Annotated in this window: 54 protein-coding genes and 1 pseudogene (1 of these 55 running past the window's edge); 38 read left to right on the top strand and 17 right to left on the bottom strand. The window is 67.2% G+C overall.

Annotated features, from left to right (window positions below):
* Positions 1-462, bottom strand: partial view of a YbjN domain-containing protein gene (locus HMPREF2791_RS01410; RefSeq protein WP_239306413.1) — the 5' portion only. The gene continues 21 nt to the left of window position 1, outside the view; the window shows 462 of its 483 coding nt (coding positions 1-462); its start codon is at positions 460-462; the stop codon falls past the left edge of the window.
* Positions 459-1,790, bottom strand: a pseudogene (locus HMPREF2791_RS01405) (TIGR01777 family oxidoreductase). Before HMPREF2791_RS01405 ends, HMPREF2791_RS01410 begins: the two are co-directional and overlap by 4 nt.
* Before the next feature lie 130 nt (positions 1,791-1,920).
* On the opposite strand from HMPREF2791_RS01405, the gene pyrR reads away from it, so the two are divergent.
* From pyrR to metK, 11 genes are all read left to right on the top strand, one after another.
* Positions 1,921-2,481, top strand: coding sequence for a bifunctional pyr operon transcriptional regulator/uracil phosphoribosyltransferase PyrR (gene pyrR, locus HMPREF2791_RS01400; RefSeq protein ID WP_070843955.1), 561 nt, complete (start codon positions 1,921-1,923; stop codon positions 2,479-2,481).
* Positions 2,482-3,432: an aspartate carbamoyltransferase catalytic subunit gene (locus tag HMPREF2791_RS01395; protein ID WP_070843953.1), complete on the top strand. Its 951-nt coding sequence runs from the start codon at positions 2,482-2,484 to the stop codon at positions 3,430-3,432.
* A complete protein-coding gene (locus tag HMPREF2791_RS01390; RefSeq protein WP_070843951.1) occupies positions 3,429-4,712 on the top strand; it encodes a dihydroorotase in 1,284 nt (427 codons plus the stop codon). The genes HMPREF2791_RS01395 and HMPREF2791_RS01390 overlap by 4 nt, the downstream gene beginning before the upstream one ends.
* Positions 4,713-4,715: 3 nt before the next feature.
* Complete coding sequence (locus HMPREF2791_RS01385) at positions 4,716-5,195, top strand: carbamoyl-phosphate synthase domain-containing protein (RefSeq protein WP_070843949.1); 480 nt, start codon at positions 4,716-4,718, stop codon at positions 5,193-5,195.
* Between the two features lie 23 nt (positions 5,196-5,218).
* The gene (gene carB, locus HMPREF2791_RS01380) at positions 5,219-8,584 is read left to right on the top strand and encodes a carbamoyl-phosphate synthase large subunit (protein WP_070843948.1); all 3,366 of its coding nucleotides are present in this window, start codon (positions 5,219-5,221) and stop codon (positions 8,582-8,584) included.
* A complete protein-coding gene (gene pyrF / locus HMPREF2791_RS01375) occupies positions 8,584-9,408 on the top strand; it encodes an orotidine-5'-phosphate decarboxylase (protein ID WP_070474476.1) in 825 nt (274 codons plus the stop codon). Before carB ends, pyrF begins: the two co-directional genes overlap by 1 nt.
* A 223-nt stretch (positions 9,409-9,631) precedes the next feature.
* The gene (mihF, locus tag HMPREF2791_RS01370; RefSeq protein WP_034999332.1) at positions 9,632-9,955 is read left to right on the top strand and encodes an integration host factor, actinobacterial type; all 324 of its coding nucleotides are present in this window, start codon (positions 9,632-9,634) and stop codon (positions 9,953-9,955) included.
* Between the two features lie 2 nt (positions 9,956-9,957).
* Complete coding sequence (gene gmk, locus HMPREF2791_RS01365) at positions 9,958-10,545, top strand: guanylate kinase (protein ID WP_070843946.1); 588 nt, start codon at positions 9,958-9,960, stop codon at positions 10,543-10,545.
* 35 nt (positions 10,546-10,580) lie between these two features.
* Positions 10,581-10,877, top strand: a complete 297-nt coding sequence (rpoZ, locus tag HMPREF2791_RS01360) for a DNA-directed RNA polymerase subunit omega (protein WP_070843945.1) — start codon at positions 10,581-10,583, stop codon at positions 10,875-10,877.
* Positions 10,878-10,977: 100 nt separating this feature from the next.
* Entirely contained in the window at positions 10,978-12,213 is a 1,236-nt protein-coding gene (gene coaBC, locus HMPREF2791_RS01355) for a bifunctional phosphopantothenoylcysteine decarboxylase/phosphopantothenate--cysteine ligase CoaBC (RefSeq protein WP_070843943.1), read from the top strand.
* Positions 12,214-12,354: 141 nt separating this feature from the next.
* On the top strand, positions 12,355-13,572 hold the full coding sequence (metK, locus tag HMPREF2791_RS01350; protein WP_070474028.1) for a methionine adenosyltransferase: 1,218 nt from the start codon (positions 12,355-12,357) through the stop codon (positions 13,570-13,572).
* Here metK and HMPREF2791_RS01345 read toward each other — a convergent pair.
* Genes HMPREF2791_RS01345 through HMPREF2791_RS01335 form a run of 3 tightly spaced genes read right to left on the bottom strand, consistent with a single transcriptional unit; the run spans position 13,569 to position 15,799 of the window.
* A complete protein-coding gene (locus HMPREF2791_RS01345) occupies positions 13,569-14,435 on the bottom strand; it encodes a hypothetical protein (RefSeq protein ID WP_070843942.1) in 867 nt (288 codons plus the stop codon). The genes metK and HMPREF2791_RS01345 overlap by 4 nt on opposite strands.
* Positions 14,436-14,438: 3 nt before the next feature.
* The gene (locus HMPREF2791_RS01340; protein WP_141764881.1) at positions 14,439-14,798 is read right to left on the bottom strand and encodes a hypothetical protein; all 360 of its coding nucleotides are present in this window, start codon (positions 14,796-14,798) and stop codon (positions 14,439-14,441) included.
* Positions 14,799-14,815: 17 nt separating this feature from the next.
* A complete protein-coding gene (locus HMPREF2791_RS01335; protein WP_070843939.1) occupies positions 14,816-15,799 on the bottom strand; it encodes a polysaccharide deacetylase family protein in 984 nt (327 codons plus the stop codon).
* A gap of 135 nt (positions 15,800-15,934) precedes the next feature.
* Here HMPREF2791_RS01335 and HMPREF2791_RS01330 point away from each other — a divergent pair, with 135 nt between their 5' ends.
* From HMPREF2791_RS01330 to secG, 18 genes are all read left to right on the top strand, one after another.
* The gene (locus tag HMPREF2791_RS01330; protein WP_070843937.1) at positions 15,935-17,944 is read left to right on the top strand and encodes a primosomal protein N'; all 2,010 of its coding nucleotides are present in this window, start codon (positions 15,935-15,937) and stop codon (positions 17,942-17,944) included.
* Between the two features lie 40 nt (positions 17,945-17,984).
* Positions 17,985-18,476, top strand: a complete 492-nt coding sequence (def, locus tag HMPREF2791_RS01325) for a peptide deformylase (RefSeq protein ID WP_070474019.1) — start codon at positions 17,985-17,987, stop codon at positions 18,474-18,476.
* A 13-nt stretch (positions 18,477-18,489) separates the two neighbouring features.
* Positions 18,490-19,419, top strand: coding sequence for a methionyl-tRNA formyltransferase (gene fmt / locus HMPREF2791_RS01320; protein ID WP_070843935.1), 930 nt, complete (start codon positions 18,490-18,492; stop codon positions 19,417-19,419).
* Positions 19,416-20,894 (top strand): RsmB/NOP family class I SAM-dependent RNA methyltransferase, encoded by a 1,479-nt coding sequence (locus tag HMPREF2791_RS01315; RefSeq protein ID WP_070843934.1) that lies wholly within the window; start codon positions 19,416-19,418, stop codon positions 20,892-20,894. Before fmt ends, HMPREF2791_RS01315 begins: the two co-directional genes overlap by 4 nt.
* 5 nt (positions 20,895-20,899) lie before the next feature.
* A complete protein-coding gene (gene rpe / locus HMPREF2791_RS01310) occupies positions 20,900-21,562 on the top strand; it encodes a ribulose-phosphate 3-epimerase (RefSeq protein WP_070843933.1) in 663 nt (220 codons plus the stop codon).
* The gene (gene ribD / locus HMPREF2791_RS01305) at positions 21,559-22,557 is read left to right on the top strand and encodes a bifunctional diaminohydroxyphosphoribosylaminopyrimidine deaminase/5-amino-6-(5-phosphoribosylamino)uracil reductase RibD (protein ID WP_246825291.1); all 999 of its coding nucleotides are present in this window, start codon (positions 21,559-21,561) and stop codon (positions 22,555-22,557) included. The genes rpe and ribD overlap by 4 nt, the downstream gene beginning before the upstream one ends.
* Positions 22,538-23,125, top strand: coding sequence for a riboflavin synthase (locus HMPREF2791_RS01300; protein WP_070843931.1), 588 nt, complete (start codon positions 22,538-22,540; stop codon positions 23,123-23,125). Before ribD ends, HMPREF2791_RS01300 begins: the two co-directional genes overlap by 20 nt.
* Positions 23,126-23,136: 11 nt before the next feature.
* Positions 23,137-24,402, top strand: a complete 1,266-nt coding sequence (locus HMPREF2791_RS01295; protein WP_070843929.1) for a bifunctional 3,4-dihydroxy-2-butanone-4-phosphate synthase/GTP cyclohydrolase II — start codon at positions 23,137-23,139, stop codon at positions 24,400-24,402.
* A 22-nt stretch (positions 24,403-24,424) separates the two neighbouring features.
* On the top strand, positions 24,425-24,910 hold the full coding sequence (gene ribH, locus HMPREF2791_RS01290; protein WP_371335880.1) for a 6,7-dimethyl-8-ribityllumazine synthase: 486 nt from the start codon (positions 24,425-24,427) through the stop codon (positions 24,908-24,910).
* Between the two features lie 77 nt (positions 24,911-24,987).
* A complete protein-coding gene (locus tag HMPREF2791_RS01285) occupies positions 24,988-25,530 on the top strand; it encodes a PH domain-containing protein (RefSeq protein WP_070474007.1) in 543 nt (180 codons plus the stop codon).
* A 3-nt stretch (positions 25,531-25,533) separates the two neighbouring features.
* Positions 25,534-27,594, top strand: coding sequence for an excinuclease ABC subunit UvrC (gene uvrC, locus HMPREF2791_RS01280; protein ID WP_070843927.1), 2,061 nt, complete (start codon positions 25,534-25,536; stop codon positions 27,592-27,594).
* Positions 27,595-27,639: 45 nt separating this feature from the next.
* Positions 27,640-28,560 carry an RNase adapter RapZ gene (rapZ, locus tag HMPREF2791_RS01275; RefSeq protein ID WP_070474003.1) on the top strand — a complete coding sequence of 307 codons (921 nt, stop codon included), beginning with the start codon at positions 27,640-27,642 and terminating at the stop codon, positions 28,558-28,560.
* Between the two features lie 34 nt (positions 28,561-28,594).
* Positions 28,595-29,560 (top strand): gluconeogenesis factor YvcK family protein, encoded by a 966-nt coding sequence (yvcK, locus tag HMPREF2791_RS01270; RefSeq protein WP_070474001.1) that lies wholly within the window; start codon positions 28,595-28,597, stop codon positions 29,558-29,560.
* Between the two features lie 50 nt (positions 29,561-29,610).
* Positions 29,611-30,579 carry a DNA-binding protein WhiA gene (gene whiA, locus HMPREF2791_RS01265; protein WP_070473999.1) on the top strand — a complete coding sequence of 323 codons (969 nt, stop codon included), beginning with the start codon at positions 29,611-29,613 and terminating at the stop codon, positions 30,577-30,579.
* A 239-nt stretch (positions 30,580-30,818) separates the two neighbouring features.
* Positions 30,819-31,829, top strand: a complete 1,011-nt coding sequence (gap, locus tag HMPREF2791_RS01260) for a type I glyceraldehyde-3-phosphate dehydrogenase (RefSeq protein ID WP_070843921.1) — start codon at positions 30,819-30,821, stop codon at positions 31,827-31,829.
* A gap of 90 nt (positions 31,830-31,919) precedes the next feature.
* Positions 31,920-33,131, top strand: coding sequence for a phosphoglycerate kinase (gene pgk, locus HMPREF2791_RS01255; RefSeq protein WP_070843915.1), 1,212 nt, complete (start codon positions 31,920-31,922; stop codon positions 33,129-33,131).
* A gap of 14 nt (positions 33,132-33,145) precedes the next feature.
* Positions 33,146-33,919: a triose-phosphate isomerase gene (tpiA, locus tag HMPREF2791_RS01250; RefSeq protein ID WP_070843911.1), complete on the top strand. Its 774-nt coding sequence runs from the start codon at positions 33,146-33,148 to the stop codon at positions 33,917-33,919.
* Between the two features lie 90 nt (positions 33,920-34,009).
* Positions 34,010-34,246, top strand: a complete 237-nt coding sequence (secG, locus tag HMPREF2791_RS01245; protein ID WP_070473991.1) for a preprotein translocase subunit SecG — start codon at positions 34,010-34,012, stop codon at positions 34,244-34,246.
* Positions 34,247-34,258: 12 nt separating this feature from the next.
* Here secG and pgl read toward each other — a convergent pair whose 3' ends face one another.
* From pgl to tkt, 5 genes are read right to left on the bottom strand one after another with little or no spacing between them, the layout of a single operon-like run.
* The gene (gene pgl, locus HMPREF2791_RS01240) at positions 34,259-34,942 is read right to left on the bottom strand and encodes a 6-phosphogluconolactonase (protein ID WP_070843907.1); all 684 of its coding nucleotides are present in this window, start codon (positions 34,940-34,942) and stop codon (positions 34,259-34,261) included.
* A complete protein-coding gene (locus HMPREF2791_RS01235) occupies positions 34,932-35,873 on the bottom strand; it encodes a glucose-6-phosphate dehydrogenase assembly protein OpcA (protein ID WP_070843904.1) in 942 nt (313 codons plus the stop codon). Before HMPREF2791_RS01235 ends, pgl begins: the two co-directional genes overlap by 11 nt.
* A 17-nt stretch (positions 35,874-35,890) precedes the next feature.
* The gene (zwf, locus tag HMPREF2791_RS01230) at positions 35,891-37,429 is read right to left on the bottom strand and encodes a glucose-6-phosphate dehydrogenase (protein WP_141764880.1); all 1,539 of its coding nucleotides are present in this window, start codon (positions 37,427-37,429) and stop codon (positions 35,891-35,893) included.
* Between the two features lies 1 nt (position 37,430).
* A complete protein-coding gene (gene tal, locus HMPREF2791_RS01225) occupies positions 37,431-38,522 on the bottom strand; it encodes a transaldolase (protein WP_070843896.1) in 1,092 nt (363 codons plus the stop codon).
* 33 nt (positions 38,523-38,555) lie between these two features.
* Positions 38,556-40,727, bottom strand: a complete 2,172-nt coding sequence (gene tkt / locus HMPREF2791_RS01220; protein WP_083327854.1) for a transketolase — start codon at positions 40,725-40,727, stop codon at positions 38,556-38,558.
* A gap of 156 nt (positions 40,728-40,883) precedes the next feature.
* Between tkt and HMPREF2791_RS01215 the strand changes: the two genes are divergently transcribed.
* Complete coding sequence (locus HMPREF2791_RS01215) at positions 40,884-41,801, top strand: heme o synthase (protein ID WP_256380994.1); 918 nt, start codon at positions 40,884-40,886, stop codon at positions 41,799-41,801.
* On the opposite strand, the gene HMPREF2791_RS01210 is transcribed toward HMPREF2791_RS01215, so the two are convergent.
* The 5 genes from HMPREF2791_RS01210 to mptB all read right to left on the bottom strand — a co-directional run bounded on the left by HMPREF2791_RS01210 (position 41,798) and on the right by mptB (position 47,150).
* Positions 41,798-42,754 carry a quinone oxidoreductase family protein gene (locus HMPREF2791_RS01210; RefSeq protein WP_070843894.1) on the bottom strand — a complete coding sequence of 319 codons (957 nt, stop codon included), beginning with the start codon at positions 42,752-42,754 and terminating at the stop codon, positions 41,798-41,800. The genes HMPREF2791_RS01215 and HMPREF2791_RS01210 overlap by 4 nt on opposite strands.
* A 1-nt stretch (position 42,755) precedes the next feature.
* Positions 42,756-43,619, bottom strand: a complete 864-nt coding sequence (locus HMPREF2791_RS01205) for a COX15/CtaA family protein (RefSeq protein WP_083327853.1) — start codon at positions 43,617-43,619, stop codon at positions 42,756-42,758.
* Positions 43,620-43,754: 135 nt separating this feature from the next.
* Positions 43,755-44,519, bottom strand: a complete 765-nt coding sequence (locus HMPREF2791_RS01200; RefSeq protein ID WP_070843892.1) for an ABC transporter permease — start codon at positions 44,517-44,519, stop codon at positions 43,755-43,757.
* Positions 44,519-45,445, bottom strand: coding sequence for an ABC transporter ATP-binding protein (locus HMPREF2791_RS01195; protein ID WP_070843891.1), 927 nt, complete (start codon positions 45,443-45,445; stop codon positions 44,519-44,521). The genes HMPREF2791_RS01200 and HMPREF2791_RS01195 overlap by 1 nt, the downstream gene beginning before the upstream one ends.
* Positions 45,438-47,150, bottom strand: coding sequence for a polyprenol phosphomannose-dependent alpha 1,6 mannosyltransferase MptB (mptB, locus tag HMPREF2791_RS01190; RefSeq protein ID WP_371335878.1), 1,713 nt, complete (start codon positions 47,148-47,150; stop codon positions 45,438-45,440). The genes HMPREF2791_RS01195 and mptB overlap by 8 nt, the downstream gene beginning before the upstream one ends.
* A 122-nt stretch (positions 47,151-47,272) precedes the next feature.
* Here mptB and HMPREF2791_RS01185 point away from each other — a divergent pair, with 122 nt between their 5' ends.
* The 8 genes from HMPREF2791_RS01185 to HMPREF2791_RS01150 all read left to right on the top strand — a co-directional run bounded on the left by HMPREF2791_RS01185 (position 47,273) and on the right by HMPREF2791_RS01150 (position 55,284).
* Positions 47,273-48,013, top strand: coding sequence for a helix-turn-helix transcriptional regulator (locus tag HMPREF2791_RS01185; RefSeq protein WP_239218117.1), 741 nt, complete (start codon positions 47,273-47,275; stop codon positions 48,011-48,013).
* Complete coding sequence (sufB, locus tag HMPREF2791_RS01180; RefSeq protein WP_070843889.1) at positions 48,006-49,451, top strand: Fe-S cluster assembly protein SufB; 1,446 nt, start codon at positions 48,006-48,008, stop codon at positions 49,449-49,451. Before HMPREF2791_RS01185 ends, sufB begins: the two co-directional genes overlap by 8 nt.
* Positions 49,452-50,615: a Fe-S cluster assembly protein SufD gene (sufD, locus tag HMPREF2791_RS01175; RefSeq protein WP_070843888.1), complete on the top strand. Its 1,164-nt coding sequence runs from the start codon at positions 49,452-49,454 to the stop codon at positions 50,613-50,615.
* 12 nt (positions 50,616-50,627) lie between these two features.
* Complete coding sequence (gene sufC, locus HMPREF2791_RS01170) at positions 50,628-51,383, top strand: Fe-S cluster assembly ATPase SufC (RefSeq protein ID WP_070473965.1); 756 nt, start codon at positions 50,628-50,630, stop codon at positions 51,381-51,383.
* On the top strand, positions 51,383-52,615 hold the full coding sequence (locus tag HMPREF2791_RS01165) for a cysteine desulfurase (RefSeq protein ID WP_070473964.1): 1,233 nt from the start codon (positions 51,383-51,385) through the stop codon (positions 52,613-52,615). Before sufC ends, HMPREF2791_RS01165 begins: the two co-directional genes overlap by 1 nt.
* Positions 52,612-53,061 (top strand): Fe-S cluster assembly sulfur transfer protein SufU, encoded by a 450-nt coding sequence (sufU, locus tag HMPREF2791_RS01160; RefSeq protein ID WP_070473962.1) that lies wholly within the window; start codon positions 52,612-52,614, stop codon positions 53,059-53,061. The genes HMPREF2791_RS01165 and sufU overlap by 4 nt, the downstream gene beginning before the upstream one ends.
* Before the next feature lie 3 nt (positions 53,062-53,064).
* The gene (locus HMPREF2791_RS01155; protein ID WP_070473960.1) at positions 53,065-53,439 is read left to right on the top strand and encodes a metal-sulfur cluster assembly factor; all 375 of its coding nucleotides are present in this window, start codon (positions 53,065-53,067) and stop codon (positions 53,437-53,439) included.
* Positions 53,440-53,655: 216 nt separating this feature from the next.
* Positions 53,656-55,284: an ABC-F family ATP-binding cassette domain-containing protein gene (locus HMPREF2791_RS01150; RefSeq protein WP_070473958.1), complete on the top strand. Its 1,629-nt coding sequence runs from the start codon at positions 53,656-53,658 to the stop codon at positions 55,282-55,284.
* Positions 55,285-55,309: 25 nt separating this feature from the next.
* Here the strand turns inward: HMPREF2791_RS01150 and HMPREF2791_RS01145 are convergent, their stop codons facing one another.
* Positions 55,310-56,317 carry an HNH endonuclease signature motif containing protein gene (locus tag HMPREF2791_RS01145; protein ID WP_070843887.1) on the bottom strand — a complete coding sequence of 336 codons (1,008 nt, stop codon included), beginning with the start codon at positions 56,315-56,317 and terminating at the stop codon, positions 55,310-55,312.
* Entirely contained in the window at positions 56,314-56,907 is a 594-nt protein-coding gene (locus HMPREF2791_RS01140; RefSeq protein ID WP_070843886.1) for a hypothetical protein, read from the bottom strand. The genes HMPREF2791_RS01145 and HMPREF2791_RS01140 overlap by 4 nt, the downstream gene beginning before the upstream one ends.
* Between the last annotated feature and the right edge of the window lie 173 nt (positions 56,908-57,080).

Raw genomic sequence — 57,080 nt, 5'->3', positions numbered from 1 at the left:
GACAACGGTGGGGAAAGTGTTCTTCAAAAAGTCGAAGGCCTGCAACGTGGTGTCGATGGAGCTGGCGATGAACGCGCCGAGCTGGTTGAACGACGCACCCTCGGCGATGCGCATCGCGCGGATAGCGCTGATGGCCAGCTGGTCCTCGCCGCGTTCGAAGAAGCGCAGGGTGGGCGCGAAGTGAGTCTGGTTGTGCTCGTTGCACGCGTAGAGCACCTTCGGCGCCATTTCGCGCGGGAACTCGCCGCGCCACAGTGCTTCGAACACGAGGTGGTCGCCGTCGATGGCGACCACGATGGCGGCGTTGATGAAGCCGGAGCGCACTGCCTGGTCTTCGATGCGGTACTCGAGGTTTTCCTCCTCGAAGATCGCGGCGACGGCCTCGGGCGTGACCTGCTCGGTCACGTTGCGTTCGGGGTGCTCGCTCGGCTGGACGGGCTCTTCGGTTTGATCTGTAGTCACGCCTGCGAGACTAGCAGCTGCTCGCGGCCCAACTCGTGGCGCAGGGCTGCGTCGAGGCTGGGGTAGCGCAGCCGCCAGCCGTGCTTCGCCGCCACGGTGGGCAGGACACGTTGGTCCGCCAGCGTGAGCTCGTGCGCGCCTTCTTCGCCCAGCAGCAGTTTCGGGCCGAACGTCGGGATGGGAAACAGGTCCGGCCGGCGCAGCAGGCGGGCGAGGGTGGAAGACATTTCGGCGTTGGTCACCGGCTCTGGCGCAGTGGCGTTGACGGGCCCGGAGACCGTCTTGTCCAGCAGGGCGCGCATGTAATAGTCAGTGAGGTCGTCTAGCGCCACCCAGCTCATCCAGAAATCGCCGCGGCCGAACTGTGCGGTGAGCCCCGCGTTGACGCTGGCCTTGAGTACCGGCAGCAGCCCGCCCGCGCTGGACAGCGCTAGCCCGGTGCGGATGTGCACGCTGCGCATCCCGTCGGCGTTGGCGGCGTCCTCCCACGCGTCGCAGACCTCGGCCAAGAACCCTTCGCCGGGCCCGTCAGCTTCCGTGCGCGGCACGCTGCCGGCATCGGTGCCGTAATAGCCCACGGCCGAGGCGCCCACGAAAACCTTCACTCCCGAGTCCGCGGCGAGGCGGGCGAGTTTGCGGGTGGGCTCCACACGCGAGTCGCGGATGCTGCGCTTCTTTTCTTCGGTGAACCGTCCCATGATGGTTTCGCCCGCGAGGTGGATCACCCCGTCCACGCCGGCTAGCAGGTCAGCTGCCGGGTTGTCCATGTCTCAGTGCCGCTCGCCGGGACCCGCCTGTCCGCGCACCAGCGGGACCACGGTGTGCCCGGCGGTGGTCAGCTGCGCGCGCAGGTGGGTGCCGACGAGGCCGATGGAGCCGGTCATAGCCACCGTCTTCGGGGCGGCGTGAGGCAGGGAAGCGATGAACCGCAGGTCCTCCACCAGCTGGCGCTGGCGGTAAGCCCAGGCGGGGCGGAGCGCGAACTCTGGGATGCGGGCGCTGACGTCGTCGATAAGCAATGTGCCCTCGCCCGCGTCCTCGAAACGGTGCACATGGCGCCAACCGGTGGCCGCGCGCACCGGCTGGTTCGCGGCCACGTCGGTGAACTGGTGGCCCGCGACGTAGCCGTCGGCGAGGTGGCGCGCGACCCACTTCTGGCCCGCGGGGAGGCGGAACACTGTGGTGCCGCTGCGTATCGACGCCGCTTCGCTTGCCACCCGCATCGGCAGGAAGCCGGGGGTAAGGCGGGTGACCGCGCCCGGGCGGGTGTGCCAGCGCCAGACGGTGTCGCGGTCGAAGGGGAGGGTGTACTCGGCGTGGATGCCCATGGAATCCTTCCCGGTTGATACATGCAGGTGCTAAAGTGAAACGCGGTCCCAAGACTACACACGGCCCCGGCAGGCGGGGCCGGTTCGAAATCCTTTAAATTCCGCACTGTGAGGCGGGGAAGGAGGTTCGATGAGTGAGAACGAACGGTCGACCGTTGAGTTGCTGAACGCTCAAGACGTCGGCCGCACTGTTGCACGCATCGCGCACCAGATCATCGAAAAGACGGCGTTGGACGATGAGACCAGTCCGCAGGTTGTGCTGCTGGGAATTCCGTCCGGGGGAGTGCCGCTGGCGCAGCGCATCGCCGAAGCCGTTGAGGAGTTTTCCGGGGTGGTTATCCCCGTGGGCAGCCTGGACGTGACGCTCTACCGCGACGATTTGCGCAACCGCCCACACCGCGCCCTGCGTCCGACCAACATCCCGGTGGACATTGACGGGGCAGTGGTCATCCTGGTCGACGACGTGCTGTACTCCGGCCGCACCATCCGCGCGGCGCTGGATTCCTTGCGCGACATCGGCCGCCCCGCAGCCATCCAGCTGGCGGTGCTGGTGGACCGCGGCCACAGAGAACTGCCCATCCGCGCGGACTACGTGGGCAAAAACACCCCCACCTCGAAGGACGAGGACGTCACCGTGTCGCTGACGCCGCTCGACGCCGAGGACCGGGTCACGCTGGCGAGGGAGGCGTAAATGAAGCACCTGATCGATATCGCGGACCTTACCCGCGAGGACATTGTCTGCCTGATGGACGAGGCGGACCGCTTCCGCGAAGCCCTGGACGGCCGCGAGATAAAGAAGCTGCCCACCCTGCGCGGCCGCACGGTGATGACGCTGTTCTACGAGAACTCCACCCGTACCCGGTCGTCGTTTGAGACTGCGGGCAAGTGGATGAGCGCGGACGTGATTAACCTGTCCGCGTCCTCGTCGTCGGTGAAGAAGGGCGAGTCGCTCAAAGACACCGCCGCCACCCTCGAGGCGATCGGCGCGGACGCGATCATCATGCGCCACCCGGCCTCGGGCGCCTCGCAGCTTCTGCGCCAGTGGTTGCCGGAAACCAGCATCGTCAACGCCGGCGACGGCCAGCACCAGCACCCCACCCAGGCGCTGTTGGACGCGGTGACCATGCGCCAGCACATCGGCGACGTGGCGGGCAAGACCGTGCTCATCGTCGGCGACATCCTGCACTCGCGCGTGGCCCGGTCCAACGTGGACCTGCTGCACACGCTCGGTGCTGAGGTCGTGCTGGTGGCTCCGCCGACGCTTCTGCCCACCGGCGTGCAGTACTGGCCGGCCCGCGTGTCGCACGACTTCGACGCGGAGGTTGAGCAGGCTGACGTGGTCATGATGCTCCGCGTGCAAGCTGAGCGCATGCACGGCGGGTTCTTCCCGTCGCACCGTGAGTACGCCACCCTCTACGGGTTGAGCAAGGACCGCGCGAACCGCATGAAGGACTCGGCGCTGATCATGCACCCGGGCCCGATGCTGCGCGGCATGGAAATCAACTTCGACGTCGCGGACCGCGACAACGCCGTAGTGCTGGGCCAGGTGTCCAACGGCGTTTACACCCGCATGGCCGTGCTGTTTACCCTGCTCGCCGGCTCTGACGAGCAGGGCGGCAGCGAGGAAGGAGCTAGCAAGTGACCACGCTCGCTTTGAACAACGTTCGCCCGTACGGCGAGGACGTGACCAACATTCTCATCGACGTCGCCGACGGCGTGATCGACGCGGTCGGGGAGAACCCCTTCGACGACGCGGACGAGGTCGTGGACTGCGGGGGCAACGTGCTGCTGCCGGGCCTGGTGGACATGCACGTGCACCTGCGCGAGCCGGGCCGAGAGGACACCGAGACCATCGCCACCGGTTCCGACGCCGCGGCCAAGGGCGGGTTCACCGCCGTGTTCACCATGGCCAACACTAGCCCAGTGATCGACCAGCCGTTCCTCGCCGAGGCGGTGTGGGCGAAGGGCCAGGAGTACGGCAAGTGCGACGTCTACCCGGTCGGCTCCATCTCCCAGGGACTGAAAGGCGAGCAGCTCACTGAGATCGGGCTGATGTCCCGCAGCGGCGTGCGCATGTTCTCCGACGACGGCAAGTGCGTCAACGACCCGCAGCTGATGCGCCGCGCCATCGAGTACGCCAAGGCGCACGACGTGGTTCTCGCGCAGCACGCCGAGGACCACCGCATGACCGAAGGCTCCGTCGCCCACGAGGGCGAGCAGGCCGCGCGACTGGGCCTGCGCGGCTGGCCGCGTGTGGCGGAAGAGTCCATCGTGGCGCGCGACGCGATCATGACCCGCGACTACGGCGGCCGTTACCACCTGTGCCACGCCTCCACAGAGGGCACCGTGGAGCTTCTGCGCTTTGCCAAGAACCAGGGCATCGACGTCACCGCCGAGGTCACCCCGCACCACCTCATGCTCACCGACGAGAAGCTGGCCACTTACGACGGATTGTTCCGCGTGAACCCGCCGCTGCGCGAGGCCCGCGACGCCGAAGCATTAAAGCAGGCGCTTCTCGACGGCACCGTCGACGTGGTCGCCACCGACCACGCCCCGCACGGCTCCGAGGACAAGTGCGTGGAGTTCGAGCACGCCAAGCCCGGCATGCTCGGCCTGGAAACCTCCCTGGCTGTGGTCCACCGCATCTTCGTGGAGCCGGGCGACGCCGATTGGCGCTTCGTGGCCAAGGTCATGAGCGAGCGGCCGGCCGAGATCCTGCGCCTGGAAGACCAGGGCCGCCCGATCGCCGTTGGCGAGCCGGCCAACCTGGTGCTGGTGGACCCGCAATCGCCGTGGACCGCCTACGGCGAGCAGATGGCGTCCAAGGCATCCAACACCCCGTACGAAGGCATCGAATTTTCCGCCCGCGTGGTTGGCACCTGGCTGCGCGGCACCCAAACCTACGACGCAAAGAAGGCGTAAACCATGTCTGAAAACACCACCGCACAACCCCAGCGCACGCGCGCAACGCTCGTGCTTGACGACGGCTCCGCCTTCCCCGGCTTCATCTTCGGGGCGACGCCCGCAGCGGACACCTCGGACGAGATCGCCGGCGAGGTCGCCTTCACCACCGACATGTTCGGTTACGAGCGCGAACTGTGCGAGGCCGAGCGACAAGGCCAGATCCTTGTTTTCGCCTCCCCGCAGGTGGGCAACGTCGGCTGGACCGGCGAGGGCGCGTCCGGCAGCACCGAGATCACCGCCGCAGCCGTCATCGTGTGCGACGTCGCGCGCATCGCCTCCAACCACAACGCCCAACGCACCCTGGCCGAAGAGCTTGCGGCGCAGGCTGTTACCGGCCTGTGGGGCGTGGACACCCGGAAGCTCGTCCGCCACCTGGCCACTGCTGCCCGCGATGGAAAGACGGTGCGGGGCCAGGTCACCGTCGATAAGCACGAAGCCTAAGAGAAAGACCAGGAGATACAGACATGAAGCGCAACGACTTACACCACGTCCTGGTTATCGGCTCCGGCCCGATCGTGATCGGCCAGGCCTGCGAGTTCGACTACTCCGGCACCCAGGCGTGCCGCGTGCTCAAAAACGAGGGCCTGCGGGTGACGCTGGTGAACTCCAATCCGGCGACGATTATGACCGACCCGGAGTTCGCCGACCACACCTATGTGGAACCGATCGAGCCCGGCTACATCGACCGGATCCTCGCCCGCGAGGCAGAGCAGGGCCACCCGGTGGACGCGATCCTGCCCACGCTCGGTGGCCAGACCGCCCTGAACGCCGCGATCAAGCTGGACCGCCTCGGCATTTTGGAAAAGCACGGCGTGGAGCTCATCGGCGCGGATATCGAGGCCATCGAGCGCGGCGAGGACCGCCAGAAGTTCAAGGACATCGTGGAGAAAATCGGCGGCGAATCCGCCCGCTCCCGCGTGTGCTACACCATGGAAGAGGTCGAGGAAACCGTCGCTGAGCTGGGTTTCCCGTGCGTGGTGCGCCCCTCGTTCACCATGGGCGGCCTCGGTTCCGGCCTGGCCTACGACATGGATGATCTGCACCGCATCGCCGGCGACGGCCTGGTGGCCTCGCCGGAGGCGAACGTGCTGATCGAGGAATCCATCCTGGGTTGGAAGGAAATCGAGCTGGAACTTATCCGCGACTCCGCGGATAACTGCATCGCCATCGCCACCATCGAAAACGTGGACGCGATGGGCGTGCACACCGGCGATTCCGTCACGGTGGCACCGGTGCTGACCATGACCGAGCCCGAGGTCACTACCATGATCGAACAGGGCAAGGCCATCATTCGCGAGGTCGGCGTGAAAACCGGCGGCTGCAACATCCAGTTCGCCATCAACCCCAAAGACGGCCGCATGATCACCATCGAGATGAACCCGCGCGTGTCGCGTTCCTCGGCGCTAGCCTCCAAGGCCACCGGCTACCCGATTGCGAAGGTGGCGACCCTGCTGGCCATCGGCTACACGCTCGACGAGATCCCCAACGACATGACCGGCGGCGAGACCACCGCACTCGCGGAGCCGTCGCTGGACTACGTCATTGTGAAGATGCCGCGTTTTGCCTTTGAGAAGTTCCCGGGCTCCGACGAGACCCTGGGCACGTCCATGAAGGCTGTGGGCGAGGCCATGGGCATCGGCCGCAACTACATTCAGGGCCTGAATAAGGTCATGCGCTCGATGGAGGACAAGCCGAACGGCTTCTGGACCCGCCCGGACGAGTACTTCGCCGGCGAGCGCGCCACCGACGTCGCGGCGGTTCTTGAGGATCTGAAGGTGCCCACCGACAAGCGCCTCTACGACGTGGAGCTTGCGCTGCGTCTCGGCGCCAGCGTGGACGAGGTGTACGAGGCCTCCGGCATCGACCCGTGGTTCTTGGAGGAGCTCGTCGCACTCATCGACTTTAGGCAGCAGCTTCTCGACGCCCCGGTGCTCGACGCCGAGCTGTTGCGCGAAGCGAAGGCGTTTGGACTGTCAGACGCGCAGATCGCCGCGCTGCGCCCGGAGCTGGCGGGGGAGTCCGGTGTGCGCCAGCTGCGCTGGTCGCTGGGCATTACCCCGACGTTTAAGACGGTGGACACCTGCTCCGGCCAGTTCGACGCGAAGGTGCCGTATCTGTACTCCGCCTACGAGCTCGACCCGGACGCCGAGTCTGAGGTTGTTGCTTCTGATGCTGCTTCGAGCGACAGCGACAAGCAGAAGGTGATTATCCTCGGCTCCGGCCCGAACCGCATCGGCCAGGGCATCGAGTTCGACTACTCCTGCGTGCACGCTGCGCTGGAGCTGTCGCGCGTGGGCTACGAGACCGTGATGGTCAACTGCAACCCGGAGACCGTCTCCACCGACTACGACACCGCGGACCGCCTCTACTTCGAGCCGCTGACGTTCGAGGACGTCATGGAGATCTACCGCGCCGAGGCCGCCACCGGAACCGTCGCCGGCGTGATCGTGCAGCTGGGCGGCCAGACCCCGCTGGGGCTTGCGCAGCAGCTTGAAGACGCCGGCGTGCCCGTGGTGGGCACCTCGCCCAAGGCCATCGACATGGCGGAGGACCGCGGCGAGTTCGGCAAGGTGCTCGACGCCGCGAACCTGCCGGCGCCGGCATTCGGCACCGCCACCACCTTCGAGGGCGCGCGCGAGGTGGCAGACCGCATCGGCTACCCGGTGCTGGTGCGCCCCTCCTACGTGCTCGGCGGCCGCGGCATGGAGATTGTTTACGACGAGGACAACCTGCGCGACTACATCAACCGCGCCACCGAGCTGTCCCCGGACCACCCGGTGCTGGTGGACCGCTTTTTGGACAACGCCATCGAAATCGACGTCGACGTGCTCTGCGACGGCACGGACGTCTACCTCGGCGGCGTGATGGAGCACATCGAGGAAGCCGGCATCCACTCCGGCGATTCAGCCTGCGCGCTGCCGCCGATGACGCTGGGGCCAGACGACATTGCCAAGGTCCGCCGTTCCGCAGAAGCTCTCGCGCACGGCATTGGCGTCGAGGGCCTGATGAACGTGCAGTTCGCGCTCAAGGACGACATCCTCTACGTCATCGAAGCCAACCCGCGCGCGTCGCGCACCGTGCCGTTCGTGTCCAAGGCCACCGGCGTGCACCTGGCCAAGGCCGCAGCGCGCATCATGATGGGTGCCACGATTGCGCAGCTGCGTACAGAAGGGATGATCCCGTCCGACTACGACGGCGGTTCGCTGCCGATGGAGCACCCGATCGCGGTGAAGGAAGCGGTGCTGCCGTTCACCCGCTTCCGCCGCCCGGACGGCGCGCTGCTGGACACCATCCTCGGCCCGGAGATGAAGTCCACCGGCGAGGTCATGGGCCTGGCGCCGTCCTTCGGCGTGGCGTACGCCAAGGCGGAGGCCGCGGCGTTCGGCGAGCTGCCCACCGAGGGCACCGTGTTTGTCTCGCTGGCTAACCGCGACAAGCGCACGCTGATCTTCCCGATTCAGCGCCTGTCCACCATGGGCTTTAAGGTCCTGGCGACGGAGGGCACCGCCCAGATGCTGCGCCGCAACGGCATCGAGTGCGAGGTTGTGCTCAAGGGATCCCAGGTCCGTGAGGGGGCCGAAGGCAGGTCGATTGTGGACCGCATCCTCGACGGCGAGATCGACCTGGTGCTCAACACCCCGGCGGGTTCCGCGGGCGCGCGCCACGACGGCTACGACATCCGCGCGGCAGCCGTCATCGCAGACGTGGCCATCATGACCACCGTGCAGGGTGTTACCGCCGCAGTGCAGGGCATCGAGGCGACCCGCGCAAAGGAATTCTCCGTGACCAGCCTGCAAGAGCTCGAGCACGGCAAGACGGAGACGAAGTAATGGCCGCGCAGACCTTCAGCCAGCGCCTCGTTGAGGCCGGGCAGGAGCACGGCCGTCTGTGCGTGGGCATCGACCCGCACGCCGCCCTGCTGGAGCAGTGGGGGCTTAACGACACCGTCGAGGGCCTGCGCGCGTTCGCTGAAACCTGCGTGGAGGCATTCGGGGGTCACGCCGCGGTGGTCAAGCCGCAGGTGGCGTTCTTCGAGCGCTTCGGTTCGGCCGGATTCGCGGTGCTCGAGACCACGCTCGCGCAGCTGCGAGCAAGCGGCACCTTGGTCATCGCGGATGCGAAACGCGGCGATATCGGATCCACGATGGCGGGATACGCGTCGGCGTGGCTGCAGCCGGGCGCACCGCTGGAGGCCGACGCGTTGACGTTGACGCCCTACCTCGGAGTCGGATCCCTTGACCCAGCAATCGCATTGGCGGCCCAGCACGGTAAAGGCGTTTTTGTGATGGCCGCGAATTCGAACCCTGAAGCTGCGGCCCTGCAAACCGGCACTATCGACGGGAAGATGCTTTCACAGCGGATGGTGGACGAGTGCGCGGAATACAACCGGGCTGACGACGATTCCATCGGGCACGTCGGTGTTGTTGTCGGCGCAACGGTGGAACATCCGCCCATGCTCGACCGCCTCAACGCCCCGGTGTTGATGCCCGGTGTGGGCGCACAGGGCGCGACAATTGCCGACGCGGAAGCCATCGCGGGTGAAGTTGGGCACCTCGTTTTCCCCAGCGTGTCCCGCTCGGTACTCACCGCAGGTCCAGATATCGCTGAGCTGCGCAAACGTGTATCTGACCTGGGGAAACAGGGGAGAGGCTAGGGTCTATTTACCGCCTGGCAAAATCCCTGGTAGTTTAATTCCGTCGCACGGTGACGTGGAGAAATGCGCCTCTCAGCGCTCTCCGCTGCACCGTTGCAAGAAAAAGCAGTGTTAGACTGTGCCGAACGTGGCGAATTGCACCGATGACATTCGGCGGAGTGCGCCCCGGATCCGGCACATGTCGGACTGGATAAATGTTCGTAACTATCACATGGAGGAACACGTGGCACTTCCACAGTTGACCGATGAGCAGCGCAAGGCAGCACTTGAGAAGGCGGCAGAGGCACGCAAGGCGCGCGCTGAGCTGAAGGCATCCCTGAAGCGCGGCGAGACCACGCTGAAGGACGTGCTGGACAAGGCTGACACCGACGAGATCATCGGCAAGACCAAGGTCTCCGCACTCCTCGAGGCTATGCCGAAGGTGGGCAAGGTCAAGGCCCGCGAGATCATGGAAGAGCTGGAGATTGCTCAGACCCGTCGTCTGCGCGGCCTCGGCGACCGTCAGCGTCGCGCACTGCTCGAGCGCTTCGGCTACGAAGAGAACTAAGCGTGTCCGGGGTGGCTCCTCGTGGGCAGCTGGTCGTACTGGCCGGCCCGTCCGCGGTAGGAAAGTCGACGGTGGTGAGCGGCCTTCGTAGTGCCGTACCGGACCTGTATTTCTCTGTCTCCATGACCACCCGCGCACCGCGACCGGGTGAAGTGGACGGCAAGGACTACTTCTTCGTCACCCCCGAGCACTTTCAGGGCCGTATCGACCGCGGAGAGATGCTGGAGTGGGCCGACATCCATGGAGGCCTGCAGCGCTCCGGCACGCCAGCCGGTCCGGTGCAGGAAGCTATGGAAGCGGGGCGTCCTGTCCTGGTCGAGGTTGATCTAGCAGGTGCCCGGAACATCAAGCGCCTGCTGCCGGAAGCACAGACTGTGTTTTTGGCGCCGCCGTCGTGGGACATTCTTGTGGAGCGCCTCACCGGGCGCGGCACGGAGACTCCTGAGGTGATCGAGCGCAGGCTCACCACAGCCCGCGAGGAGCTAGACGCTCAGGGTGAGTTCGATACCGTGGTGGTCAACGACAACGTGGATACGGCAGTGGCGACCATCGCCGGCATTCTTCAAGGCACATCTTCCAACAACAGTTAGCGAGTGGGTTACACGTGAGCAACACAACACAGGATTTGTCCGAGACGTCCACTGCTGAGGAAACCACCCAGCGGGAGAGCGTTTACGACACTCCGGAGGGCATTACGGCGCCCCCGATCGACGAGCTTCTGACGAAGGTGTCGTCGAAGTACGCGCTTGTCATCTTCGCAGCGAAGCGTGCCCGCCAGATCAACAGCTTCTACCAGAACTCCGAGGACGGTGTCTTCGAGTTCGTCGGACCGTTGGTCTCCCCAGAACCGGGCGAGAAGCCGTTGTCGATCGCACTGCGTGAGATCGAGGCAGGACTGCTCGAGCACGAGGAAGGCCAGTAAGCCTCCCCTCATGCCTCCTGCGCTGCACTAGCGCCCGATAGGCAACCGCCGCCGCCCAGCAACGCTGCTGGGCGGCGGCGGTTTTGTATGCTTAAGCGTCATGAGCGATGCCCTAGACCCGTCCCACCCGCTGCGTATTGTTGTTGGAGTCTCTGGAGGAATTGCCGCGTACAAGGCGTGCCACCTCGTCCGCAACTTCAAGGAGGCTGGGGACGAGGTGCGCGTCATTCCAACAGAAAACGCGTTGAACTTCGTCGGCGCAGCGACGTTTGAAGCGCTCAGCGGCAACCCGGTGGACACCGGCGTGTTCACCCGCGTGGACGAGGTACAGCACGTGCGGGTGGGGCAGGAGGCAGACCTGATTGTCGTCGCGCCCGCGACCGCGGACCTTATGGCCCGGGTGTCTGCCGGACGGGCGGACGACCTGCTCACCTCCACCATCCTCGTCGCCACCTGCCCGGTGGTGCTGGCACCCGCGATGCACACGGAGATGTGGCTCAACCCGGCCACGCAGTCGAACGTCGCTACGCTGCGCGAGCGCGGAATAACGGTGCTCGAGCCCGCGCACGGGCGACTCACCGGCAAAGACACCGGTCCCGGGCGCCTGCCGGAGCCGGACGTGATCGCCCAGCTCGCCCGCACCGTGGTGCGCACGAAAGCATTCGCCCCAACACTTGCGGGCAAACGAGTGCTCATCAGCGCCGGCGGCACCCAGGAGAACATTGACCCGGTGCGTTACATCGGCAACCGCTCTTCCGGCAAGCAGGGCTACGCCCTCGGCGACATCGCCGCGCAACGCGGAGCGAAGGTGACCATCGTGGCGGGGGCGACCGACGAGCTTCAACCGCCGTCGGGCGCGAAGGTGATAGAGGTCGGCTCCACCCGCGAGATGCAGCAGGCGATGGCGGATCGCGCGCCGGACGCTGACGTGGTGATTATGGCGGCCGCGGTGGCGGATTTCCGTCCAGAAGCGGAAGCGGACACGAAGCTGAAGAAGGGGCAGGCGGACGACGCGTTGTCCACGATCCGCCTCACCGAGAATCCGGACATTCTCAAGGGCCTGGTGGAGATGCGCAAGGCGGGTCAGACCGCCGCGACCATCATCGGTTTCGCCGCTGAGACGGACAACGAACTGGAAAACGGCCGCGCGAAGCTCAAGCGCAAGGGCGCGGACATGCTCATGCTCAACTCCGTGGCGGGCGGCGGTGTCTTTGGGCAGGCGCGTAACCGGGGCTGGCTGCTCAGCGCCGACGGCCGCGAGGAGGAGATCCCGGACGGCACCAAGCACGAGGTCGCTGCCCGGATTTGGGACGCGATTGAGCGCCTCTCGCAGTGACATTGCACATTTAGACAGCTTGGTCTATCGTTGGCATGACTTAACGACGTGCCGATTCCGTTTCAGCCTGCACAGAGCTGAGCCACCCAGCAGGCGCGCCGGAACATAATCCCTCCGCCCAGATGCAAAGGAAAGACTGCTTTGTCCACTGATACGTACTTCCGCTTGTTCACAAGCGAATCGGTCACTGAGGGCCACCCCGACAAAATCTGCGATGCGATCTCGGACTCGATCTTGGACGACATGCTCGCCCAGGATCCGGACGCGAAGGTGGCTGTGGAGACCCTCGCCACAACAGGCCAGGTACACGTCGTGGGCGAGGTGCGGACCTCCGCCTATTCCAACATCGCGCGGATCGTGCGCGAAAAGCTGGTGGAGATTGGATTCGACTCTTCCGAGGTCGGCTTCGACGGCCGCAGCTGCGGCGTGAACATCGCCATCGGCGACCAATCCGCGGAGATCCACGATTCCGTGGTGACCTCGCAGGAGGTCCGCGAGAACACCTCGACCGGCGAGGACGACCAGACCGGCGCGGGCGACCAGGGCCTGATGTTCGGCTACGCCACCAACGAGACCCCGGAGTACATGCCGCTGCCGATTTCTACGGCGCACCATCTGGCGCGCCGCCTGTCCCAGGTGCGCCACGAGGGCATTGTGGAAGGTCTGCGCCCGGACGGCAAGACGCAGGTGACCTTCGCCTACGACGGGCAGACCCCGGCGTTCATCGACACCATCGTCATCTCCACCCAGCACGACCCGGACTTCACCGGCAAGACGCTGGAGGCTGCGCTTCGCGAGCACGTGATCAACTGGGTGCTCAAGGACGCGGACCTTCAGCGTTACTACCGTAAGGACACCAAGGTGCTGGTCAACCCGTCCGGGTCCTTCATCCAAGGCGGCCCCATGAGCGACGCCGGCCTGACCGGCCGCAAGATCATCGTGGACACCTACGGTGGCATGGCCCGTCACGGCGGCGGCGCGTTTTCCGGCAAGGACCCCTCAAAGGTGGACCGCTCCGGCGCGTACGCGATGCGCTGGGTGGCCAAGAACATCGTCGCCGCGGGCCTGGCGGAGCGCGTCGAGGTGCAGGTGGCCTACGCCATCGGCCGCGCGAACCCGGTGGGGCTGTACGTGGAGACGTTCGGCACCGCCACGGAGGGCCAGACAGACGAGAGCATTCAGCAGGCGGTGGAGAAGGTCTTCGACCTGCGCCCTGAGGCGATCATCCGCGAGCTGGACCTCAAGCGCCCGATCTACGCGCAAACCGCCGCGTACGGCCACTTCGGCCGCACGGACATCGACGTGCCGTGGGAGCGCACCGACAAGGTCGACGACTTGAAGGCCGCCGCCGGCGTCTAGTCCGTCTCCGGCGTCTTGTCCGCCTGGTGTTCCTGCCAGGCGGCTTTTTCTTGCTCGGAACGCCGGTGGTTGCGCAGCGCGACCACTCCGACGACGATGCCGATGAGAACCGGCACCCAAATCTTCGAGTACTCGAGCAGCCACAGCGCCCACTCGGGCACCTCCGGAAGGTTGAGCTCCGGCACGTCGATGTCGGGCAGCGGCAGGTTGAAATCGGGCAGCGACGGCACCGGCAGGTCCATGTGCGGCAGCTGCCAGTCGGGCAGGTCGGGCAGATCCCAGTCGGGCACGAACCCAAGCAGCCAGCGAATAAACCGGGAGACGATCGGGCCGAGCACCAGCACCGCGAGCGCCCAGCCGCCCTTGCCCAGCCCTTCCGCCATTGGGATAAGGGTGCGCTTGAGCTCGCTGGACTCCATGGTTTCGCGCCGGTGCGCGCCGCGGGAGCCGGCGGGCGGGTCGAACTCCACCACCGTGTCGCCTTCGCGAAACTCCACGCTGAGCAGCTCATCCAAGCTGCTCACCCGCAGTTTCAGGTGCGGCTTCTTGCGGTTGGTGCCAAGCCCCACCGGTGCTTCCAACTCGTTTGCGGGGCCGTCGCCGAACAGCGGCAGCCGGGCGCTTGCAACGTCGTTGTAGCGGTGCTGCACCTCGCCGTCGACGCGCACCTCCATGCGCTCGGTGGGGTTCATCGACCACAGTGTGATCCGCTCTTTGAAAGAATTCTCCGCCGTTGCCAGGGTGCCCGCCTTGTCCGCCTCGTCGCCGGGCCAGCTGGAATCCTCGGCGGCGAAGTCGCGGTCGAAACCGACGCTGACCTCGATCAGGCCGTACTCGGGGTGGTTCAGGCTCCAGGTTTCCATCGGCTAGGCCTCCGCCTTGCTTCTCGACGAGCTGCCGCCCACCAACGCCCCCACCCACATTGCCGCCGCGCAGATCAGCGTCACGGCGATGGAATAGATGAACGTGCCGTCGTTGAAGTACAGGGCCTTGGCAATCCAAAAGCCCACACCGGTGAGCAGCGGGAGGGACCAGTTGGGGCGGAACGCGACACCGTCGACAAGCCCGGCGATGATGGCCACCGCGACAATGAACCCGACCATGACCCACGGGTTGCCCACCAACGGGATGAGCAGCAAGGGCCCGAGGGCGTAGGCAGCGAACATGGCATACGGGATGGCTTTGACCCACCCTTGGCGGCTGTCGTTGTCTTGCTGTTCAGTCACGGGCAGGAGTATAGGAACTAATCCGCGCGGGTGTAGACGTGACCCGCCTCGGGGTGGGCGATCATTTCGTCCAGGCCGACGGGATTGAGCCCCTTGGCGCGCAGACCGTCGATGACGCACTCCGCCGCGTCGACGGTGGGTTCGTGGATGTCGTGCATGAGGATGATGGAGCCCTCGCGCGCGCCGTCCACCGCACGCTTGCAGGTGGTGGCGGGGTTGCGGTGCTGCCAGTCGGCGGTATCCACATCCCACACGGCCAGCGCCATGCCGCGAGCACCGGCGGCGGAGGCCACGCGCGGGTCGTGGGAGCCGTAGGGCGGGCGCATCCAGTGCGGGTCGAGGCCGGCCTGATTCTTCAGCGCGGCATCAGTGTCGTCCAGCTGGGCGGCGATGGTGCCGTCGGACTGCCGGGCCAGGTCCGGGTGGGAAAAGGAGTGGTTGCCGATGGTGTGGCCCTCGTCGCGGATCCGTCGCAGGATCTGCGGGTGGGCGTTGGCGTTTCGGCCAACCACGAAGAAGGTGGCGTGCACGCCCTTTCGCTTGAGAATGTCCAGCAGGCGCTCGGTGCTGCCTGGCACCGGGCCGTCGTCGTAGGTGATGGCGACGCAGTTGTAGCACTTGGGCGGCACCGGCGAGGACGAAGGCTCCTGCGCGGGTGCGACGGTGACCTCGGCTGGCTTCGCCGGCTCCGGCGGGCGCAGGTGCGGAGGCACGGCCTGCTTGACCTGCGCCGGGAGGCCGTTGAAGGCGCGCCGCCAGCCGTCTTCCGCGGCGCTGCGGGCGCGGTCGGAGGAACCGGTGATGAAGGCGGAGCTGCCGTCGATAGGCAAACCTGCCCCCTGCGCCAGGACGGGGCCGAAGGAGTGGCCGGGAATGATCTTCGCGTCTCCTAACCGCGCCAATTGCGTCACTTTGACGGGCTCCGCGGTGGCAGGCGCTGGCGTGAGCGCTGCGGCGGCGAGGAGTGTAACGGAAGTGGCTGCTACGAGCAGGCGTTTCATGGGGCAGTGGGGTCTTTCAAACGCGCGTAAGGGGAAAACTTTCAGTCTTATTAGTACTCCATTGGGGTCTGAAACTGGGGATTGGTGCGATTGCGCTCAATGGCAGTGTCGGGTGGTGGTTTAGAATCCGGGGTCATGTCTGACACGCCCGCCGCCGAAGCCCCCGTCGCGCGAGTGTTGCCCATGCTCGGGCTGGCGCACCTGGACAGGCCCTTCGACTACCTGGTGCCTTCACAGGATGCGGACGCGGCGCAGCCCGGGGTGCGGGTACGGGTGCGCTTCGCGGGCCGGCTCGTGGATGCCGTGGTGCTCGAACGCGTCTCGGTATCGAGGCACGAGGGGTCGCTGCGCTTCATCGAGCGCGTCATCTCGCCGGAGGTTGTGGCGCCCGCGAAGACGCGGGAGCTTATCGACGCGCTGGCGGACCGTTACGCAGGCGTGCGATCCGATATCTACCGCTCCGCCATCCCGGCGCGCCACGCGAAGGCGGAGGAGACAGACAATTCCACGCCGTGGGAGGAGCTGGGGGAGGCCGGTGAGCCGGACTTGTCGGCGTGGACGGCGTACACCTTCGGCGAGTCGTTCGTGGACGCGGTGGTGGCTGGCAAGATTGCGCGGGCTGCGTGGCAGGTGGCGCCGGGGGACGACTGGGCCGCCGCACTTGCGTCGCTGGCGGCAAAGGTGGCGCTGGACGGAGCGGGCGCGCTGATCGTGGTGCCGGACCAGAAGGACGTGGACGCGTGCGAGGCGGCGCTGAAGGAGATCGTCGGCGCGCGGCAGGTGACCACGCTGACTGCCTCGCAGGGCCCGCAAGCGCGGTACTCGCGCTACCTGTCGGTGCTGCACGGGCAGGGCCGAATCGTGGTGGGCACGCGCTCGGCGGCGTTCGCCCCGGTGCACAACCTGCGCTTTGCGGCGTTGATGTTCGACGGCGACGACAACTTGGTGGATCCGCGCGCGCCGTACGTGCACGCGCGTGAGGTGCTGACCACGCGTTCGGCGCATGAGGGATGCTCGCTGATTATCGGCGGGCACGCCCGTACGGCCGAGGCACAGCTGCTGGTGGAGTCCGGATGGATGCACGAGCTGGTCGCCCCGCGACAGAGCCTGCGCACCCGCTCGCCCTACATTCACGCGGCGGGGGATTCGGACTATGAGATGGAGCGCGACCCGCGCGCGAAGCAGGCCCGGCTGCCGTCGTCGGCGTTCCAGGCGGCGGCGAAGGCATTGGAGCGCGGGGCGCCTGTGCTGTTCCAGGTGCCGCGCACCGGCTACATCCAGTCGCTGGCGTGCGGGCAGTGCCGCACGCCGGCGCGCTGCAGGTGGTGCAATGGGCCGCTCGGCCTGCCCTCAGGCGGCGAGGCGGCGGCGCCGACGTGCCGGTGGTGCGGGCGGATGGACCCCGCGCACGTGTGCCCGGCGTGCGGCTCGCGCAGGCTACGCGCGGTGGTGCTGGGCACGGAGCGCACGGCTGAAGAGCTCGGCCGAGCGTTTGCCAAGTACAAGGTGATCACTTCCGGCGGGGACAACGTGCGTGCGCAGGTGCCGGCGGGCCCGGCACTGGTGGTGGCCACGCCTGGCGCGGAGCCGCACGTTGAGGGCGGTTACGGTGCGGCGGTGCTCCTGGACGCCTGGGCGCTGATGCAGCGGCCGGACCTGCGCGCTGTGGAGGACACCTTTGCCAAGTGGATGGGGGCGGCCACGCTGGTGCAGCCGCACAGTGCCGGCGGGGAAGTCGTCGTGGTCGCCGAGCCCTCCCTGCCCGTGGTGCAGCACCTGATCCGCTGGGACGCGCCCGGGTTCGCGGCTCTAGAGCTTTCCTTGCGGCGCGAGGCACGCTTCCCGCCGGCGGTGCACGTGGCGGTGGTGGACGCCCCGCGCGACGGGATGGAGGAATTCTTCGCCCGCACCGAGCTCCCGGAACACGCGGAGCTGCTCGGCCCGGTGGATCTGCCGCCGGGGGTGCGGCTGCCGGGCGAGTGGAACCGGGAAGCGCTCGGGCCTGCGCAGCGGATGCTGGTGCGCACCCCGCTTGCCGGGCGGACCGCGCTGGGAAAGGCGTTGCGGGCCGGCGCGGTGGCGTGGACGACGGCGAAGCAGGATCTGCCGCTGCGCATCCAAGTCAATCCGGTGGACATCGGCTAGCTGGGTCGCGCGACCGGGCGTGCCACTACACTTGCACCCCATGGCTATTCGCGACATCCGCCTGTTCGGCGACCCAGTGCTCAACACCGCTGCAGCAGAGGTCGCAGTTTTCGACGCCGCCTTAGAGCGGCTGGTCGCCGACATGCTGGAGACCATGGACCACGCCGGCGGGGTGGGTTTGGCCGCCAACCAGATCGGGCTTGCGCGCCGGATCTTCGTCTTTGACTGCCAGGGCATGCGCGGGCACATCATCAACCCCGTGTGGGAGCCGCTGGGCGAGGAGATGCAGACCGGTGTCGAGGGCTGCCTCTCTGTGCCGGACGTGCGCGGGGAGGTCACCCGCCACAAGACGGTGGTGGCCCGCGGCCAGGACTGCTTCGGCCGCCCGCTCACGCTGCGCGGCACCGGGCTGCTGGCTCGCTGCATCCAGCACGAGGCGGACCACTTGGACGGCGTGATGTTCATGCGCAGGATGGCACCGGAGCAGCGCAAGGAAGCGATGGCGGCGATCCGGGCCGCCGACTGGAGTTAAGGAGAACGTTTGTATGCGACTCGTATTCGCCGGCACCCCCGAACCTGCCGCCGCGGCACTTGAGCGGCTCATCGCGTCCGACCACGAGGTCGTCGCGGTGCTTACCCGCCCGGATGCGCGCCGCGGCCGTGGGCGCACGCTGCACCCGTCGCCAGTCAAGGCGCTCGCGCTCGAGCACGGTATTGAGGTGCTCACCCCGGAGAGCCTCACGCGCGACGACGCCATCCGGGACCAGCTGAGGGAGCTGGCCCCGGACGCGATTCCGGTGGTGGCCTACGGCAACCTCATCCCGGCCGACATGCTGGACATACCCACACACGGCTGGGTGAACCTGCACTTCTCGCTGCTGCCCAAGTGGCGCGGCGCGGCACCGGTGCAGGCGGCGATCGCAGCCGGCGACGCGGTCACCGGAGCGACCACCTTCCGCATCAACGAGGGTCTGGACACCGGCGACATCCTGAACACGCTGGAAACCGAGATCGGCGAGGTAGAAACCAGCGGCGAGCTGCTGGAGCGCCTCGCCTACGCGGGTGCTGAACTGCTGGTTGAGACCATGGATGCGCTCGAGGCCGGCACCGCGGCACCGACGGCGCAGCCGGAGGAGGGCACCTACGCCCACAAGATTGCCCCGGCGGACGCCCGGGTGGACTGGAACCAGCCGGCCGCCGTCATCGACCGCGGCATCCGCGCCCACACCCCGGCGCCGGGTGCGTGGACGATGCGCGGGGACGACCGCTTCAAGCTCGGCCCGGTCACCCCGACGGGTTCGGGCACGCTCGCCCCGGGCGAGGCCGCGTTTGGCAAAAACGAGGTGCTCGTGGGCACCGCCGACGGGGACGTGCGTCTGGGCACGATCCAGCCGCCGGGCAAGAAGATGATGAACGCCGCGGACTGGGCCCGCGGACTTCACCCCGAAGCGAAAGAAGGAGTGGTGTTCGAGTGAGCGGAGGATTCAGGTCGCGCTCCGCGGGGCGGCGCAAGGATACGCCCGCCCGCAACCGGCAGCAGGGGCGCAATGCACAGCAGCTGCCCCGCAAACAAGGCGGAGGGCGCCAGCGCTACACGGTGAAGGGCCGCCCGGCCAGCATCGGCGACCCGGCGCGCGAGGCGGCCTTTGAGGTGGTGTTGCGCGTCTCCCGCGACGGCGCGTTTGCCAACCTGACGCTGCCCGGCATTCTGCGCGAGCGGAAAATCACCGGACGCGACGCCGCGTTCGCCACCGAGCTGGCCTACGGCACGCTGCGCAGCCTCGGGGTGCTCGACGCGGTGATCGCGAAGAATTCCTCGCGCGAGCTCGAGCGCATCGCGCCCGAGGCGCTCGCAGCACTTCGCCTGGGCGCCTACCAGCTGCTCTACACCCGGGTGGGCGACCACGCCGCGGTGGACACCTCGGTGCGTCTTGTCGAGGCGGCTGGCCACGAGAAGGCGAAGGGCTTCGCCAACGGCGTGCTGCGCTCGATCGGCCGCACGCCCGCCGACGAGTGGCTGCGCACCCTCGCCCCGGATAACGAACTGGGCGCCCTGGCGTTCACCCACGCCCACCCGGAGTGGATCGCGCGGTCTTTCGCCGAGGCGCTCGGCGACAAGCGCGGCGAGCTCGAGGCCGCGCTCGAGGCAGACTCGGCCCGCCCAGTCGTGCACCTGGTGGCGCGCCCGGGAGAGATCTCCGCGGAAGAGCTCGCGCTTTCCACCGGCGGCGAGCAGGGCACGTACTCGCCGTACGCGGTGTACCTGCCGGAGGGGGATCCGGGCCAGCTCGAGCCGGTGCGCGAGGGTCTTGCCGCGGTGCAGGACGAGGGCTCGCAGATCATCGCCCGCGCCGTCACCGAGGTTCCCGTCGAGCAAGATCAAGGCCGTTGGCTTGACCTTTGTGCGGGTCCCGGTGGCAAGGCCGCACTCATTGGAGCGATCGCGGCTATCGACGCCGCCGCGGTCGACGCTGTCGAAGTCAGCCCGCACCGCGCGGAGCTGATCTCCAAGACGGTGCGCGGCCTGCCGGTGACCGTCCACACCGCGGACGGGCGCGACCCGAAGCTCGAGCCGGGTTACGACCGCATCCTGGTGGACGCCCCCTGCTCCGGCCTGGGTGCGCTGCGGCGGCGCCCGGAGGCGCGCTGGACGAAGTCCGAAGACGACATCGCGGAGCTGAACCAGCTGCAGGAAGAGCTGCTCCAATCCGCAGTAAATCTGGCTAAGCCGGGTGGGGTGGTGGTCTATTCCACGTGCTCGCCGGATGTGCGGGAGACCCGGAGGATCGTCGAGAAGCAATTGGCGAAAGGCGATGTTGAGGAGCTCGACGCCCGCGAGTGGGCCGCCGGCATGGAGAACGTGGGCGAGGGGCCGAGCGTGCAGATGTGGCCGCACCGCCACGGCACCGACGCAATGTTCTTCGCGGTGCTGCGCAAAAAGCTAGGGTAGGACCCATGATTCAGATCGCCCCATCAATTCTGGCCGCGAACTACGCCGCGCTCGGCGAGGACGTGCGCAAGGTGCCCAACGCGGACCTGATTCACGTGGACATCATGGACGGCCACTTCGTGCCCAACCTGTCTTTCGGCCCGGACGTGACCAAGGCGGTCAACGGGGTGACCGAGCAGTTCCTGGACATGCACCTGATGATCGAGGAGCCGGAGCGCTGGTTCGAAACCTACGTGCAAGCCGGCGGCGACCGCCTGGTGTTCCACGTCGAGGCCACCGACGACCACGTGGCGGCCGCGAAGCAGTGCCGCGAACTCGGCGTGCAGTCCGGCTTCGCCATCAAGCCCGGCACCGCGATCGAGCCGTACCTGGACGACCTGGAGCACTTCGACCAGGTCATGGTCATGAGTGTGGAGCCGGGTTTTGGCGGCCAGAAGTTCATGCCTGAGGTCTTGGGCAAGGTGATGGTGCTGCGCGACCGCATCGCGGAGGCAGGCCTAGACACCATCATCGGCATCGACGGCGGCATCGCGAACGCCACCATCGCGCAGGCCGCGGAGGCTGGCGTGGACGCCTTCGTTGCCGGCTCCGCGGTCTTCGGCGCCGACAACCCGGCCGAGGCGGTGGAGCGCCTGCGCGAGCTCGCCCGCGAGGCGAAGCGAGGGTGACGGAGGAGCTGGGAGCTATCTCCGCCGCGATCGAGGCGGGCGAATCCGTCCGAGGCACGACCTCGCCGAACCCGCCGGTGGGCTGCGCGCTTGTCAGCGCCTCCGGTGCGCTCATCGCCACCGGCGCGACCTCGCCGGCGGGCGGGCCGCACGCGGAGATCAACGCCCTGCGAGAAGCAGGGGAGCGCGCACGTGGCGCCACCGCCGTGGTGACCCTCGAGCCGTGCAACCACACCGGCCGCACCGGCCCCTGCGCACAGGCACTCGTGGAGGCGGGGATCACACGCGTGGTGTATTTCACCGCTGACCCCAACGAGGCGGCCGCCGGCGGCGCCGAGTACCTGCGCGCCCACGGCGTGGAGGTGGACTTCCAGCCGGTGCGTGTGGCGGCGCTGCAGCCGTGGCTGCGCTCGGTGCGCCACGGCCGCCCGAGCGTGACGCTGAAGTTCGCCTCCACGCTCGACGGATTCACCGCCGCGAAAGATGGCACGAGCAAGTGGATCACGGGCGAGGAAGCCCGCGAGCTGGTGCACGAGGACCGCGGGAAGATCGACGCCATCATCGTCGGCACCGGCACCGCGATCGCCGACGACCCGTCGCTGACCGCGCGTTTCCCCGACGGCACGCTGCGCGGGCACCAGCCGCGGCGCGTAGTTATCGGCGCCCGGGAGGTCCCTGAGGGCAACCTCACCCGCTTAGGGTTCGAGCAGTACGCCACGCCAGAGGAGGCGCTTGGAGCGCTGTGGGCAACCGGCGCGCGCGACGTGCTGGTCGAAGGCGGCGCGACACTCGCCGCGAGTTTTCTTGAGCTGGACCTGGTCGACGCGGTGCAGGCCTACATCGCGCCCGCGCTGCTCGGTGCCGGCCGCGGGGTGCTGGACCGCGCGATCGCAGGCACCATCGCCGACGCCCGCCGCTTCCGCACCACGTTCGTGCGTCCGGTGGGAGGCGACGTTTTCATAGAAATGGAGAGAGATGTTTACGGGACTCGTTGAGGAAATCGGCGTGGTGGAGGAGCTGAAGCTGCTCGACGACGCCGTCCGGATCGCCGTGCGCGCCCCCAAAGTCACCGGCGATGCCGCGCCCGGCGACTCGATCGCCGTCGACGGGGTGTGCCTGACAGTGGTGGACAACACGAACGGCACCTTCACCGCGGACGTGATGCGCGAAACCTTGGACCGCTCCCGGCTCGGGACGTATGAAGCAGGCTCCGAGGTGAACCTGGAGCGCGCTCTCGCCGCAGGCCAGCGCATGGGCGGCCACATCGTCCAGGGACACGTCGACGGGGTTGCCGAGGTGGTCTCACGGACCCCGTCGGAGCACTGGGATATCGTGCGCTTCACGCTGCCGCACCAGTTGGGCCGGTACGTGGTGGAGAAGGGCTCGATCGCGGTGAACGGCACGTCGTTGACCGTCTCGGCGGTGGGCGAGGGTTACTTCGATGTCTCTCTGATCCCCACCACGCTGCGCGAGACCACCGCCGGCGCGCTCGCACCCGGCGACCCGGTGAACCTGGAGGTAGACATCGTGGCCAAATACGTTGAGAAGATGGTGCAGGGATAGGCTTGGACGGTATGACTTCCCCAAACTCCTTGAATACGGTCGAGGAGGCCATCGACGCCATCCGCGCTGGCAAGGCCGTTGTTGTGGTGGACAGCGAGGACCGCGAGAACGAGGGCGACCTCATCTTCGCCGCCGAGGACTCCACCCCGGAGCTGGTCGCGTTCATGGTGCGCCACACCTCCGGCTACATCTGCGTGTCCATGCCGGATGAGCGCGCCACCGCGCTCGAGCTACCGCCGATGGTGGCCAACAACCAAGACCTGCACGGCACCGCGTACGCCGTCACCGTGGACGCGGCCACCGGCACGACCGGCATCTCCGCCCGCTCGCGCGCGACGACGATCGCCCTGCTTGCCAGTGGATCCGCCACCGCCTCATCGTTTACCCGCCCCGGCCACGTGGTGCCCCTGCGCGCCAAGGTCGGCGGAGTGCTGGAACGGCCCGGGCACACGGAGGCGGCTGTGGACCTGGCACGGCTCGCAGGCAAAGCCCCGGTGGGCGCGCTGTGCGAGATCGTCTCCGAGGATGACCCGACCGACATGGCGCGTTTCGACGAGCTGCGCCGTTTTGCCGACGCGCACGGGTTGCCCATGATCTCCATCGAGCAGCTGGCCGAATACCGTCGCCACCACGAGCGCACCGTCGAGCGGGTCACCGCGGCGACCCTACCCACCGAGTACGGCGAGTTCACCGTGGTGGGTTACCGCGACACTGTTTCCGGGGTGGAGCATGTGGCGTTGGTTGCCGGAGGCGTCGACAAGCTGCGGGAAGCAAACGATGTGCTGGTGAGGGTGCACTCCGAGTGCCTCACCGGCGACGTGTTCGGCTCCACGCGCTGCGACTGCGGTCCGCAGCTGCGCGAATCCATGCGGCGCATCCAGGCAGCCGGACGCGGCGTGGTGGTCTACCTGCGCGGGCACGAGGGCCGCGGCATCGGGCTGATGGCGAAGCTGCAGGCCTACCGGCTGCAGGACGCGGGCCTGGACACCGTTGATGCCAACCTGGAGCAAGGCCTGCCCGCGGACGCGCGGGAGTACTCCGCGGCCGGGCAGATCCTGGCGGATCTGGGGGTGGACAGCTTCGAGCTGCTCACCAACAATCCGGACAAGTCCGACGCGCTGGCGGGTTACGGCCCTGCGGTGGCGCGCCGCAGTAGGATCGAGATCGTTCCCACGCACGACAACATCGAGTACCTGCGCACCAAGCGCGACCGGATGGGCCATGACCTTCCCGGCGTGGCCGAATGGCTCCACGCCCATCCGGGGTACGGAATCTAGACGGACTCAAAAGGAGCTGGAAGTGGCATCGAGCGGAGCACCCGAGGACTATTCCATACAGGCGGAGGGTATGACCATCGCCGTGGTTTACACCCGCTGGAACGACAAGATCGTCGACCTGCTGCGCGCCGGCGCGCGGGATGAGGCACGGGAGCTCGGCGTCAAGGTGGAGGAGTACGCCGTCGCAGGCGCACTCGAGCTGCCGGTGGTGGTGCAAGCTTGCGCCGAGCGTTACGACGCCGTGGTGGCCCTCGGCTGCGTCATCCGCGGCGAAACAGCGCATTTCCAGTACGTGTGCGACTCCGTGACCGCCGGGTTGACCCGCGTGGCGCTGGACGAGCAGACCCCGGTGGGCAACGGCGTGCTCACCGTGGACGACGAAGACCAGGCCTACGAGCGCGCCGGCGGCGAGGACGCCAAGGAAGACAAGGGCGCCGAGGCCATGCGCGCCGCCGCCGGCACTGCCGCGGAGCTGCGCAAAGTTCGCGCTCTGCCGTTGAAGGGTTAAGGTAGCCCGGAGGGCGTGGGGCGGCCTTTGGGACGTCGACACGCAGCAAAGCTCGAGCGCTTGTAAGGAGTAAGGCAGTGGCTGAACAGGCAAAGCAGCACCAAACCGCGGGACTTTCGGACCGGGACGAGATTGCCTACCTCAATGCGCTCGACCCGCACGCCACCACCACCACGAAACCCTGGGAACTCGAGCTGACCTCGAAGTTTCTGCGCAAGGTCGCCGTGGGCTGGATTGTGCTGGTCATGGCGGTGCACGTGTTTATGTTCTGGGCCGTGGACGCGGAATTCACCGGCGTGGCCATCACCAACCTGGACAAGTTCGCATTCATCGGAGTCGGCCTGATCATCTCCGTGCTGTCCTGGATCGCGCTGACCCGCCCGCGGGTGCGCGCGAACGAGGACGGCGTGCAGGTGCGCAACATCATCGGCACCCGTTTCTACCCGTGGGCCGTGATCTACGGGCTGAGCTTTCCCAAAGGCTCCCGCATGGCGCGCCTGGAGCTGCCGGAGTTCGAGTACGTGCCCCTGTGGGCGATCCAGTCCGGCGACAAGGAGCACGCCTTGAAGGCCGTGGAAGAGTTCCGCGCGCTCGAAGCCAAGTACATGCCGCAGGATTAAGCGTTGGCGGACCCGCAAAGCTACCGCCCGGCGCCGGGCACCATCCCGACCGACCCCGGGGTGTACAAGTTCCGCGACCGCGACGGCCGCGTCATCTACGTGGGCAAGGCGAAGAACCTGCGCGCACGCCTGAACAACTACTTCCAGCCGCCGAACACGCTGCACCCGCGCACCCGCCAGATGGTCTACACAGGCGCGTCCGTGGAGTGGACTGTGGTGGCCTCCGAGGTGGAGGCGCTGCAGCTGGAGTACACGTGGATCAAGCGCTTCGACCCGTGGTTCAACGTCATGTACCGCGACGACAAGACGTACCCCATGCTCGCGGTGAGCGTGAGGGAGCGCTACCCGCGCGCGTTTTTCTACCGCGGGCCGAAGCGCAAGGGTGTGCGCTACTTCGGGCCCTACTCCCACGCGTGGGCGGTGCGCGAAACCCTTGACCTGCTCACACGCGTGTTTCCGATCCGCACCTGTTCTAACGGGGTGTTTAACCGGCACGAGTCGCTGGGGCGGCCGTGCTTGCTCGGCTACATCGACAAGTGCGCCGCCCCGTGCGTGGGGCGCGTGGACGAGGCCGACTACGACGAGATCGTGCAGGGATTTTTGGGCTTCATGTCGGGCCGCACCGACCAGCTCGTGCGCGGCATCACCGCCCAGATGCAGGAGGCATCAGAGAACCTGGAGTTTGAGAAAGCTGCGCGGCTTCGCGACGACCTCGGCGCCGTGAACAAGGTCATGGAGCGCCAAACGGTGGTCCTGGGGCAAGACACCGATGCCGACATCATCGCCTTCGACACCGACGAATTGGAGGCGGCGGTACAGATCTTCAACGTCCGCGACGGGCGCATCCGGGCCCAGCGCGGCTGGGTGGTGGAAAAGACCGGCGACGAACCCGGCGCCGCCGAACGTTTGGAAGAGGGCCAAGAGGACCCGACCCTGCCGACGCTGATGCAGAACTTTCTGGTGCAGTACTACTCCGACGCGGTGGAACGCGTGCGCCAGGAGCAGGAGGAAGACCGCACGATTGAGGCGCAGAAGGTGCGCCGCCGCGGCGTGGACCAGGAGTCCCGCGCCAAGGCGGAGACACCGATGCCGGTGCCGCGCGAGATCCTGGTGGAGACCCTGCCGGCGGAGCTGCCGGAGGTCACCGAGTTGCTCGCGGAGCTGCGCGGCGGCCCGGTGGAGATCCGCGTGCCGCAGCGCGGCGACAAGCGCGCACTGATGGAGACGGTGCACAAAAACGCCTCCGAGGCGCTGCACCAGCACAAGCTCAAGCGCGTCGGCGACCTGACCGCCCGCTCCCAGGCGCTGCAGGACATCCAGGACGCCCTCGGGATGGACGAGGCGCCGCTGCGCATCGAGTGCACCGACATTTCCCACATCCAGGGCACCGACGTGGTGGCGTCGCTGGTCGTGTTCGAGGACGGCCTGCCCAAGAAGAACGACTACCGCCGCTACCGCATCAAGGAAGCCGCCGGCGACGGCCGCTCCGACGATGTCGGCTCCATCGCCGAGGTGACGCAGCGCCGCTTTAAGCGCTACAACGAGGACAAGCTGGCCAACCCCGACGAGGTTGCGGAGGAGCAGACCTTCGCAGACGAGGCGGACGAATCCACCGGCGCGAAGCGTTTCGCCTACCCGCCGCAGCTGTTCATCGTTGACGGCGGCAAGCCCCAGGTCACCGCCGCACAGGCAGTCTTCGACGACCTGGGCATCGTGGACGTGCAGCTCATCGGACTGGCCAAGCGCCTGGAGGAGGTCTGGGTGCCGGACGACGATGAACCGATCATCCTGCCCCGCAACTCCGAGGGCATGTACCTGCTGCAGCAGATCCGCGACGAGGCACACCGATTCGCCATCACGTACCACCGCCAGCAGCGCTCCAAACGGATGCGCGCCTCGGCACTGGACGCGGTGCCGGGGCTTGGGCCTGCCCGCCGCACGGACCTGGTCAAGCACTTCGGCTCCGTGAAGAAGATCAAGGAGGCCTCAGTGGAGGAGATCCAGCAGGTCAGAGGGGTCGGGCCGAAGCTCGCGGAGAACATCTACCAGCACCTGCACCAGTAAAAGCGTGCTGCTAATCGACGGCACTCCGCCCCCGGCTTGTCTAGGATGATCCCTATGCCCACGACATCCTCTGCACACGCTTTGCCCCAGGAGAATTCCGCGACCCCGATGCGGCCCGTGATCATCACTGGCCTGTCCGGCGGCGGTCTGTCCACGGCAGCGAAAGTCTTCGAGGACAAGGGCTTTTTCGTCTCCCAAAACCTGCCGCCGCAGCTGATTCTGGAGCTGGTGGATCTGGCCGCCGCGGACGATTCGCCGGTGGAGCGCCTCGCGGTGGTCACCGACATCCGGGCGGCGAGGTTCAACGGCTCGCTCATGGACACCATCGCGGCGATTCGGGACCGCGGCCACCAGCCGTTCGTGCTGTTTTTGGATGCGCGCGACGACGTGCTGATCCGCCGCTTCGATTCGGTGCGGCGCACCCACCCGCTGCAGGGAGACGGCACCCTGCAGTCCGGCATCGAGCACGAGCGCGAGGAGATGGAGGACCTGCGTGCCTCCGCGGACGTCATCATCGACACGTCCAACCTGTCGGTGCACGATCTCCGCCGCGCGGTGGAGGCTTCCGTCGGCGAGCTACCGATGGGCCGCCAGCACGTCACCATCGAATCCTTCGGGTTCAAGCACGGCTCTCCGCGCGACGCTGATATCGTGCTTGACGTTCGTTTCCTGCCAAACCCGTACTGGGTGGAGGAGCTCCGGGAGTTCCGCGGCGTGGACCAAGCGGTTTCAGACTATGTGCTGAACCAGGACGGTGCCCGCGAGTACGTGGACAACTTCGTCGACCTGCTCTCCAGCACCCTGGGCGGCTACCGCCACGAGGGCAAGGACTTCATCACCGTCGGCATCGGCTGCACGGGCGGGCACCACCGCTCGGTGGCGGTGGCGGAGGCCGTCGGAAAGCGTCTGCGCCAGCAGGGGCAGGTGGATGTCAATGTGATCCACCGCGATCTTGAGCGCCACTAAGCGAGCCGGTTAGGCCATCAGAAAGAAGGGACAATTGAGCCATACGTCGTTCACCTGCCTCGGGGGAGGGCACGGCCTGTACCAGACGCTCACCGCCGCGCGTCAAGCCGGCGCGTCCACGATCAACGCCGTGGTCACAGTGGCGGACGACGGCGGTTCCTCCGGCCGTCTGCGCCGCGAAATGGAGATCGTCCCGCCGGGCGATCTGCGCATGGCGCTCGCGGCTCTCACCGCCGACGGCGAGGACGGCGTGCAGTGGCGCGATACACTGCAGCACCGCTTCGGCGGACACGGCGCGATGGCGGGACATGCGCTGGGCAACTTGTTGATCACGGGGTTGGCAGAGCGCCTCGGAGACACCCAGGCGGCCCTGGACCAGGTGGCCGCCTGGACCGGCTCCGCCGGCCGCGTGATCCCGGTGTGCCCGCAGCCGCTGGACATCGAGGCGGACGTGGCAGGGCTCGACGACGACCCGCGCGTGCTGCGCTCCGTGCGCGGCCAGGTAGCGGTGGCCACCACCCCCGGAGCGGTGCGGCGCGTGCGCCTGACCCCGGCGCAGCCGGCCGCGAGCGAAGCGGCGGTGCAGGCGATTATGGACGCCGACGTGGTGACCATCGGCCCCGGCTCATGGTTCTCCTCGGTGATCCCGCACATTCTCGTGCCCGACATCGCGCAGGCGCTGAACGAAACCTCGGCGACCGTCGTGGTGATCCTGAACCTCTCGCCGGAAGCGGGGGAGACCCACGGGTTCACCACTGAGCGGCACATCCATGTCTTCTCCCAGCACGCCCCGCAGTTGCACGTGGACTACTTCCTGGCCGACGAGCGCACCGCAACCTCCGATGGCGAACGAGACAACATCGCGCGGGCTGCCTCCCGGCTCGATGCCGAGGTAGTCTTCGCCCCCTTGCGCGAAATGGACGCCGCCGGCAGCCCGCTCAACCGGCACGACCCCGAGCAATTGGCAGCTGCCCTCAGAGCCCTTCGGCCGGCACGCTAGAATGCTGGTCGATTCGAAGCTCCAACACACGTAAACGAGGGGAGGCGCCGGTGGCGCTCACGGCCAAGGTCAAGGACGAACTCCTGCGCGCCACCGGCGGCGGGCTAGAGGTGCGCGCCGCGGAGGCGACCGCGCTGATCCGGTTCGGCGGCGAGTTCCAACCGTCCGAGCACGGGGTATCGATCGTGGCCGACTTCGAGGAGGAAGCTGTCGCCCGCCGGTTGGCCGGCACGTTGACAGACCTGTGCGCAGTTGAGGCGCGGGTGGAACTTCTTTCGCCTTCTTCGGGCAACCGCGAAACCCGCTACGAGGTCCGCGTCGACGACGGTGCCGCCGACGTGATCCGCCGGCTGAAGCTGGTCACCGCCTCCGGTCACCCGGTAGTGGGGATGCCGCGCCAGATCATCTCCGGCGACATGTCGTGGGTGGAGGCCGCCTGGCGCGGGGCGTTCCTGGCCCGCGGGCGACTGGCCGAGCCCGGCCGGACCGCCACCCTCGAGGTCGCGTGCCCGGGGCAGGAGGCGGCGCTGGCGCTCGTGGGGCTCGCCCGCCGCATGGGGCTGACCGCCAAGACCCGAGAGACCCGCGGCATCGAGCGGGTGACCCTGCGCGACGGGGAGGCTATCGGCATCCTGCTCAGCCGCATGGGGGCGCCGGCCACCCGCATCGAATGGGACACCAAACGCGAATCCCGTGCCGTCAAAGCGAAGGCGAACAGCAGGCTCGCCACGTTTGACGACGCGAACACCCGCCGCTCGGCCCAGGCCGCGGCTGCCGCAGCCGCACGCGTGGAGCGTGCCATGGAGATCCTCGGCGACGATGTCCCCGAGCACCTCGCCGAAGCTGGTTTCCTGCGCGTCGAGCACCGCCACGCCTCCCTGGAGGAGCTGGGGCGCCTGGCGGACCCGCAGATGACCAAGGACGCGGTGGCCGGACGCATCCGGCGCCTGCTTTCGCTCGCAGATAAACGGGCCGCCGAGCTGGGCGTGGAGGACACCCACGGAAGCCCGACCACCTAAATCCAGTTGGGGTGACGCACTTCACAGTGAGTGCCCCGCTGTCGCTACCGGGGGTGGAAGTGAAGAGTTTTACTCCCCCTAGAGCGGCAAACCGGGCGTAAACCAACATTCAGGGCGGGTGCTGATTGCGGTTGCTACCCCTGGTTTCGTCGATAAGCACAAAGCTCTCTGCAGGTAGGAGCGCTGCTCTCTACACTCGGGGGTGGACCGACAGACCACGAGCACGAGGAGTGTGGACAGTGACTACCCGCATTGGCATCAACGGTTTTGGACGCATCGGCCGCGCAGCGCTGCGCATCATCGAGGACGAATACAAGGGCGAACTCGAAGTGGTGAAGATCAACGATCTCACCGACAACGAGACCCTGGCTCACCTGATGAAGTACGACACCGCATACGGCCAGTTCAACCACGACATCGAGCACGACGACAACTCCATCACCATTGACGGCCGCCGCATCGAGGTCTCCGCGGAGAAGGACCCGGCCAACCTGGCCTGGGGCGACGTCGACGTGGACATCGTGCTCGAGTGCACCGGCGTGTTCCGCAAGGGCCCGGAGGCGAAGGCGCACATCGACGCCGGCGCGAAGAAGGTCATCATCTCCGCCCCGGGCAAGGAGGTTGACGGCACCTACGTCTGGGGCGTCAACCACACCGACTACACTGGCTCCGAGGACGTCATCTCCGCCGCATCCTGCACCACCAACTCGCTTGCACCGGTGGCGAAGGTCCTCGACGAGGCCTTCGGCATCGAGCGCGGCCTGATGACCACCATCCACGCCTACACCGGCGACCAGCGCCTCCAGGACGCGCCGCACAAGGACCTGCGCCGCGCCCGCGCCGCAGCCCAGAACATCGTGCCCACTACCACCGGCGCCGCCAAGGCCGTCGGCCTGGTGCTGCCGAACCTGGACGGCAAGCTCGACGGCTTCGCGATGCGCGTGCCCACCATCACCGGCTCTGCCACCGACCTGACCGTCACCCTGTCCAAGGAGACCAGCGTTGAGGAGCTCAACGCAGCAGTGAAGAAGGCAGCCGAGGATCCCGAGTTCGGCCAGGCGCTGAAGTACACCGAGGACCCGATCGTCTCCTCCGACATCATCGGCAATCCGCACGGCGCGATCTTCGATGCCGGCATGACCCGTGTGATTGACGGCAACCTGGTCAAGATCATCTCCTGGTACGACAACGAGTGGTCCTACACCGCCCAGTACATCCGCCTGACCAAGTTCGTGGCGGACAAGCTCTAAGGGCTTTGGTTGCGGGTCCGTGGTGCCTTCCGGCACGGCGGGCCCGTTTTTCATACGATGGTGAGTGTTCACAGAGCAAAGGAGATACCTATGACCAAGAACCTGCAGCAGCTTCTCGACGAAGGCGTGGACGGCCGCCACGTCCTGGTCCGGTCCGACTTCAACGTGCCCCTGGATGACGACGGCAACATCACCGATGCCGGCCGCATCGACGCCTCGCTGCCCACTCTGAAGGCGCTGCTTGACGGCGGCGCCAAGGTGATCGTCATGGCGCACCTGGGCCGCCCGAAGGGCGAGGTCAACCCGAAGTTCTCCCTCGCCCCGGTGGCGGAGGCGCTGTCTGAGCGCCTGGGTCAGTTTGTCCCGCTGGCCGGCGACGTCTCCGGCGAGGACGCTCACGAGCGCGCTAATGGCCTGACCGAGGGTGAGATCCTCCTGCTCGAAAACGTGCGCTTCGACGCGCGCGAGACCTCCAAGGACGAAGCGGAGCGCACCGCTTTCGCTGAGGAGCTCGCGGCGCTGGCGGCCGACAACGGCGCGTTCGTCTCCGACGGCTTCGGCGTTGTGCACCGCGCGCAGGCCTCCGTCTTTGACGTGGCTAAGAAGCTCCCGGCTTACGCGGGCTACCTCGTGGACAAGGAGGTTGAGACCCTGTCTTCCGTGAAGGACAACCCGGAGCACCCGTACGTGGTGGTGCTGGGCGGCTCCAAGGTCTCCGACAAGCTCGGCGTGATTGAGGCGCTTGCGGAAAAGGCCGACAAGATCATCATCGGCGGTGGCATGTGCTACACCTTCCTCGCCGCCCAGGGCCACAACGTGCAGAAGTCCCTGCTGCAAGACGACATGGTGGACACCTGCAAGGAGCTCATCGAGCGCTTCGGCGACAAGCTGCTGCTGCCGGTGGACGTCGCCGCCGGCGCGGAGTTTGACAAGGACACCGAGAAGAAGATCGTCGGCCTGGACGAGATCCCGGAGGGCTGGATGGGCCTGGACATCGGCCCGGAGACCGCCAAGAAGTACGCCGAGGCCATTAAGGACTCCAAGACGGTGTTCTGGAACGGCCCGATGGGCGTGTTCGAGTTCCCGAACTTCGCGGACGGCACCAAGGCTGTGGCCGAGGCCATGATCGCGGCGACGAAGGACAATGACTCCTTCACCGTGGTCGGCGGCGGCGATTCCGCGGCGTCGGTGCGCACCCTCGGCCTGGACGAGGGCGGCTTCAGCCACATCTCCACCGGCGGCGGCGCCTCCCTCGAGCTCATCGAGGGCAAGGAACTGCCGGGCGTTTCCGTACTGAACTAGGAGGTTTGCTACCTATGGCACGCACGCCACTTATCGCGGGCAACTGGAAGATGAACCACGATCACCTCGAGGCCATCCAGAGCGCCCAGAAGCTCGCCTTCGCGTTTCCGAAGGACGGCTACGAGTACGTCGACATCGCGCTGACGGTCCCGTTCACAGACCTGCGTTCCATCCAGACCCTGGTGGAGGGCGACAAGCTGAAGATCACCTACGGCGCCCAGGACGTCTCCGAGCACGACAACGGCGCCTACACCGGCGACATCTCCGCATCCATGCTGGAGAAGCTGGGGTGTTCCTGGGTGGTTGTCGGCCACTCGGAGCGCCGCGAGTACCACGGGGAGACCAACGAGCAGGTCGCTGCGAAGGCCGCCAAGGCCGTCGAGCACGGCATCGCCCCGATCGTCTGCGTGGGCGAGCCGCTTGAGGAGCGTGAGGCGGGGGAGCACGTCGACTTCGTGGTGAAGCAGGCGCGCGAGTCGCTCGCCGGCGTGGACCTGTCCAAAGCCGTGATCGCCTACGAGCCTGTCTGGGCGATCGGCACCGGCAAGGTCGCCTCGGCGGAGGATGCCCAGGAGGTCTGCCACGGCATCCGCGAGCTCGTGCGCGAGCTTAGCGACGACTCCGTCGCCGACGCGATCCGCATCCTCTACGGCGGCTCCGTCAAGGCCGACACGGTGGCCGAGATCATCTCGCAGCCGGACGTCGACGGCGGCCTGGTCGGCGGCGCCTCCCTGGACGGGCAGGACTTTGCCAAGCTCGCCGCTGCGGCAGCCAACGCGGTGATGTAGGTACCGCTAGTCGCTGCTGGGTTCGCGTTTGCGGTGGTGTAAGCTCATCGGGAGTTTGCACCATCGCCCATTTTGAAAGGTGTCGCACACATGGCTTTAGCCCTTGAGATTGTGCTGGTGATCGCCGCGATCCTCATGACCGTCTTCGTCCTGCTCCACAAGGGTAAGGGCGGCGGCCTGTCCAGCCTGTTCGGCGGCGGCGTCCAGGCCAACCTGTCCGGTTCGACGACGGTGGAGAAGAACCTCGACCGCGTCACCGTGCTGCTGGCTCTGATCTGGATCCTCTGCATCATCGGCCTGAACCTGATTCAGACCTACGCGGTCTAAGCGCCCGCTGAACTAGAACGGTCCTGTTGCGTCCTTCGTGGCCAACAGGACCGTTTCTTTACGCCCGATAGCGCCGGCGACGGGCCAGTCGTCGGCGCTATCGGCGCCGTCGGAGGCGTGGCTCGCCGCTTCCGCCTTCTCGGCGCCGGAGACCAGCAGCCACACCCGGTCGGCGGACTGTACCGCCGGCAGGGTCAAGGTGGCGCGCTCGGCGGGCGGTTTCGGCGAATCCGTCACCGCCACCACCATGGCGTCGCGCTCGCGCACCGCGTCGGAGTGGGGGAACAGCGAGTTGATGTGGCCCTCGCCGCCCATGCCCAAAAGGTGCAGGTCGAACCCGCCGTCGCCGACGAGGTTGCGGTAGCGCTCCACCGCGGCGTCCATCGGGCCGCCGTCGAGGCCGTAGCCGTGGATGTTTTCTTCGGGGATGTCCACCTTGGACAGCAGCGCCGCACGCGCCTGCCCCTCGTTGGAATCGGGGTGGTCCGCGGGGACGTTGCGTTCGTCGCCGAAGAAGACCTCGACGCGCGACCAGTCGATGTCCTCGTCGGCGAGGCGCTCCAGCAGGGCGATGCCGGCGGTGCCGCCGGTGAGCACCACGCGTGCGGTGCGGCCCTCGGCGTGGACGTCGGTCATGAGGGAGGTGAACCGGGAGGTTGCTTCGTCGAGAAGCGATGCAAGGTCATCAAAGCTCATTGTGCACTCCTTGAAGTCCGCGCAGCGCGCGCTCGTAGGTGGTGTCGGGGCCGAGGTGGCGCAGGTCCTCGGCGAGACTCTCCGCCTCGCCGCGCTCGCCCATGGCCACGAAAGAATCGGCGTTGCCCGGCGCGGAGATGCGCACGGTGTGGCTGTCCTGGACTGCGACCTCCACGTCGCCGCCGTCGCAGTGCAGCACGAGGCGGGCGATGGGGAAGTCGCCGGCCGCCTCGCCCTCGTAGCGGGTCACATCAACGCCCAGGCTGGAGGCGAGCCAACCCGCGGCCAGGTCCACGCTCGGGTCCCCGGCGGCGCCCGCGATCTCGGCGCTGTGGACGCGCGTGCCGGGGTGGCGGTCCAAGGCGGAGGCGACGATGCCGCGCCACGGGGTGATGCGCGACCACATCATGTCCGAGTCGCCGTGCTCGTAGCCTTCTGTGAGATCACCGAGAGTCACGCCGTTCGTGCCGCGGCGCAGGTTCGTGATGCGGCGCTGCGCGATGCGGCCCAGCTGCGTGCCCGCGGGGTGCCGCGGGGCTTTCTGCGGCCAGCATGCCACCACGGGGGTGTCCGGCAGCAGCAGCGGTGTGACCACCGCGCCCATGTGGCCGGTCAGCTCGCCGTAGAGGCGCATGACCACGACCTCGGACGCGCCGGCGTCGGTGGCCACCAGCACCTGCGCGTCGAGGCGGGTTTCGGCCTGCGGGTCGCCGGAGATGAGCACCAGGACGCGGGCGGGGTGCTCAAAGGAGGCGTCGCGCAGGGTCGCAAGTGTCTCGTCGATGCCGGCGTCGCCTGCATTGTCGCCCGCGTCATCGATGGCCACCAGTAGAGTGAGCACGCGCCCGGTGGCCAGCGAGTGGCGCTCGCGGGCGTGTGCGAGCTCGGCAGCGATGGCCTTAGTTGTCGTGTCAGGCAGTTCGGTGATCATGCTCGAGCCTTTCTTGCTTAGGGGCGCCGCCAGGCGCGCCCGTCCTTCAACAGCATGCGCTCGGCGGAGGCCGGACCCCAGGTGCCGGCGGCGTAGTCGTCGGGGCTGCCCTGTTCGGCCCAGTAGTTCAGCACCGGGTCCAGGATCTCCCAGCTGCGCTCCACCTCGGAGTTGGTGGGAAACAGGCTCGATTCGTCCAGCAAGGCGTCCAGGATGAGGCGCTCGTAGGCCTCCGGCGACTGCTCGGTGAACGCCTCGGAGTAGGAGAAGTCCATGTTCACGTCGCGCAGTTCCATGCCGGGGCCGGGGACCTTGGAGCCGAAGCGCATGAGCACGCCCTCGTCGGGCTGGACGCGGATGACCACGGCGTTGTTGGTCAGCAGGTCCGTCTGCCCCTGGGAGAACGGCTGGTACGGCGGGCGCTTGAACACGAGCGCGATCTCGGTGACGCGGCGGCCCAGCCGCTTGCCGGTGCGCAGGTAGAACGGCACCCCGGCCCAGCGCCGCGAATCGATCTGCAGGGTGCAGGCCGCAAACGTCTCGGTGGTGGATTCCGGGTCGAAACCGTCCTCCTCGCGCAGGCCAACGACCTTCTTGGAGCCCTGCCACCCGGCGGTGTACTGCCCGCGCGCGGTGGTTTTGCCGAACGGGCCCACCGCTGAGGTGGCGCGCAGCACCTTGAGCTTCTCGGCGCGCAGCTGGCCGGGGGAGAACGACGTCGGCTCCTCCATGGCAACCAGCGCGAGCAATTGGATCAGGTGGTTCTGGATCACGTCTCGGGCGGCGCCGATGCCGTCGTAGTAGCTGGCGCGCCCGCCCAGGCCGATGTCCTCGGCCATGGTGATCTGCACGTGGTCGATGTAGTGGGAGTTCCACACCGGCTCAAACATCTGGTTGGAAAAGCGCAGCGCCAAAATGTTCTGCACTGTTTCCTTGCCCAGGTAGTGGTCGATGCGGAACACGGAACGCTCGTCGAACACCGCGCCGACGACCGCGTTGAGCTCCTTGGCGGACTCGAGGTCGTGGCCGAACGGCTTTTCAATGATCACGCGGCGCCACTGGTTCTCGCCGTCGTGCGCCATGCCGGAGCGGTCCAGCTGGTGGACCACCTCGGCGAAGAATTCAGGCGGCACGGACAGGTAGTAGGCCCAGTTGCCGGCGGTGCCGCGCTCGTCGTCGCTGCGTTTGCAGGTGGCGGCAAGCCGGTCGAAGGCGGCGTCGTCGTCGAAGTTGCCCTGGACAAACTCGAGGCCTTCGGCGAGGCGCTGCCACACGTTCTCGTGGAACTCGGTGCGCGCGCCGTCGTTGACAGCCTTGCGCACGTACGCCTCGAAGTCGGCCTTGGACCAGTCGCGCCGCCCGTAACCGACCAGCGTGAACCCGCCGGGCAGGAGGCCGCGGTTGGCCAGGTCGTAGACGGCCGGCAGCAGCTTCTTGCGGGCGAGGTCGCCGGTGACCCCGAAGATCACCATGCCGGAGGGCCCGGCGATCTGGGGGAGGCGTTTGTCGGCGTCAGAGCGCAGCGGGTTGGTCCACTGCTGGTGCGGTGAAGTCACGTTAGGCGAGCCTAGCAGTCATGGAATCGAGCAGCTCCTGCCACGCGTCCACGAACTTCTCCACGCCTTCGCGCTCCAGCACGGCGACCACGTCGTCGAGGTCGATGCCCACGCCGCGCAGCGCCGCGAAGGTTTCGCGAGAGGCGGCTTCGGTGCCGGTGAGGGTGTCGCCGTGCACGCCGCCGTCGCGAAGCACCGCGTCGAGCGTCTTCTCCGGCATCGTGTTCACGGTCTGCGGGCCAGCGAGCTCAGTGACGTACATCGTCGCCGGGTAGTCCGGGTTTTTCACACCGGTCGACGCCCATAGGGGGCGCTGGGCGTTCGCGCCCGCAGGAAGCTTCTCGACGTCAGCTCCGCCAAACTCACGCTCAAACAGGGCATACGCCAGCCGCGCGTTGGCGATGCCGGCCTTGCCGCGCAGCGCCAGCGCCTCCTCGGTGCCGATGGCTTCGAGACGCTTGTCCACCTCGGTGTCCATGCGGGAGACGAAGAAGGACGCCACGGAGTGGATGCGGCTGACGTCGTGGCCGTTGGCGGCGACCTTGCGGATGCCGTCCTTGTAGGCATCGATGACCTGCTTGTAGCGCTCCACGGAGAAGATCAGGGTGACGTTGACGGAGATGCCTTCGGCCAGTGCCGCTGTGACGGCGGGCAGCGACTCGTTGGTCGCCGGGATCTTGATCATGAGGTTGTCGCGGTCCACCAGCTGCCACAGCTCGCGGGCCTGGTCGATGGTCTTGGCCTCGTCGGCCGCGAAGCGCGGGTCCACCTCGATGGAGACGCGCCCGTCCTTGCCGCCGGTGGCCTCAAAGGTGTCGCGGAAGAGGTCGCAGGCGTCCTGGACGTCCTTGACGCTCATGGCGTAGACGGCGGCGTCGGCGGTGGTGCCGGCCTGCTTCAGCTCGGCGAGCTGCTCGTCGTAGTGGGTGCCGGAGCCCATCGCTGCCGCGAAGATCGCGGGGTTGGTGGTCACGCCGACGATGGACTTCGCCTGCTTCACCTCGCCCAGGTTGCCGGTGGCGATGCGCTCGCGCGACAGGTCGTCGAGCCAGGTGGAGGTGCCGACCTGGTAGAGGTCGTCGATTGCGGTCATGTCCTATTCCTTCCTGTGTGTTCCGTTCGCGAGCTAACGCCCGTCGCCGCGGGTGGGCTCGGATTCGGTGTCGCCGACGCGCACGCTCGTCGCCACGCTGTGCTGTTCGCGCACGCACTCGAGGGTCTCGCGGGCGGTGCGCACGACGTTGTCGGTGGTGAAGCCGAAGCGCTCGAACAGTTCGGCGCCGGGGGCGGAGGCGCCGAAGTGCTCCAGGGACACGGCGCGGCCGTACTCGCCGAGGAAGCGGAACCACGGCATGGAGGTCGCGGCCTCCACGGAGACACGGGCCTTGACGTCGCGCGGCAGCACGGAGTCGATGTAGGCGTCGTCCTGCTCCATGAACCAGTCCATGGACGGCACGGACACCACGCGGGTGGCGGTGCCCTCGGCCTCGAGCGCCTTGGCGGCCTCGACGGCGTACTGCACCTCGGAGCCGGATGCCATGAGGATCACGTCCGGGGTATCAGCGGATTCCTCGACCAGCACGTAGGCGCCGCGGGCGACGCCCTCGAAGGCCTTCTCCTTGGTGCCCTCGAGCACCGGCAGGTTCTGGCGCGACAGGGCCAGCGCCTTCGGCTGCTCCTTCGCCTCGAGCGCGGCGATCCAGGCGGCGGAGGTCTCGTTCGCGTCGGCCGGGCGGATCACGGCCACGTCCGGGATGGCGCGCAGCGCGGCGAGGGTCTCCACCGGCTGGTGGGTCGGGCCGTCCTCGCCGAGACCGATGGAGTCGTGGGTGAACACGTAGTAGCCGTCGATGCCGGACAGGGCGGCCACGCGGATGGCGGGGTAGAGGTACTCGGAGAAGATGAGGAAGGTGCCGCCGTAGACGCGGGTGCCGCCGTGCAGGGCGATGCCGTTCATCACCGCGCCCATGGCGTGCTCGCGGATGCCGAAGTGCAGGTTGCGCCCGTACGGGTCGGCGGAGAACATCTCGGTGGAAATGGAGCGCGGGCCAAACGACGGCGCGCCCTCGATCAGAGTGTTGTTGGAGCCCGCCAGGTCGGCGGAGCCGCCCCACAGCTCAGGCAGCGCGGCCGCGGCGGCCTGGATGGCTGCCGCGGAGGCCTTGCGGGTGGCCACACCCTTCGCGTCCGGCTCCCAGGTGGGGAAGTCCTTGGCCCAGTCTGCCGGCAGCTCGCGGGCGGTGAGGCGGTCCAGCAGGGCCTTGCGCTCCTGGTTCGCCTCGGCCCAGGCGTTGAACTTCTCGTCCCAGGCAGCCCGCTTCTCTGCGGCGCGCTCGCGCAGCTTGCGGGTGTGAGCGATCACCTCGTCCTCTTCGGGGAAGTTCACGGCCGGGTCGAAACCGAGCGTCTCCTTGACCGCGGCGACCTCGTCGGCGCCGAGTGCTGCGCCGTGGATGGCGCCGGTGTTCATCAGGTTCGGGGCGGGGTAGCCGATCACGGTCTTGACGCGGATGATCGTCGGCTTGGTCGGCTCCGCCTTCGCCTCGGCAACGGCGGCCTCAATGGCGGCGACGTCCTCGCCGGATTCGACGGTCAGCGTCTGCCAGCCGTAGGCGTCGTAACGCTTGAGCACGTCCTCGGTGAACGCGATTTGGGTGTCGTCCTCGATGGAGATGCGGTTGTCGTCCCAGAACAGGATGAGGTTGCCCAGCTGCTGCGTGCCGGCGAGCGAGGACGCCTCGGAGGTCACGCCCTCCTGCAGGCAGCCGTCGCCGGCGACGACGTAGATGTAGTGGTCGAATGGGGACTCGCCGGCGGGGGCGTCGGGGTCGAACAGGCCACGCTCACGTCGAGAAGCCATCGCCATGCCCACGGCGGAGGCGAGGCCCTGGCCGAGCGGGCCAGTGGTGATCTCGATGTGGTCGGTGTGGTTGTACTCCGGGTGGCCCGGGGTCTTCGAACCCCAGGTGCGCAGGTCCTTCAGGTCCTGCAGCTCCAGCCCGAAGCCGCCGAGGTAGAGCTGCACGTACTGCGTGAGCGAGGAGTGGCCGTTGGACAGCACGAAGCGGTCGCGGCCCACCCAGTCCTTGTCGGCCGGGTCCACGTCCATCACGCGCTGGAACAGGGTGTAGGCCAGCGGCGCGAGGCTCATGGCGGTGCCGGGGTGGCCGGAACCGCAGTTTTCCACCGCGTCGGCGGCGAGCACCCTGGCCGTGTCAACGGCGCGGGTGTCGGTCTCGGTCCAATCCTGCGGGTAGTTGCGCTCGGTCATTGCCTGCAGTTTCGGGGGCAGCGTCATGGGGTCCTCGCTTTCTTTAAGGTCGGACAAAAGCATATCGCTTATCGACGCCTCCGGTCCCACCCCATCCTCGATTCGTTGACTCGCGTTGGTTGGGGCTACCATCGTCCAAAGGTATGATTGCCCGCGCCCGACGGCGGTACAAAAAGGAGAGAGTTGTTGGAGACCATCAAGGCATATTTCGCGTTGACGAAGCCGAGGGTCATTGAACTTCTCTTGGTCGCCGCGATCCCCGCGATGCTGCAGGCGCACCGCGGCGAGGTGCACCTCTGGCTCGTGCTGGGCACGCTGCTCGGCGGCTGGATGGGGGCGGCCGCCGCGAACACCTTCAACATGGTGGCGGACTACGACATTGACCAGAAGATGGGCCGCACCCGCGCGCGCCCGCTGGTGCGCCATTCGGTGACCAAGCAGAAGGCGGCCGTGTTCGCCTGGGTGATGCTCGTGTTGTCCGTGCTGTGGCTTGGCGTGCTGTGCAACTCCTGGCTGGCGGCGTTTTTCATCCTGCTGACCAACTTCTTCTACATCTTCGTCTACACGAAGTGGCTGAAGCGCCGCACCTGGCAGAACGTCATCTGGGGCGGAGCCGCCGGCTGCATGCCCGTGATGGTGGGCTGGGCCGTGATCCGCGACAACGTCCACGACGGCTCCGCCGACAACTGGTGGCAGGCCATCGTGCTGTTTCTGATCATCTTCTTCTGGACCCCGCCGCACACCTGGGCGCTGGCCATGAAGTACAAGGACGACTACGCCCGCGCCAACGTGCCCATGCTGCCGGTGGTCGCCTCCGCCGAGGAGACCTCGCGCCAGATCGTGATCTACTCCTGGCTCACCGTGGCGGTCTCCCTGCTGCTGGTGCCGGCGGCGTCCTGGATCTACCTGGTAATCGCGATTGCCTCGGGTGCGGCGTTCTTGGTCATGGCGACCAAGCTGCACCAGGGCATCGTGCGCGGCGAGAACGTCAAGCCGCTGAAGCTGTTCATCCTCTCCAACAACTACCTCGCCGCGCTGTTTCTGGGCCTGTCCTTCGACGCGGTGCTCGGCTGGGAGACCGTCGGCCAGCTGCTGTTCTAGACCTTCAGCACAACCGAGCCGGTGGTGTTGCGCGCCTGCAGGTCCTCGTGGGCCTGGCGGGCGTTTTTCAGTTCATAGGGCGGGTGGATACGGATCTTCACCGTGCCCTCTTCCACCGCCCGGGCCACGGCCTGGGCGCGCATGAGGAACTCGTCATCGGTGGCCACGTAGTGCTTCAGCGACGGGCGGGTGAGGAACAGCGCGCCGTGTGCGTTGAGCTCCTGGATCTTGAACGGCTCGACGTCGCCCGAGGCGGAGCCGAAGGAGCAGACTAGCCCGCGCGGGCGGGTGACGTTCAGGCACATCTCGAAGGTGTCCTGCCCGACGCCGTCGTAGACCACGTCCACGCCGCCGCCGTTTTCGGCCTTGATCTGCTCGGCGAGGTCCTCGCCGTAGCGGAACACCTTGGTTGCGCCCGCGTCGTAGGCGAGCTGTTCTTTCTCGTCGGTGGAGACAACCGAGTAGACGGTCGCCTCCTCGGCGGCCGCCATCTGGGTCAGGATCAGCCCCACGCCGCCGGCGCCGGCGGTGACCACCATGGTGTCGCCCGGCTTCGTCTCGCGCACGCCGTGGAGGAGGTAGTGCGAGGTCATGCCCTGCAGCAGCATCGAGGCCGCCACCGCAGGATCGACGCCCTCCGGCACGGCGACCAGCCGGTTGCGGTCCACCGCCACCTGCTCGGCGTAGGAGCCGGGGGCGGCGTGCCAGGCCACGAGGGTGCCGGGCGCGATCTTGCCCAGGGGATCTTCCACCACGCGGCCGCAGCCCTCGGTGCCGGGAATGTACGGCGGGTTCGAGGGGTAGGTTCCGGAGCGGAAGTAGGTGTCGATGTAGTTGATGCCGGCGTACGTGACGTCGACAAGCAACTGCCCCTCAGACGGCTGTGGCGGCTCGACGTCCTTGTACTCGAGGACTTCCGGGCCGCCATGGGATGTGACAACGATTGCTTTCATGTCACACGAGCGTAGGCAACCTGCGCTTCCCATGTGCAAAAAGGAAGCCGCTAAACGCAACCACGACCGACGACATGGCGATATGTGCAGGGATTGTCCAGCGCGGAACACCGAGGCGGAACTGGATCACACCGATGGCCCACTGCACCAGGATCATCGCGATGAGCACGTAAGCGGTGCGCTTGACGTCGTCTGGGGCGCCGGAGTTGCGCAGCAGCACCGTGGTAATGATCGTGGCAATGAGGTAGAGGTACATGCACACCGAGTGCACGTAGGCGAGCACACGCGTGTCCAACTCGAGGCGGCCCTCCATGCCCGCGCCCGCGTCGCCGGAGTGCGGGCCGGAGCCGGTGACCATGGTGCCGGTGACGAGCACGAGGCACAGTGCCGCGACGGCGATGAGCGTCCACGTCTGCGCCGAGCCGGGGTAGCGGCGGGTGGGTACCGCGGAGTCGGTTTCGGCGATGCGCATGTAGAGCATTGCGGCGACGAACACGAGCACCATCGACGGCAGGAAGTGCACCGCCACGGACCACCAACGCAGGTCGAGCCGCACCGAGATGCCGCCGATGACGGCCTGCACGATCACGCCGATCAGGGAGATCCAGGCCAGCGTCTTGATGTCCTTGCGGCGTCCGGCACGGATCACGGCAAAGAGCACGAGGCCGGCGGCCGCGGCGACCACGAAGGCGAGGAGGCGGTTGCCGAACTCGATCGCCTGGTGGATCCAGGGGGCCGCGCCGGCGACCGGCACGAGCGAGCCCTCGTGGCACAGCGGCCACGTGTCGCAGCCGAGGCCCGAACCGGTCACGCGCACGAGCGAGCCGGTGACGGTGATGCCGCCCTGGCACAGCAGCAGCACCATCGCGAGGGTGCGCTGCAGCTTCAGCGACGGGTCGCGCCAGGCCTCCCTCCAGGAGCTCGGGCGGGTCTCGGCTGTGGTTGCGGTCACTGTTTCTCCAACTTTCGGACGATGTTGATCGTGGTGAGTGTATCGCGCCTACCCGTCAAAGCGGAACAGGCGCACGGCCGCGGTCACCGCGGCTACCCCCCAGGCGGCGAGCGAGGCCCACGCCGCCCAGTTGACCTGCAGTTGCAGGGCTTGCACCAGCGCGCCCGCCAGCGCCACGGTGGGCACCGCGTTCCACCACCCGGCGTGCGCGATGTCGCCGGAGTAGCCCACCCAGCCGAGGATGCCCATGAGCACCAGCCAGATCAGGTTCGCAAGCGCCAGCACCAGCTCGGCGCGCAGGGTGCCGCCCATCAGCAGCCCCAGCGCGGTGAACGCGGCCACACCGCACAGGAGGGTGGCCAACCCGAACGCGGCGCCGGCGGGGGTCACGCGCCACCCCAACGCCAGGGCGATTGCGCCGAGCACCACCAGCTGCACCACCACCGTAGCCAGCACGCCGAGGATCTTGCCCACGATGATGGTCCAGGGCGGCACCCCGGACGCGCCGGTGCGCTTCAAGGCCCCGTAGCGGCGGTCGAAGGCGACGGCGATGGCCTGGCCAGTAAAGCCCGCGCCGGTGGCGGCCACGGCGAAAACCATGGGCACGAGCACGTCGGACTCAGTGTTCTCGCCGAGGATCGGGGCGAAGTGGGCCGCCAGCAGGATCGCCGCCGGGATCAGCACGTTGACCAGGAGCTGCTCGCCGTGGCGCAGCATCAGCTTCGCCTCGATGCGCCCTTGGGCCGCGGCCATCCGGCCGAACGACGCCCGCTGCGGCGCCGGGGCGAAAATGCCTGGGGTGAGCTTCTCCATTAGCTCCTCAGCTCCCTTCCTGTGATGTCCAAAAACACGTCCTCTAAGTTGCGGTGGGACACGCTCAGCTCGCGGATCAGCACATCCTGGCGTGCGGCCTCGCGCGCGAGCGTCTCGACGACCTCCGGCGAGCCCGTACCTTTGATCCGGTAACTGCGCGGCCGGACTTCCTCGACTGTGAGGCCGGCGGGCGTGAGCTCGTCGTTAAGCTTTTGCACGTCGAACACCTCCGCCGTCTCGACCGCGAGCACCTGAAACTCTTCGTGGCTGGTCAGCTCTTCCGGGGTGCCCTGGGCGACGACCTTGCCGTGGTCGATGATGACCACGGCATCCGCGAGGCTTTCGGCCTCGTCCATGAGGTGGGTGGTGAGCAGGACGCTCACCCCGTCGCGCTTGAGTGCGGAGATGATGTCCCACACCGCCATACGGGACTGGGCGTCCAGGCCCGCGGTGGGCTCGTCCAGAAAGATCAGCTCCGGCCTGCCAATCAGCGCCAGCGCCAGCGACAGTCGCTGCTGCTGGCCGCCCGACAGTCGGCGGTAGGTGGTCTTGGCTGCGCCTTCCAGCCCCACCAACTCCATGAGCCACCGCGGGTCGTGGGGATGCTTGTTGTAGCTGGCGGCGAGGTTGAGCATTTCTTCGACGGAGACGCCGGCGTAGGAGCCGCCGCCCTGGAGCATGATGCCGATGCGGTCGCGCACCTTCTGCGGCTGCGCGACCGGGTCGATGCCGAGCACGCGGATCGACCCGGAGGTGGGCTTGGTAAAGCCCTCGCACATCTCGATGGTGGTGGTTTTACCGGCGCCGTTGGGGCCCAGAAGCGCCAGCAGCTCGCCGCGCCGCGCTGTGAATGAGAGCCCGTCAACTGCCGTTTTGTCGCCGAACCGCTTGACAACACTGTCGACAACCAGCGCGTGATCACTCATGGGTGATGAGTGTAGACCGCCTGCGCCGCAGCACCCGAAGCGTGAGCGCCACGCACACCGTCAGCAGGATGAAGCCGACGATGGCGGAGCCGTAGATGGTGGCCACCGCCCCCGCTTGGAGGCGGAGCCCGCGGGGGAGGACGAGGAAGCTCACCAACGCCGAGTACCCGGCCACAGAGGCGCGGAAGGCGAAACGGTTCGCCCACGCCGCCAGCGGAAGCACGGCCCACAACGGGTACCAGGGGTGCACGACGGGAAACAGCACAACCAAAACGAACGTGGACACGCCGAGACCGCCGACCGGGTGGATGGTGCCGCGGTAGGTGGCCCAGAGCATGCGCACCGCGAACGCGGCGGCGACGGTCAACCCCGCCCAACGGGTCACGCTGAGCATCGCGTCCGTGTGGTCGCCGAGCCCCAGGTTCATGCCGAGGAACCCGCCGGCGACGCCGATATCCGTGGTCACAGACAGCCAGCTGCGGATTTGCGCGGCGCCTCCTTGGCCGGTGACCCACCCCAGGCCGATGCCGGAGATTAGCGAGACCGCGATGGCGGTGGCCACCAGCATGGTCGCGTGCAGGGCGGCGGAGGTGGCGATCGCGCGGGGGCCGCTGCGCTGGCGAAGTGGTCGTGTGCGCAGGTGGCGGGCCAGCGCCATGCCGGTGAATCCGAGGGCCAAAAAGCCGATCACCTTCACCATGCCGGCGCAGCTGATCAGGGCAGCAGAAGCAGCGAGCTGAGCCCAGCCGGAGCGCCGGTCGCGCTCGAGCCGGTCGATGCCTCGCAGCCCCACCTCGAGGCCGACGAGCAGCAGGCCCATCATGATGGCCTCGTTGTGGATGCCGCCGACCATGTGCAACACCGTCAGCGGGTTGAGGATGCCCAGCCACAGGGCGGCCGGCCCTGTTACGCCGCAGCGCTTCGCCAGCGCGAGCACTGCCCAGGCCGCGGCGAGAATGCCAGCGACAGACACGACGCGGTGGGCGAGCACGCCCCAAAAGATCGAGTCACCCGTGATGTGCGAGATCACCGCCGCCGTGCCGAGCGCAACCGGCCCGTACGGGCTAGGGGAGTGCGCCCAAATAAACGGCACGGAGCGGGCGAGATGGTGCTCCACGCCGAGAATCTCCACGGGGCCGGAGGAGTACGGGTCGAGCCCCTGGCGCACGATGTTGCCGTTGGCCAGGTAGGAGTAGATGTCCTGGGTGAACAGTGGTGCGGTGGCGAGCAGCGGGATCACCCACGCGATGAAGGTGCGCAGCATCTCCGGGTTGCTCACCCGCGCCCCTCGTGCCGCGCCCGGCGACGCCCCGACGAACGGCGCCATGGCCAGCCAAGCGGCCACCAACACGCCGACGCCGATGAGCACGAGCGCGTTGGAGGCGAGCATCATGCGTCCCATCTCCGCGCCGAAGGGGAAGTTCTGCCACGGGTTTTCCACCACCGGCAGGGCGCCGCCGCCGATGCCCGCGAAGGCGATCAGGCACGCCCCCGCCGCACCTGCCCAGCGCAGAGCCGCGAATCGGCTGCGCTCGCGGGTGCGAACCGCCACGCTTGTCGGAGTGCTCTGGGCAGGGGAGGCCGGGTCGTGGAGCAGCGTTGAACGGGATCCCGGACGACCGAAGCGGGGCAGCTCGCTGACCAAGCTCACGCGCCTGGCGTGGCGCGTACGTCGGGTGCCGTGCGGGCGTTCGGGTTCAGTCACGGTTGAACAGTCTAAGTGGCGCCCCGACACGGGCCCACCCGTTGCGGCGGGAATATTTACAACACACTAGTGTTGTGAAAAGGCAGCGACCCAAACCACATCGAGCGAAAGGTGGTGCCATCGTGGACACAGCGGACACAGCGGATACCCGCAATCCCGCTCCTGCGGACGCGTCCCGCGTTGGCGGCGACACGCGCTCGCAGGTGATGTCGGTCCTGCTCAAGCGGGGCCCGGTAGCGGCCAACGACATTGCGGAAGAGCTCGGCCTCTCGGCGGCCGGCGTGCGCAGGCACGTGGACAAGCTCGTCGAGGAGAAGCTGGCAGTACCCTGCGCCCCGCGCGCCGTCGCGGGGGAGGAGCAGGGGCGCGGCCGGCCGGCCAAGCACTTTCAGCTCACCGCCGCAGGTCGCGAGCGCTTCGGTTCGCACTACGACGGACTCGCGCTCGACGCCGTGGAACTGATCCAGCAGATCGGGGGCGAGGACGCGGTGCGCGACTTCGCCCGCGCCCGCGTGGAAAAGATCCTCGGCGACGTGGAGCCGGCGGACGAGCCAGAGGTGACGGCGCAGCGCGTCGCCGCCGCGCTGGAAAAGCACGGCTACGCCCCGAGCGTCCACCGCACCGACGCCGGCATCCAGATCTGCCAGCACCACTGCCCGGTGTCCGCGGTTGCCGCGGCGCACCCGGAGTTCTGCGAGGCAGAAAGGGAGGCGGTGGCGCGGATCGTCGATACGCATGTGCAGCCGCTTGCCCTCATCTCCGACGGCGACGGAATCTGCACAACTAACATCCCCCTTGCCGCGGCGCGGACCCGAACGCGCTCGGCGGGAACAGCAACGAAAGGAGCGGCTGACAATGACTGAAGTGAAGCCCACACCAGGCCTTGAGAAGCCGATGAACGACGACGAGATCATCGAGTCGATCGGCGCCTACAACTACGGCTGGCACGACTCGGACGCCGCCGGCGCCGCCGCGCGCCGCGGCCTGAACGAAGATGTCGTGCGCGACATTTCCGGCATTAAGGGCGAGCCGGAGTGGATGCTCAACCAGCGTGTGAAGGCGCTGGAGATCTTCGACAAGAAGCCCATGCCCACCTGGGGCGCGGACCTGTCCGACATCGACTTCGACAACATCAAGTACTACGTCCGCTCCACCGAGGAGCAGGCCACCAGCTGGGACGACCTGCCGGAGGACATCAAGAACACCTACGACAAGCTGGGCATCCCGGAAGCTGAGAAGCAGCGCCTCGTCGCAGGCGTGGCCGCGCAGTACGAGTCCGAGGTGGTCTACCACCAGATCCGCGAGGACCTGGAGGAAAAGGGCGTTATCTTCGTCGACACCGACACCGCCCTGCGCGAGCACGAGGACCTGTTCAAGGAGTACTTCGGCTCCGTCATCCCGGCCGGCGACAACAAGTTCTCGGCGCTGAACACCGCAGTGTGGTCCGGCGGCTCCTTCATCTACGTCCCGCCGGGGGTCCACGTGGACATCCCGCTGCAGGCCTACTTCCGCATCAACACGGAGAACATGGGCCAGTTCGAGCGCACCCTCATCATCGTCGACGAGGACGCCTACGTGCACTACGTCGAGGGCTGCACCGCCCCGATCTACAAGTCGGACTCGCTGCACTCCGCTGTGGTGGAGATCATCGTGAAGAAGGGCGGCCGCTGCCGCTACACCACCATCCAGAACTGGTCCAACAACGTCTACAACCTGGTCACCAAGCGCGCGAAGGCTGAAGAGGGCGCGACCATGGAGTGGGTCGACGGCAACATCGGCTCCAAGGTCACCATGAAATACCCGGCCGTGTGGATGACCGGCGAGCATGCCCGCGGCGAGGTGCTCTCCGTCGCGTTCGCGGGCGAGGGCCAGTTCCAGGACACCGGCGCGAAGATGACACACATGGCGCCGCACACCTCCTCGTCCATCGTGTCCAAGTCCGTCGCCCGCGGCGGTGGCCGAGCGGCGTACCGCGGCTTGGTGCAGATCAACGCCAACGCGCACGACTCTGCGTCCAACGTGGAGTGCGACGCGCTGCTGGTGGACGACGTCTCGCGCTCGGACACCTACCCGTACAACGACATCCGCAACGACCGCGTGACCCTGGGCCACGAGGCGAAGGTGTCCAAGGTCTCCGAGGACCAGCTGTTCTACCTCATGTCCCGCGGCATCGCCGAGGAAGAGGCCATGGCAATGATCGTGCGCGGCTTTGTCGAGCCGATCGCCAAGGAGCTGCCCATGGAGTACGCCCTCGAGCTGAACCGCCTCATCGAGCTGCAAATGGAAGGATCGGTGGGCTAAATGGCCGAAACCGTCAAAAACGCGACTACGCACAACAACAAGGGCGACCTGTTTTCCTCCTTCAACGTGGAGGATTTCGAGGTCCCGGGCGGCCGCGACGAGGTCTGGCGCTTCATTTCCCTGCGCCGCCTTCGCGGCCTGCACAACGGCGAGTTCGCCCCGCAGGCCGAGGCGCAGATTGCGGTGGATGCTCCCAGTGAGGTCGCAGTCGAGCAGGTTTCGCTTGACGACGAGCGCGTGACCGCCGCCGGCGCCCCCGTCGACCGTGTCGCCGCCCAGGCCTGGACCTCCTCCGAGAACGCCACCCTGATCTCGGTGCCGGCGAACGCCGAGCTGACCGAACCGATTACCGTGACCATCACCGGTGCTGGCGCGGACAAGACCACCTTCGGCACCGTCGTGTTCGAATCCGGCGCGAACTCAGAGGCCACCGTTGTGGTGCGCTACGCAGGCTCCGGCACCCACGCCGACAACGTCAACTGGGTCATCGGCGAGGGCTCCCGCGTCAACGCCGTGGTGGACGCCGACTGGGATCTGGATGCGGTGCACGTTGGCCAGCAGTCGATCGTCGTGAAGCGCGATGCAACCCTGCGCCACCACGTGGCCACCTTCGGCGGAGAGATCGTCCGCATCACCCCGCGCCTCGCCTTCGAGGCCCCGGGCGGTGACGCCGAGCTGACCGGCGTGTACTTCGCCGACGCCGGCCAGTACATCGAGAACCGCCTGCTGGTGGATCACGCGGTGCCGACCTGCCGCTCCAACGTGCTGTACAAGGGCGCGCTGCAGGGCGACAAGGCCTCCAAGCTGCCCGAGGCCCGCACTTGCTGGGTGGGCGACGTGCTCATCCGCGCCGAGGCGAAGGGCACCGACACCTACGAGACCAACCGCAACCTGGTGCTCACCGACGGCGCACGCGCCGACGCCATCCCGAACCTGGAGATCGAAACCGGCGAGATCGCCGGCGCGGGCCACGCCGCAACCGTCGGCCGCTTCGACGACGACCAGCTGTTCTACCTGCGCTCCCGCGGCATCCGCGAGGAAGACGCCACCCGCCTGATCATCCGCGGCTTCTTCAACGAGGTCCTCAACCAGATCCCCGTCGAGTCCATCCGCGAAGAACTCATCGCCCGCGTCGCCGGCGAGCTCGAGCGCAACGAAAACTAAAAGGAGCAATACATGTCCACCCTGGAAATTAAGAACCTGCACGCCAACGTCCTGCCCACCGAGGAAGGCCAGGAACCGAAGCCGATCCTCAAGGGCGTCAACCTGACCATCAAGGGCGGCGAGACCCACGCGATCATGGGCCCGAACGGCTCTGGCAAGTCCACCCTCGCCTACACGCTGGCGGGCCACCCGAAGTACGAGGTCACCGAGGGCGAGGTGCTTCTCGACGGCGAGAACATCCTCGACATGGAAATCGACGAGCGCGCCCGCGCAGGTCTCTTCTTGGCCATGCAGTACCCGGTGGAGGTGCCGGGCGTGTCCTCGTCGAACTTCATGCGCTCCGCCGTGACCGCGGTGCGCGGCGAGGCCCCGAAGCTGCGCGAGTGGGTCGGCGAGCTCAACGCCGCCCGCGAGGCGCTGCAGATGGACGCCTCCTTCTCCGAGCGCTCCGTCAACGAGGGCTTCTCCGGCGGCGAGAAGAAGCGCCACGAGGTCATGCAGCTTGCCCTGATGAAGCCGAAGTTCGCCGTCATGGACGAGACGGACTCCGGCCTGGACGTCGACGCGCTGCGCATCGTCTCCGAAGGCATCAACCGCTACCAGGAGGAGACCGGCGGCGGCGTGCTCATGATCACGCACTACAAGCGCATCCTGAACTACGTCAAGCCCGACTTCATCCACGTCTTCGCCGACGGCAAGATCGTGCAGACCGGCGACTCCTCGCTCGCCGACCAGCTCGAGGCCGAGGGCTACGAGAAGTTCATCTAATGGCGCTCGACGTAACTGCCATCCGCAAGGAGTTCCCGATCCTGTCGCGCACGGTGCGCGGGGACAAGCCGTTGGTGTACCTGGATTCGGGCGCGACATCGCAGCGCCCGCAGCGCGTGTGGGACGCCGAGCGCGACTTCGTGCTCGGCTGCAACGCCCCGGTGCACCGCGGCTCGTACCAGCTGGCCGAGGAGGCCACTGACGCCTACGAGTCCGCCCGCGCCGCCATCGCGGCGTTCGTGGGAGCGCGCGACGACGAGATCGCGTTCACCAAGAACGCCACCGAGGCGCTGAACCTGGTCGCCTACGTGCTGGGCGACACGCGTGCCGGCGAGTTCGCGGTGGGCGAGGGCGACACCATCGTGATCACGGAGCTCGAGCACCACGCGAACCTGGTGCCGTGGCAGGAGCTGGCGCGTCGCACCGGTGCGACGCTGAAGTGGTACACGATGACCGAGGACGGCCGCATCGACCTCGACTCGCTCGAGCTCGACGACACCGTCAAGGTTGTCGCCTTCACCCACCAGTCCAACGTCACCGGCGCGCACGCCGACGTCGCCGAGATGGTGCGACGCGCCAAGGCCGTCGGCGCGCTGACCGTGCTCGACGCCTGCCAGTCGGTGCCGCACATGCCGGTGGACTTCCACGCGCTCGACGTGGACTTCGCTGCGTTCTCCGGCCACAAGATGTGCGGGCCAAACGGTGTGGGCGCGGTGTACTCGAAGCACCTCAACGAGCTGCCCCCGTTCCTCACCGGCGGCTCCATGATCGAGGTTGTGCGCATGGAGGAAACGACGTTTGCCCCGGCGCCGCAGCGCTTTGAGGCGGGCACCCAGATGACCTCCCAGGTCGTGGGGCTCGGCGAGGCGGTGCGCTTCCTCACCGAGATCGGCATGGAGGACATCCAGGCGCACGAGCGCGAGCTCACCGCGTATGCCCTGGAGCAGATGCAGCGTATCGACGGCCTCCGCATCGCCGGCCCGCTCACCGCCGACAACCGCGGCGGTGCGATCGCCTTTACGGTCGAGGGCGTGCATCCGCACGACCTGGGCCAGGTGCTCGACGCCGAGGGCGTGGCCATCCGCACCGGCCACCACTGCGCGTGGCCGCTGCACCGGGGCCTGGACATGCAGTCCACGTCGCGTGCGAGCTTTTACCTGTACAACACGCTGGACGAGGTTGATACCTTGGTGTCGTCGATTAACAAAGCGAAGGAGTTTTTCGCGCGATGAACCTCGAATCCATGTACCAGGAAGTCATCCTGGACCACTACAAGAACCCGCAGCACGCGGGGCTGCGCGAGCCGTACGAGGCGGAGGTGCACCACGTCAACCCGTCGTGCGGCGACGAGCTGACCTTGCGCGTCCACCTGTCCGAGGACGGCTCCACGGTCGAGGACGTCTCCTACGACGCCGAGGGCTGCTCGATCTCGCAGGCCTCCACCTCGGTGATGGCGGAGGAGGTCATCGGGCTGCCTGTCGACGAGGCGATGTCGAAGCTCGCCGCCTTCGACGAGATGATCACCTCGCGTGGCACCGTCGAGGGGGATGCAGCGAAGATCGGCGACGGCGTGGCATTCGCCGGCGTGGCCAAGTTCCCGGCGCGCGTGAAGTGCGCGCTGCTGGGGTGGAAGGCGTTCCAGGCGGCGACGTCGGACGCACTGGGAGAGAAGGAGTAAGCGATGACTGATGCAGAGAAACAGGCCGAGCGTCCGCAGCAGACCGAGGAGCAGCTCAAGCTCATCGGCGAGGTGGAGGAGTTCCTCCACGACGTGATCGACCCGGAGCTGGGCATCAACGTGGTCGACCTCGGTTTGGTCTACGACCTGTGGATTGAGGATCGCGAGGGCAAGACCGTCGCGGTGGTCAACATGACGCTGACCTCGCCGGCGTGTCCGCTCACCGACGTGATCGAGGAGCAGGCGACCCAGGCTGTCGTGGCCAACACGGCGGTCGACGAGCTGGACCTGAACTGGGTTTGGATGCCGCCGTGGGGCCCGCAGTTCATCACGGAGGAGGGCCGCGAGCAGCTCCGCGCCCTCGGGTTCGCGGTGTAAAAGCACCCCTCGAAGTCCCCCCCCCAGGTTGTTAACCTGTGGGGGATTTCCGCGTTTTGAAGGAGGACTGTTGTGAACCTTGGACTCGGCGAAATACTGGTTATGCTCGGTACCGCTAGCCTGGTAGCGCTGCCGATTTTGGCAATTCTGTGGATCGTGCGCTCAGTGTCGAAGAAGTAGCTGGCGATTTGGGGGCGGTTGATACAGTGAACCCCCGTGATTGTCACCAATGATCTCGAGGTCCGCGTCGGCGCGCGCACGCTTCTCGACGCCCCCGGCCAGCACCTCCGCGTCCAACCCGGCGACCGCATCGGCCTGGTCGGCCGCAACGGTGCCGGCAAGACCACCACGATGCGCATCCTGGCGGGAGAGACCGAACCCTATGGCGGCTCGGTGACCCGCTCGGGCGAGATCGGCTACCTCCCACAAGACTCCAAGGAGGGCGACATCGAGCAGACCGCCCGCGACCGTGTGCTCTCGGCCCGCGGCCTGGACCAAATCCAGCGCTCGATGGCGAAGCAGCAGAAGCTGATGGAGGAGACCGACGGCGCGGAGCGCGACAAGGCGATCGCGAAGTTCTCCCGGCTGGAGGAGCGCTACCAGGCCCTCGGTGGCTACGAGGCGAACGCGGAGGCAGCCCAGATCTGCGACAACCTGGGTCTGCCGGAGCGCGTCTTGGACCAGCAGCTGAAGACGCTTTCGGGCGGCCAGCGCCGCCGCGTCGAGCTCGCCCAGATCCTCTTCGCCTCGCGGCAGGGCTCGGGCAAGTCCCAGACCACCTTGCTTCTCGACGAGCCCACCAACCACCTCGACGCAGACTCCATCGCGTGGCTGCGCAACTTCCTGTCCAAGCACGAGGGCGGGTTGATCATGATCTCCCACGACGTCGAGCTGCTCGACGCGGTGTGCAACAAGGTCTGGTTCCTCGACGCGGTGCGCGCCGAGGCCGACGTGTACAACATGGGCTTTGCCAAGTACAAGGACGCCCGCGCCTTGGATGAGGCCCGGCGCCGCCGCGAGCGCGCCAACGCCGAGAAGAAGGCCTCGGCGCTGCAGAAGCAGGCCGCGAAGCTGGGCGCGAAGGCGACGAAGGCGGCGGCCGCGAAGCAGATGCTGGCGCGCGCCGAGCGGATGATGGGCGAGCTCGACGAGGTCCGGGTGGCCGACAAGGTCGCCTCCATCTCCTTCCCGGAGCCGGCGCCCTGTGGCAAGACGCCGCTGTTCGGCAAGGGGCTGACCAAGATGTACGGCTCGCTCGAGGTTTTCGCGGGCGTGGACTTGGCGGTGGACAAGGGCTCGCGCGTGGTGGTGCTGGGCACGAACGGCGCCGGCAAGACCACCCTGCTCAAGCTGCTCGCCGGGGTGGAGCGCACCGACGGCGAGGGCGGCGTGGTCTCGGGCCACGGCCTGAAGATCGGCTATTTCGCCCAGGAGCACGACACCATCGACGGCGACAAGACCGTCTGGGAGAACACCATCGAGGCCTGCCCCGACGCCGGGCAGCAGGACCTGCGTGGCCTGCTCGGCGCGTTCATGTTCTCGGGCGACAAGCTGGAGCAGCCCGCCGGCACTCTCTCGGGCGGCGAGAAGACCCGCCTCGCGCTAGCCACCCTCGTCTCCTCGCGCGCGAACGTGCTGCTTCTCGACGAGCCCACCAACAACCTCGACCCCCAATCCCGCGAGCAGGTCCTGGACGCGTTAAAGACCTACACCGGTGCCGTCGTCCTGGTCACCCACGACCCGGGTGCGGTGCGCGCGCTCGAGCCCGAGCGGGTGATCATCATGCCCGAGGGCGACGAGGACATGTGGAGCGACGAGTACATGGAGATCGTCGAGCTCGCCTAACCTGCCACCGGCCAGGTGGGCGCACCTAGAACGGCGGGTACGGGTCTTGCCCCTTAGCCCATGGCGGGGGCTCCACCGGCCCGCGCGGGGGCGGAGGATCCGGTGGGTCTGGTGGTGCTGGAGTTTCCGGTGGGGCAGTGCCACCACCAGGATCTGGCACGGTTGCACGATCTCGCTGCCGGTGCCGCTTCCGCAACCTGTTTACCGCCGAATGTTCGGCCGCGTCCGCGTGGTTGAACTGCAGCGTTGCACACCCGGGCTCCTTCACCCCAGCTCGACCCGTTGCCGGGTCCACATCCATGTGACTGGTGTTGTTTCTGTGGTCTTTGAAGTCGTTGTTGCAGCGGTGGTGTGTCCGGCACAGCGCTGTGAGGTTGTCTATGTTGGTGTCGCCGCCCTGCAGCCACGACGTGATGTGGTGGATCTCGGTCTCTGTCAGTGGCGCAGTGCAGCCGGTCCAGGCGCACACGCCCTGCACCGCAAGCAAGGTGATCCGCTGCGCCAGCGATGCTAACCGCCGCGTCCGGTACAGGTTTAACGGCATCGACGTTGCGTCGTCGACAGTCAGCACGAAGTCTGATGTTCCGTCCGTGCCCAATCGCACGAGGTCGAAGGCGTCGAGCTCGATGCCGGTGTTGGTGGCGAACTTCGTGGTCGGATCGGCCTCCGCCAGCTCGTCTAATGTCACCGACACAACCACGGACGCACAGCCGCCGCCGGTCGGTTTCTCGCAGGCGTCGTAATGCTTGAGTATCTCCGATAACTGGTCGTACGAGCGTTGCGAGGGCGTGCGGTAATCCTCCACGCCCTCGGGCAGGTTCGAGTTGGGCGCCAACCCCTTATCGGTCAACGCCTTAAACAATGCCGAATCGGAAGCCACGGCATCGATGATTATCCGGCACGTCCCGTCCGCGCGCTGACCACCGATGTGCAGCCCACGGTTTTCCATGCCGGCGTTCGGGTTCGTGGGGTCGACGTGCTTGCGGTTCTCCCGCTCTACCCAGCGTCGCACGGTGGCGCGCAGATCCTTCACTGTCCGTTTAGGCGCCTCCGCGAGAGCATCTGCCTGGAGACGGGCGCCCCCTTCGCAGCCGGAACAAGCTTGTCCAACTCCTGGCGGATCACGCGCTGCTTCTCGGCGTTCACACGCTCGGCGGCACGGCGGGCCTCCTCTTGCTTGCGCCGCGCCTCCTCGCGGGCCGCTGCCCGGGCGGCCTTGCGTGCCTCTTCCTCCCGCGCGGCCTCAGCCGCTGGATCCGCGGGGCTGTCGTCAAAGCCAGCATCGAACAAGTCGGATACAGGTTCATCCTCGACCTCGGGCTCGCCGTAGTAGTCCCGGCCCCGGGCGAGGCGGTCGTAGGCGTCCTTAGGCTCGAGCCCCAGCTTCTTCTGCAAGTACTGATTGGCGTGTTTGGATCCGACGACGCGGCCAGCGTCGTCACGCTCGCACACGTACGCGAACAGGGCATCGAGCGTTGCCTTGACATTAAACGCAGCTTCGAGGCGCTCGAAATCCTCCCGAATCTCCTCGAACGAAACCGTTTCGGGGTCCGCGCAAAGGTCTTTCATGGCCAGGAGGGCATGGGTGATCGTGTCGACGTGCTTCCGCAGGTCAGTCGCCATTGTGCCCTCCTTCAAACCCGTTAATCGAATATGTTTACGGTCAACATACAAACCGCGTCGACACAAACAGTCTCTATGTCCATCGCGGCAAACATAGGTTAAAAAACTGTAATCAGAATCACATTTCTAAAACGGTGAATCGCCTGTTTAGACCACGTGTTTAGTAACGGTGT

The sequence above is a fragment of the Corynebacterium sp. HMSC034A01 genome, from assembly GCF_001838175.1.
Classification (GTDB): Bacteria; Actinomycetota; Actinomycetes; order Mycobacteriales; family Mycobacteriaceae; genus Corynebacterium.
The sequence above is the reverse complement of the archived record's forward strand: the minus strand, read 5'-3'. Positions and strand labels throughout refer to the sequence as shown.

Bases quoted from the DNA above. Each gene is read 5' to 3' on its own strand.
- pyrR (WP_070843955.1), top strand. From the start codon at position 1,921: ATGAGTGAGAACGAACGGTCGACCGTTGAGTTGCTGAACGCTCAAGAC.
- HMPREF2791_RS01395 (WP_070843953.1), top strand. From the start codon at position 2,482: ATGAAGCACCTGATCGATATCGCGGACCTTACCCGCGAGGACATTGTC.
- HMPREF2791_RS01385 (WP_070843949.1), top strand. From the start codon at position 4,716: ATGTCTGAAAACACCACCGCACAACCCCAGCGCACGCGCGCAACGCTC.
- carB (WP_070843948.1), top strand. From the start codon at position 5,219: ATGAAGCGCAACGACTTACACCACGTCCTGGTTATCGGCTCCGGCCCG.
- pyrF (WP_070474476.1), top strand. From the start codon at position 8,584: ATGGCCGCGCAGACCTTCAGCCAGCGCCTCGTTGAGGCCGGGCAGGAG.
- coaBC (WP_070843943.1), top strand. From the start codon at position 10,978: ATGAGCGATGCCCTAGACCCGTCCCACCCGCTGCGTATTGTTGTTGGA.
- HMPREF2791_RS01345 (WP_070843942.1), bottom strand. From the start codon at position 14,435: ATGGAAACCTGGAGCCTGAACCACCCCGAGTACGGCCTGATCGAGGTC.
- HMPREF2791_RS01335 (WP_070843939.1), bottom strand. From the start codon at position 15,799: ATGAAACGCCTGCTCGTAGCAGCCACTTCCGTTACACTCCTCGCCGCC.
- HMPREF2791_RS01330 (WP_070843937.1), top strand. From the start codon at position 15,935: ATGTCTGACACGCCCGCCGCCGAAGCCCCCGTCGCGCGAGTGTTGCCC.
- def (WP_070474019.1), top strand. From the start codon at position 17,985: ATGGCTATTCGCGACATCCGCCTGTTCGGCGACCCAGTGCTCAACACC.
- fmt (WP_070843935.1), top strand. From the start codon at position 18,490: ATGCGACTCGTATTCGCCGGCACCCCCGAACCTGCCGCCGCGGCACTT.
- rpe (WP_070843933.1), top strand. From the start codon at position 20,900: ATGATTCAGATCGCCCCATCAATTCTGGCCGCGAACTACGCCGCGCTC.
- HMPREF2791_RS01300 (WP_070843931.1), top strand. From the start codon at position 22,538: ATGTTTACGGGACTCGTTGAGGAAATCGGCGTGGTGGAGGAGCTGAAG.
- HMPREF2791_RS01295 (WP_070843929.1), top strand. From the start codon at position 23,137: ATGACTTCCCCAAACTCCTTGAATACGGTCGAGGAGGCCATCGACGCC.
- rapZ (WP_070474003.1), top strand. From the start codon at position 27,640: ATGATCCCTATGCCCACGACATCCTCTGCACACGCTTTGCCCCAGGAG.
- pgk (WP_070843915.1), top strand. From the start codon at position 31,920: ATGACCAAGAACCTGCAGCAGCTTCTCGACGAAGGCGTGGACGGCCGC.
- tpiA (WP_070843911.1), top strand. From the start codon at position 33,146: ATGGCACGCACGCCACTTATCGCGGGCAACTGGAAGATGAACCACGAT.
- secG (WP_070473991.1), top strand. From the start codon at position 34,010: ATGGCTTTAGCCCTTGAGATTGTGCTGGTGATCGCCGCGATCCTCATG.
- pgl (WP_070843907.1), bottom strand. From the start codon at position 34,942: ATGAGCTTTGATGACCTTGCATCGCTTCTCGACGAAGCAACCTCCCGG.
- HMPREF2791_RS01235 (WP_070843904.1), bottom strand. From the start codon at position 35,873: ATGATCACCGAACTGCCTGACACGACAACTAAGGCCATCGCTGCCGAG.
- tal (WP_070843896.1), bottom strand. From the start codon at position 38,522: ATGACCGCAATCGACGACCTCTACCAGGTCGGCACCTCCACCTGGCTC.
- tkt (WP_083327854.1), bottom strand. From the start codon at position 40,727: ATGACGCTGCCCCCGAAACTGCAGGCAATGACCGAGCGCAACTACCCG.
- HMPREF2791_RS01210 (WP_070843894.1), bottom strand. From the start codon at position 42,754: ATGAAAGCAATCGTTGTCACATCCCATGGCGGCCCGGAAGTCCTCGAG.
- HMPREF2791_RS01205 (WP_083327853.1), bottom strand. From the start codon at position 43,619: ATGGTGCTGCTGCTGTGCCAGGGCGGCATCACCGTCACCGGCTCGCTC.
- HMPREF2791_RS01200 (WP_070843892.1), bottom strand. From the start codon at position 44,519: ATGGAGAAGCTCACCCCAGGCATTTTCGCCCCGGCGCCGCAGCGGGCG.
- HMPREF2791_RS01195 (WP_070843891.1), bottom strand. From the start codon at position 45,445: ATGAGTGATCACGCGCTGGTTGTCGACAGTGTTGTCAAGCGGTTCGGC.
- sufB (WP_070843889.1), top strand. From the start codon at position 48,006: ATGACTGAAGTGAAGCCCACACCAGGCCTTGAGAAGCCGATGAACGAC.
- sufD (WP_070843888.1), top strand. From the start codon at position 49,452: ATGGCCGAAACCGTCAAAAACGCGACTACGCACAACAACAAGGGCGAC.
- sufC (WP_070473965.1), top strand. From the start codon at position 50,628: ATGTCCACCCTGGAAATTAAGAACCTGCACGCCAACGTCCTGCCCACC.
- HMPREF2791_RS01165 (WP_070473964.1), top strand. From the start codon at position 51,383: ATGGCGCTCGACGTAACTGCCATCCGCAAGGAGTTCCCGATCCTGTCG.
- sufU (WP_070473962.1), top strand. From the start codon at position 52,612: ATGAACCTCGAATCCATGTACCAGGAAGTCATCCTGGACCACTACAAG.
- HMPREF2791_RS01155 (WP_070473960.1), top strand. From the start codon at position 53,065: ATGACTGATGCAGAGAAACAGGCCGAGCGTCCGCAGCAGACCGAGGAG.
- HMPREF2791_RS01140 (WP_070843886.1), bottom strand. From the start codon at position 56,907: ATGGCGACTGACCTGCGGAAGCACGTCGACACGATCACCCATGCCCTC.